The 56178-nt window shown below is 70.1% G+C and carries 55 protein-coding genes (2 of these 55 running past the window's edge); 37 read left to right on the plus strand and 18 right to left on the minus strand.

All coding sequences use genetic code 11. The features are described from left to right. Both Aco03nite_RS14295 and Aco03nite_RS14300 read right to left on the minus strand, forming a co-directional pair. Window positions 1–225, minus strand: the beginning of a protein-coding gene (locus Aco03nite_RS14295) for a calcium:cation antiporter (RefSeq protein ID WP_203795566.1). It extends 855 nt beyond the left edge of the window; 225 of the gene's 1080 nt are visible here — the first part of the coding sequence; it begins with the start codon at window positions 223–225; the stop codon falls past the left edge of the window. Then, on the minus strand, window positions 222–551 hold the full coding sequence (locus Aco03nite_RS14300) for an Rdx family protein (protein WP_203795567.1): 330 nt from the start codon (window positions 549–551) through the stop codon (window positions 222–224). The genes Aco03nite_RS14295 and Aco03nite_RS14300 overlap by 4 nt, the downstream gene beginning before the upstream one ends. 73 nt (window positions 552–624) lie before the next feature. Here Aco03nite_RS14300 and Aco03nite_RS14305 point away from each other — a divergent pair, with 73 nt between their 5' ends. The 6 genes from Aco03nite_RS14305 (at window position 625) to Aco03nite_RS14330 (ending at window position 5526) form a co-directional block, all read left to right on the plus strand. After that, on the plus strand, window positions 625–1452 hold the full coding sequence (locus tag Aco03nite_RS14305; RefSeq protein ID WP_203795568.1) for an SGNH/GDSL hydrolase family protein: 828 nt from the start codon (window positions 625–627) through the stop codon (window positions 1450–1452). Window positions 1453–1530: 78 nt separating this feature from the next. Beyond that, a complete protein-coding gene (locus Aco03nite_RS14310) occupies window positions 1531–2730 on the plus strand; it encodes an inorganic phosphate transporter (protein WP_239145157.1) in 1200 nt (399 codons plus the stop codon). Continuing rightward, a complete protein-coding gene (locus tag Aco03nite_RS14315; RefSeq protein ID WP_203795570.1) occupies window positions 2727–2984 on the plus strand; it encodes a hypothetical protein in 258 nt (85 codons plus the stop codon). The genes Aco03nite_RS14310 and Aco03nite_RS14315 overlap by 4 nt, the downstream gene beginning before the upstream one ends. Before the next feature lie 4 nt (window positions 2985–2988). Next, entirely contained in the window at window positions 2989–3297 is a 309-nt protein-coding gene (locus Aco03nite_RS14320; RefSeq protein ID WP_203795571.1) for a DUF3349 domain-containing protein, read from the plus strand. A gap of 61 nt (window positions 3298–3358) precedes the next feature. Beyond that, window positions 3359–4174, plus strand: coding sequence for a hypothetical protein (locus Aco03nite_RS14325; protein ID WP_203795572.1), 816 nt, complete (start codon window positions 3359–3361; stop codon window positions 4172–4174). After that, entirely contained in the window at window positions 4171–5526 is a 1356-nt protein-coding gene (locus Aco03nite_RS14330) for a hypothetical protein (RefSeq protein WP_203795573.1), read from the plus strand. The genes Aco03nite_RS14325 and Aco03nite_RS14330 overlap by 4 nt, the downstream gene beginning before the upstream one ends. On the opposite strand, the gene Aco03nite_RS14335 is transcribed toward Aco03nite_RS14330, so the two are convergent. After that, a complete protein-coding gene (locus Aco03nite_RS14335) occupies window positions 5513–6643 on the minus strand; it encodes a glycosyltransferase (RefSeq protein ID WP_203795574.1) in 1131 nt (376 codons plus the stop codon). The genes Aco03nite_RS14330 and Aco03nite_RS14335 overlap by 14 nt on opposite strands. After that, window positions 6633–7610 (minus strand): glycosyltransferase family 2 protein, encoded by a 978-nt coding sequence (locus tag Aco03nite_RS14340; protein ID WP_203795575.1) that lies wholly within the window; start codon window positions 7608–7610, stop codon window positions 6633–6635. Before Aco03nite_RS14340 ends, Aco03nite_RS14335 begins: the two co-directional genes overlap by 11 nt. 223 nt (window positions 7611–7833) lie before the next feature. On the opposite strand from Aco03nite_RS14340, the gene Aco03nite_RS14345 reads away from it, so the two are divergent. Together Aco03nite_RS14345 and Aco03nite_RS14350 are read left to right on the plus strand one after the other, a co-directional pair. After that, the gene (locus Aco03nite_RS14345; RefSeq protein WP_203795576.1) at window positions 7834–10335 is read left to right on the plus strand and encodes an HAD-IC family P-type ATPase; all 2502 of its coding nucleotides are present in this window, start codon (window positions 7834–7836) and stop codon (window positions 10333–10335) included. 38 nt (window positions 10336–10373) lie between these two features. Next, window positions 10374–11666: a DUF4832 domain-containing protein gene (locus tag Aco03nite_RS14350; RefSeq protein ID WP_203795577.1), complete on the plus strand. Its 1293-nt coding sequence runs from the start codon at window positions 10374–10376 to the stop codon at window positions 11664–11666. A gap of 51 nt (window positions 11667–11717) precedes the next feature. On the opposite strand, the gene Aco03nite_RS14355 is transcribed toward Aco03nite_RS14350, so the two are convergent. Genes Aco03nite_RS14355 through Aco03nite_RS14365 form a run of 3 tightly spaced genes read right to left on the minus strand, consistent with a single transcriptional unit; the run spans window position 11718 to window position 14715 of the window. Further along, window positions 11718–13256 carry a CotH kinase family protein gene (locus tag Aco03nite_RS14355; RefSeq protein WP_203795578.1) on the minus strand — a complete coding sequence of 513 codons (1539 nt, stop codon included), beginning with the start codon at window positions 13254–13256 and terminating at the stop codon, window positions 11718–11720. Beyond that, entirely contained in the window at window positions 13256–13933 is a 678-nt protein-coding gene (locus Aco03nite_RS14360; protein WP_203795579.1) for a DUF4956 domain-containing protein, read from the minus strand. Before Aco03nite_RS14360 ends, Aco03nite_RS14355 begins: the two co-directional genes overlap by 1 nt. Before the next feature lie 5 nt (window positions 13934–13938). Next, entirely contained in the window at window positions 13939–14715 is a 777-nt protein-coding gene (locus Aco03nite_RS14365) for a polyphosphate polymerase domain-containing protein (protein ID WP_203795580.1), read from the minus strand. A 165-nt stretch (window positions 14716–14880) separates the two neighbouring features. On the opposite strand from Aco03nite_RS14365, the gene Aco03nite_RS14370 reads away from it, so the two are divergent. The 5 genes from Aco03nite_RS14370 to Aco03nite_RS14390 all read left to right on the plus strand — a co-directional run bounded on the left by Aco03nite_RS14370 (window position 14881) and on the right by Aco03nite_RS14390 (window position 20738). Beyond that, entirely contained in the window at window positions 14881–16068 is a 1188-nt protein-coding gene (locus Aco03nite_RS14370; protein ID WP_203795581.1) for a sensor histidine kinase, read from the plus strand. Continuing rightward, the gene (locus Aco03nite_RS14375) at window positions 16062–16733 is read left to right on the plus strand and encodes a response regulator (protein ID WP_203795644.1); all 672 of its coding nucleotides are present in this window, start codon (window positions 16062–16064) and stop codon (window positions 16731–16733) included. The genes Aco03nite_RS14370 and Aco03nite_RS14375 overlap by 7 nt, the downstream gene beginning before the upstream one ends. Window positions 16734–16855: 122 nt before the next feature. Then, the gene (locus tag Aco03nite_RS14380; RefSeq protein WP_203795582.1) at window positions 16856–19918 is read left to right on the plus strand and encodes an efflux RND transporter permease subunit; all 3063 of its coding nucleotides are present in this window, start codon (window positions 16856–16858) and stop codon (window positions 19916–19918) included. Window positions 19919–20054: 136 nt separating this feature from the next. Next, window positions 20055–20564: a hypothetical protein gene (locus Aco03nite_RS14385; protein ID WP_203795583.1), complete on the plus strand. Its 510-nt coding sequence runs from the start codon at window positions 20055–20057 to the stop codon at window positions 20562–20564. A gap of 21 nt (window positions 20565–20585) precedes the next feature. Then, window positions 20586–20738 carry a hypothetical protein gene (locus Aco03nite_RS14390; protein WP_203795584.1) on the plus strand — a complete coding sequence of 51 codons (153 nt, stop codon included), beginning with the start codon at window positions 20586–20588 and terminating at the stop codon, window positions 20736–20738. A 24-nt stretch (window positions 20739–20762) separates the two neighbouring features. On the opposite strand, the gene Aco03nite_RS14395 is transcribed toward Aco03nite_RS14390, so the two are convergent. The 3 genes from Aco03nite_RS14395 to Aco03nite_RS14405 all read right to left on the minus strand — a co-directional run bounded on the left by Aco03nite_RS14395 (window position 20763) and on the right by Aco03nite_RS14405 (window position 23337). Beyond that, window positions 20763–21338, minus strand: a complete 576-nt coding sequence (locus Aco03nite_RS14395; protein WP_203795645.1) for a GNAT family N-acetyltransferase — start codon at window positions 21336–21338, stop codon at window positions 20763–20765. Window positions 21339–21433: 95 nt separating this feature from the next. Further along, window positions 21434–22348 carry an ion transporter gene (locus Aco03nite_RS14400; protein ID WP_203795646.1) on the minus strand — a complete coding sequence of 305 codons (915 nt, stop codon included), beginning with the start codon at window positions 22346–22348 and terminating at the stop codon, window positions 21434–21436. A 47-nt stretch (window positions 22349–22395) separates the two neighbouring features. Continuing rightward, on the minus strand, window positions 22396–23337 hold the full coding sequence (locus Aco03nite_RS14405; RefSeq protein WP_239145158.1) for an NmrA/HSCARG family protein: 942 nt from the start codon (window positions 23335–23337) through the stop codon (window positions 22396–22398). Between the two features lie 163 nt (window positions 23338–23500). Here Aco03nite_RS14405 and Aco03nite_RS14410 point away from each other — a divergent pair, with 163 nt between their 5' ends. From Aco03nite_RS14410 to Aco03nite_RS14460, 11 genes are all read left to right on the plus strand, one after another. Continuing rightward, window positions 23501–23911 (plus strand): response regulator, encoded by a 411-nt coding sequence (locus Aco03nite_RS14410; RefSeq protein ID WP_203795586.1) that lies wholly within the window; start codon window positions 23501–23503, stop codon window positions 23909–23911. A gap of 98 nt (window positions 23912–24009) precedes the next feature. Then, window positions 24010–24192 carry a Flp family type IVb pilin gene (locus tag Aco03nite_RS14415; RefSeq protein ID WP_203795587.1) on the plus strand — a complete coding sequence of 61 codons (183 nt, stop codon included), beginning with the start codon at window positions 24010–24012 and terminating at the stop codon, window positions 24190–24192. Between the two features lie 49 nt (window positions 24193–24241). After that, on the plus strand, window positions 24242–24616 hold the full coding sequence (locus Aco03nite_RS14420; protein WP_275415869.1) for a TadE/TadG family type IV pilus assembly protein: 375 nt from the start codon (window positions 24242–24244) through the stop codon (window positions 24614–24616). 118 nt (window positions 24617–24734) lie between these two features. Beyond that, on the plus strand, window positions 24735–25526 hold the full coding sequence (locus Aco03nite_RS14425) for an RcpC/CpaB family pilus assembly protein (RefSeq protein WP_203795589.1): 792 nt from the start codon (window positions 24735–24737) through the stop codon (window positions 25524–25526). Then, on the plus strand, window positions 25527–26702 hold the full coding sequence (locus Aco03nite_RS14430) for a CpaE/TadZ family protein (protein WP_203795590.1): 1176 nt from the start codon (window positions 25527–25529) through the stop codon (window positions 26700–26702). Then, on the plus strand, window positions 26699–28126 hold the full coding sequence (locus tag Aco03nite_RS14435) for a TadA family conjugal transfer-associated ATPase (protein WP_203795591.1): 1428 nt from the start codon (window positions 26699–26701) through the stop codon (window positions 28124–28126). Before Aco03nite_RS14430 ends, Aco03nite_RS14435 begins: the two co-directional genes overlap by 4 nt. Next, window positions 28120–29082, plus strand: coding sequence for a type II secretion system F family protein (locus Aco03nite_RS14440; protein ID WP_203795592.1), 963 nt, complete (start codon window positions 28120–28122; stop codon window positions 29080–29082). Before Aco03nite_RS14435 ends, Aco03nite_RS14440 begins: the two co-directional genes overlap by 7 nt. A 1-nt stretch (window position 29083) precedes the next feature. Then, complete coding sequence (locus Aco03nite_RS14445; RefSeq protein WP_203795593.1) at window positions 29084–30001, plus strand: type II secretion system F family protein; 918 nt, start codon at window positions 29084–29086, stop codon at window positions 29999–30001. Between the two features lie 48 nt (window positions 30002–30049). Beyond that, window positions 30050–31714 carry an ABC transporter ATP-binding protein gene (locus Aco03nite_RS14450; protein ID WP_239145159.1) on the plus strand — a complete coding sequence of 555 codons (1665 nt, stop codon included), beginning with the start codon at window positions 30050–30052 and terminating at the stop codon, window positions 31712–31714. Further along, window positions 31711–33450, plus strand: coding sequence for an ABC transporter ATP-binding protein (locus Aco03nite_RS14455; protein ID WP_203795594.1), 1740 nt, complete (start codon window positions 31711–31713; stop codon window positions 33448–33450). Before Aco03nite_RS14450 ends, Aco03nite_RS14455 begins: the two co-directional genes overlap by 4 nt. A gap of 17 nt (window positions 33451–33467) precedes the next feature. Then, on the plus strand, window positions 33468–34277 hold the full coding sequence (locus Aco03nite_RS14460) for a siderophore-interacting protein (protein WP_203795595.1): 810 nt from the start codon (window positions 33468–33470) through the stop codon (window positions 34275–34277). 9 nt (window positions 34278–34286) lie between these two features. Here Aco03nite_RS14460 and Aco03nite_RS14465 read toward each other — a convergent pair whose 3' ends face one another. Then, on the minus strand, window positions 34287–35696 hold the full coding sequence (locus tag Aco03nite_RS14465) for an alpha-amylase family glycosyl hydrolase (RefSeq protein ID WP_203795596.1): 1410 nt from the start codon (window positions 35694–35696) through the stop codon (window positions 34287–34289). A 256-nt stretch (window positions 35697–35952) separates the two neighbouring features. On the opposite strand from Aco03nite_RS14465, the gene Aco03nite_RS14470 reads away from it, so the two are divergent. The 3 genes from Aco03nite_RS14470 (at window position 35953) to Aco03nite_RS14480 (ending at window position 39085) form a co-directional block, all read left to right on the plus strand. After that, window positions 35953–37245, plus strand: a complete 1293-nt coding sequence (locus tag Aco03nite_RS14470; RefSeq protein WP_203795597.1) for a pyridoxal phosphate-dependent aminotransferase — start codon at window positions 35953–35955, stop codon at window positions 37243–37245. Between the two features lie 93 nt (window positions 37246–37338). Next, a complete protein-coding gene (locus tag Aco03nite_RS14475) occupies window positions 37339–38532 on the plus strand; it encodes a GAF domain-containing sensor histidine kinase (RefSeq protein ID WP_203795598.1) in 1194 nt (397 codons plus the stop codon). Window position 38533: 1 nt separating this feature from the next. Then, window positions 38534–39085 (plus strand): hypothetical protein, encoded by a 552-nt coding sequence (locus tag Aco03nite_RS14480; RefSeq protein WP_203795599.1) that lies wholly within the window; start codon window positions 38534–38536, stop codon window positions 39083–39085. A gap of 4 nt (window positions 39086–39089) precedes the next feature. Here the strand turns inward: Aco03nite_RS14480 and Aco03nite_RS14485 are convergent, their stop codons facing one another. Beyond that, window positions 39090–41144 carry a sensor histidine kinase gene (locus Aco03nite_RS14485; RefSeq protein ID WP_203795600.1) on the minus strand — a complete coding sequence of 685 codons (2055 nt, stop codon included), beginning with the start codon at window positions 41142–41144 and terminating at the stop codon, window positions 39090–39092. A 174-nt stretch (window positions 41145–41318) separates the two neighbouring features. On the opposite strand from Aco03nite_RS14485, the gene Aco03nite_RS14490 reads away from it, so the two are divergent. From Aco03nite_RS14490 to Aco03nite_RS14535, 10 genes are all read left to right on the plus strand, one after another. Next, on the plus strand, window positions 41319–42470 hold the full coding sequence (locus tag Aco03nite_RS14490; protein WP_239145160.1) for a S8 family peptidase: 1152 nt from the start codon (window positions 41319–41321) through the stop codon (window positions 42468–42470). A gap of 135 nt (window positions 42471–42605) precedes the next feature. After that, entirely contained in the window at window positions 42606–44147 is a 1542-nt protein-coding gene (locus Aco03nite_RS14495; RefSeq protein WP_203795602.1) for an NAD(P)/FAD-dependent oxidoreductase, read from the plus strand. Between the two features lie 186 nt (window positions 44148–44333). Further along, a complete protein-coding gene (locus tag Aco03nite_RS14500; protein ID WP_239145161.1) occupies window positions 44334–44558 on the plus strand; it encodes a type II toxin-antitoxin system Phd/YefM family antitoxin in 225 nt (74 codons plus the stop codon). 330 nt (window positions 44559–44888) lie between these two features. Further along, window positions 44889–45308: a response regulator gene (locus Aco03nite_RS14505; RefSeq protein WP_203795603.1), complete on the plus strand. Its 420-nt coding sequence runs from the start codon at window positions 44889–44891 to the stop codon at window positions 45306–45308. Between the two features lie 150 nt (window positions 45309–45458). After that, the gene (locus Aco03nite_RS14510; RefSeq protein WP_203795604.1) at window positions 45459–46547 is read left to right on the plus strand and encodes an LLM class flavin-dependent oxidoreductase; all 1089 of its coding nucleotides are present in this window, start codon (window positions 45459–45461) and stop codon (window positions 46545–46547) included. Between the two features lie 5 nt (window positions 46548–46552). Further along, window positions 46553–47812 (plus strand): ABC transporter substrate-binding protein, encoded by a 1260-nt coding sequence (locus Aco03nite_RS14515; RefSeq protein WP_203795605.1) that lies wholly within the window; start codon window positions 46553–46555, stop codon window positions 47810–47812. Next, window positions 47809–48669 carry a carbohydrate ABC transporter permease gene (locus Aco03nite_RS14520; protein WP_203795606.1) on the plus strand — a complete coding sequence of 287 codons (861 nt, stop codon included), beginning with the start codon at window positions 47809–47811 and terminating at the stop codon, window positions 48667–48669. Before Aco03nite_RS14515 ends, Aco03nite_RS14520 begins: the two co-directional genes overlap by 4 nt. Then, window positions 48666–49469 carry a carbohydrate ABC transporter permease gene (locus Aco03nite_RS14525; protein WP_203795607.1) on the plus strand — a complete coding sequence of 268 codons (804 nt, stop codon included), beginning with the start codon at window positions 48666–48668 and terminating at the stop codon, window positions 49467–49469. Before Aco03nite_RS14520 ends, Aco03nite_RS14525 begins: the two co-directional genes overlap by 4 nt. 50 nt (window positions 49470–49519) lie before the next feature. Further along, on the plus strand, window positions 49520–50437 hold the full coding sequence (locus Aco03nite_RS14530; RefSeq protein WP_239145162.1) for a 1-phosphofructokinase family hexose kinase: 918 nt from the start codon (window positions 49520–49522) through the stop codon (window positions 50435–50437). A gap of 227 nt (window positions 50438–50664) precedes the next feature. After that, window positions 50665–51915, plus strand: a complete 1251-nt coding sequence (locus Aco03nite_RS14535) for a glycosyltransferase family 39 protein (RefSeq protein ID WP_203795608.1) — start codon at window positions 50665–50667, stop codon at window positions 51913–51915. On the opposite strand, the gene Aco03nite_RS14540 is transcribed toward Aco03nite_RS14535, so the two are convergent. The 6 genes in view from Aco03nite_RS14540 to Aco03nite_RS14565 are tightly spaced (each overlapping or abutting the next) and all read right to left on the minus strand, a layout consistent with a single transcriptional unit that may run on beyond the window. Next, a complete protein-coding gene (locus tag Aco03nite_RS14540; protein ID WP_203795609.1) occupies window positions 51863–53221 on the minus strand; it encodes an LLM class flavin-dependent oxidoreductase in 1359 nt (452 codons plus the stop codon). The two genes, Aco03nite_RS14535 and Aco03nite_RS14540, sit on opposite strands and share 53 nt — an antisense overlap. Then, window positions 53221–53772: a nucleoside/nucleotide kinase family protein gene (locus Aco03nite_RS14545; RefSeq protein WP_203795610.1), complete on the minus strand. Its 552-nt coding sequence runs from the start codon at window positions 53770–53772 to the stop codon at window positions 53221–53223. Before Aco03nite_RS14545 ends, Aco03nite_RS14540 begins: the two co-directional genes overlap by 1 nt. Next, window positions 53769–54161, minus strand: coding sequence for a PPOX class F420-dependent oxidoreductase (locus Aco03nite_RS14550; RefSeq protein WP_239145163.1), 393 nt, complete (start codon window positions 54159–54161; stop codon window positions 53769–53771). The genes Aco03nite_RS14545 and Aco03nite_RS14550 overlap by 4 nt, the downstream gene beginning before the upstream one ends. Continuing rightward, window positions 54158–55072: an ABC transporter substrate-binding protein gene (locus Aco03nite_RS14555; RefSeq protein ID WP_203795612.1), complete on the minus strand. Its 915-nt coding sequence runs from the start codon at window positions 55070–55072 to the stop codon at window positions 54158–54160. The genes Aco03nite_RS14550 and Aco03nite_RS14555 overlap by 4 nt, the downstream gene beginning before the upstream one ends. Then, window positions 55069–55812, minus strand: coding sequence for an ABC transporter ATP-binding protein (locus Aco03nite_RS14560; RefSeq protein ID WP_203795613.1), 744 nt, complete (start codon window positions 55810–55812; stop codon window positions 55069–55071). The genes Aco03nite_RS14555 and Aco03nite_RS14560 overlap by 4 nt, the downstream gene beginning before the upstream one ends. Continuing rightward, window positions 55805–56178 carry the 3' portion of an ABC transporter permease gene (locus Aco03nite_RS14565; RefSeq protein ID WP_203795614.1) on the minus strand. 376 nt of this gene lie beyond the right edge of the window, so only the last 374 of its 750 coding nucleotides appear in the window; the start codon falls outside the window, past its right edge; the stop codon is at window positions 55805–55807. The genes Aco03nite_RS14560 and Aco03nite_RS14565 overlap by 8 nt, the downstream gene beginning before the upstream one ends.

The following is a 56178-nucleotide window of genomic DNA, read 5'->3' on the forward strand; positions in this document are numbered from 1 at the left end:
CAGGGCCACCTCGATCACGGTGACCGCGACGGCCAGGATCAGGGAGCCGTACGGTTCACCGACGCGGTGCGCCACCACCTCGGCGTGGTGCACGGCGGCCAGCACCGCTCCGGCCAGCAGCAGCGACACCACTATCACCACGGGGGTGTTCAGGTCGCGGCCGAAGGTCGCTATCAGGGCGGCCAGAGCCGCGAGGGGGATGTACAGAGTCCAGCGGGAGATCACCCGTCCGACTCTGCCAAACTCGGGGCGGACTCGCCGGGCTTGTGACCATCACTGTGGCCCAGCGAACGTCCCGGGGCGATCCGGTCGCGGACCAGGCGCTTGAGATGGGCCAGCTCGGGGAAGCCGCTCTCGGCCTTGCGCGACCACAGCGTCTCGTCGCCGAGCCGCACCTCGAAGACCCCGCCGACGCCGGGCACCAGGGCCACCTCGCCCAGGTCGGTGGTGAACGTGGTGAGCAGCTCCTGGGCGGTCCAGGCGGCACGCATCAACCACCGGCACTGCGTGCAGTACTCGATCTCCAGCCGGGGTTCCCGTGCTCGCGTCATGAACGGAAAGTATGCCGGAAGAGCGGGATCGGGCATGATCACGGGGATCCGGGCACATTTCGAAGGAGTTGTCGTGAAGGCACGTCAGACCACAGCCGCGCTGTTGTTCGCGGTGGCCCTGGGCGTCAGCGGCTGCGGAGGCGGCGGCGAGGCGGAGCAGGACGCCGCGACGAAGGTGGTGGCCACCGACTTCGTCGCGCTCGGCGACTCGTACGCGGCCGGTCTGGGCGCCGGGAACTACGGCGACGACAAGCAGTGCCGGCAGAGTAGGGACGGCGGGTACCCGCAGCTGTTCGCCAAGGAGCAGGCCACCCCGTTCACCAAGGTCACCGACGTGGCGTGCAGCGGCGCGGTGATCAACGACGTGCGGTACAAGCAGCTTCCCGCCCTCACCGAGACCACCGGCGTGGTGACGCTGACCGTCGGCGGCAACGACGCGGGCTGGACCGGGAGCCTGCAGGACTGCCTGTTCGGTGACGACGCCGGTTGTGCCACGTCGGTCGAGACGTCGGTGAAGAAGGCCGAGGGCACACTGCCGGCCGCGCTCGACGATCTGTACAAGGCGATCCGGACGGCCGCGCCGAACGCGAAGGTGTACGTGCTGGGCTACCCGCACCTGGTGGCCGAGCCGGGCAAATCCGGTGTCACCTGCCAGCAGCTCAACGACGCCCGCCGCAAGTCGCTGAACGAGGGCGCCGACTCGCTCGTCGACCTGATCAAGGGCCGGGCCGAGGCGCAGGAGGGTTTCACCTTCGTCGACGTGCGGGAGGCCTTCAAGGGTCACGAGGCGTGCACCAAGGAGCCGTGGATCCACGCGGTCGGCGACGACATCTCCGAGACGTTCCACCCGAACGCCGACGGCTACCAGGCGTACCTGAAGGCTCTGGTCGCCGCCGCCTGACGTTTACGTGGATGAATGCCCGGCGAACAGTGCCCTCCTCCGGAGGCGGTTCGCCGGGCCCGGCGTGACGATGCGGGAGTGACAGAGACAACCGTCATTCTCCTTCTGGTCGTCGTCACCGCCCTCGGTTTCGACTTCACCAACGGCTTCCACGACACCGCCAACGCCATGGCGACGTCGATCGCGACCGGGGCGCTGCGCCCCAAGGTGGCGGTCCTGCTCTCCGCGGTGCTGAACCTGGTCGGCGCGTTCCTCTCGGTCGAGGTGGCGCTGACGGTCACCAACGCGGTCATCCGCATCCAGAACTCCGACGGCACCCCCAAACCGGACCTGATAGCCGACGGCGGCAGCGCGCTGCTGCTGATCGTGCTGGCCGGCGTCATCGGCGGGATCCTGTGGAACCTGCTGACCTGGCTGCTCGGCCTGCCGTCCAGTTCGTCGCACGCGCTGTTCGGCGGCCTGATCGGGGCCGCGATCGCCGGTCTCGGCTGGTCCGGGGTGAACTGGTCCGGCAACGGCGAGAAGCTGGACGGCGTACTCGGCAAAGTGGTCCTTCCGGCTCTGATGTCCCCGGTGATCGCCGGGGCGGTGGCCGCGGCCGGCACCTGGATCGTCTACCGGATCACCGTCGGGGTGGCCGCGAAGTTCACCGACAACGGGTTCCGGTGGGGACAGATCGGCAGCGCCTCGCTGGTGTCGCTGGCGCACGGCACCAACGACGCGCAGAAGACGATGGGTGTCATCACCCTCGCCCTGATCGCGTCCGGCGAGTGGTCGGACACCGGCAACATCCCGCTCTGGGTGAAGATCAGCTGCGCGCTGGCGATCGCGCTCGGCACCTATCTGGGCGGCTGGCGGATCATCCGTACCCTCGGCAAGGGTCTGGTGGAGATCGCCCCGCCGCAGGGTCTGGCCGCCGAGTCCGCGGCCGCCGCGGTGATCCTGTCGTCCAGCCATCTCGGGTTCGCGCTGTCCACCACACACGTCGCCACCGGGTCGATCCTGGGCAGCGGCGTCGGCCGGCCGGGCGCGAAGGTCCGCTGGGCGGTGGCCGGCCGGATGGTGACCGCCTGGCTGATCACGCTGCCGGCGGCCGCGGTCACCGGCGCGCTGATGTGGTTCGTGGCCGACCTGATCGGCGGGGCCGGCGGCGCGGCGCTGATCTTCGCGGCGCTGCTCGGACTGGCCGGTTACATGTGGCTGCACTCGCGCAAGGCGCCGGTCAACCACGACAACGTCAACGACGAATGGGAAGCCCCGGTCGGGAGTGCGGTATGAACAACCTGATGCTGGCTCTGGACGGGGCCTGGAAGGTGCTGGCCACCAGCCTGATCCTCGGGGCGGGTCTGCCGGCGCTGTTCGCCGCCGGGGTCCGGTCGCTGGCGTCGCGCCGGACCGCGCCGCTGGGCTACCTGTGTTTCGCGGTGGTGCTGATCGGGGTGGGACTGGGTATCACGTTCATCGTGGCGAGCGGCTTCGGCAAGGAGCTGAACTTCGACAACGTGTATCCGACAGTCGTGGACAAGGGGTGATGACGTGAGCCAGCCGCGGTCCAACTTCGTGACCCGGGCCGTCGAGTGGCTGCGGGCCGGCTACCCGGAGGGGGTGCCCCGGCAGGACTACGTGGCCCTGCTCGGGCTGCTGCGCCGCAAGATGACCGAGGACGAGGTCCGCAAGATCGCGGCGTCGCTGGCGGTGCGGGACGACGGCCCGATCACGCCGGCCGACATCGAGGAGATGGTCGCGTCGACGCTGCTGCAGGAGGCGTCCCCGGAGGACATGGTGCGGGTGTCGGCACACCTGGCCGCCGGTGGCTGGCCGCTGGCCGACCCGCCCGCCGACTGATCCACCCCGGCCCGCCACCCCGCGCTCACCGGGTGTCCACCTGCGCGGGGTGGGATGGGCCGTGCACCACGCCAACCACTACTACGGGCATTCCCACGTGCTGGCCCGCTACTGCGGGTACGAGTCGGACCTGCCGCTGCTGCGCGGTTATCTGCAGCACGGCTGGAACATCGGCGACGGAATGGCCCCGGACCACGAGTTCACGCCGGGCATCCCGTCGTTCGTGTGGAGTGAGCGGACCCGCCGGCGGGCCTGGTCGATGGGGCGGCGGCAGCTGTACGTCACCGGTTCCCCGTGGGCGTACCTGGTCGCCATGGAACCCGATGAGCCGCAGACGCGTGAGGGCACCATCTACTACCCCTTCCACGGCTGGGAGGGACAGCACGTCCAGGGCGACCACGACCGGCTGATCGACGAGATCAAGGCGACCGAGACCGGGCCGGTGACGGTCTGCCTGTACTGGCAGGAGTTCCGGACACCACGGGTGCGCCGCCGGTACGAGGAGGCCGGGTTCCGGGTGATCTGCCACGGTTACCGGGGCGGCTGGTGGAAGGACCTGGACCCGCAGTTCCTGGCCCGGCAGCTCGCCGAACAGCGCAGACACCAGCGGGTGGCGTCGAACCGGCTGTGCAGCGCCGTCTTCTACGGGGTGCTGGCCGGCTGCGAACCGGCCGTCTACGGCGATCCGATGCAGCTGGACGGTGAGAAGGACCTGTTCGGCGGCCGGGGCCGGATCCGGCGGCAGTGGGCGGACCTGCACGGCGCCGAGGTCGACCCGGACACCGCCCGCGCGATCACCGTCGAGGAGCTCGGCGCGGACCGGCTGCTCTCCCCCGCCGAACTCCGTCACCTGCTGAACTGGAAAAAAGACGCATGACTGCCTTGTTGCTCGGCGGCGAGATGCCGCACTGGTCCGACTCCTCACCGGTCGGCGGTGACGTGCTGCGCGAGGTGCTGCGCACGGTCGGCGGGGACACCCTGGTGGTCGGCCCGCACGATCCGGAGCTGGTGGCCGCGATCGGTTCCCGGCAGGTGACGGTGCTGCTGCGGGGGGCTCTGGACGCTGAGGCGTACGAGGGCCTGCCGGGGGTGCAGGTGTGCTGCGGGAGCCTGGAGAAGCTGGCATCGGTCCCGGCGTACGACACGGTGGTCGCTCTGGACGGCCTGGACCGCACCGCCTCCACCGAGGGCGCCGACCTGTCCTGGTCGGAAGGGCTGGACCGGCTGCTGCGGGTGCTGCGCCCGGGCGGCCGGCTCCTGCTCGGGCACGCCAACCCGCTGGGCCTGCACCGGCTGTACGGCACCGCCGCGGCTGCCGGGGACGCCGACTGGGTGGTGACCGCCGGGGACACCACCCGCCCGGCCGGGTTGTTCGAGTTGTGCGAGCGGCTGCACGCGTCCGGGCTGACGGTGTCACGGGACTACGCGGCGTACCCGGATCCGGTCCGCCCGACGACCCTGCTGAGCCGGACCGCGCTGGCCGACCCGGAGCGGCACGGTGTCCTGACGTCGGCGCTGCGCCGGGCCGGGCTGCCGGCCGGTCCGCTGCTGGCCGACCCGCGCCCGCTCGCCGCCGAGCTGCTGCGGCACGGCCTGGCCACCGCCCTGGCCCCGTCGTGGCTGGTGGTGGCCGCTTTTCCGAGCCATCAGGCGCCGCCGTTGCCGGCGATCCTGCCGGCCGGGCCGGAACCGGCGGGCCGCTGTCTGCACGACGAGTTGCTGACCGCCGCCCGCCGCGGTGACCGGCCGGCGATGCGGGCGATGCTGACCGCCTGGCAGTCCGGGGACGCCGCCGGGGTGCCGGCCGACGCGATCGTGGTGGACGCCGCCGGAAGGCTGCATCCGCTGACCGGCCCGGCGAAGGATCCGGTGCTGCACCGGCTGGCCGACGCGCTGCGTGACGAGGGCCAGGGCGACGAGACGGCCGAGTTGCTGGCGGCGATGGCCGGCACCGAGGTCGCGCCGCTGCCGGTCGCGGTTCCGGAGACCCTGCGCGAGGGCAGCGCGGCGCACGACCGTCTGGCGGCCCGGGTCACCGACCTGCAGAGCCAATTGCTGTGGTACGAATCCCGCACGGCGACCCTGCAGGCCGACCTGGCCCGCGCGAACCGCATCATCGCGGTGCTGAAGGCGACCCCGGGCGGCCGGGCGGCCAAGGCGGTGCTGGACGGCGCCCGGACCGGCAAACGCCTGGCCCGGGCCGCCGTGCGCCGCATCAAGGCGAAGTGACGGCGCTCTTCCCGGCGGTCACTTCGTCGTAGAGGTCCTCCAAGCGCCGGGTCTGCGTCGCCAGGTCGAAGTTCTCCGCGACGTGGGCCCGGGCCGCGGTGCCGATCCGGTTGCGCAGGCCGGCGTCGCCGAGCAGCCGGGTGATCGACGCGGCCAGCGCGGCCGGGTCGCCTTCCGGGCTGAGCAGTCCGGTCTGCCCGTCCAGGACGGCTTCCGGGATGCCGCTGTGCCGGGTCGCCACCACCGGCAGGCCCAGCGCGGCGGCCTCCAGGATGGTGGTGGGCAGGCCCTCGGTGTCGCCGTCCGGCGCGGTCTTCGACGGCGCCGCCAGCATCCGGGACTCGGCGAGGTGCCGCTGCACCGACTCGGGCGGCTGACCGCCGACGAAGGTGGCGTCCACCCCGAGCTGTTCGGCGAGCTCCCGCATCCGCGGCAGCAGCGGCCCGTCCCCGATCAGCAGCGCCCGCGGCCGCGGCGAGTCCACCGCGGCCAGGGCGGTGAGCAGGTCGTCGACGCCCTTCTTGGCCACGAACCGGCCGACGAACACCACGTCCCAGCGTTTCGGGGCCATCGGGACGGTCGGCGGCACGGTGACACCGGTGTGGTGCACCCGCACCTTCGCCGGGTCGGCGCCCCAGCGCACGGCCTGTTCCCGGATCACCCCGGACACCGCGACGACCAGGGCGGCCCGGCCGAACACCGCGCGCAGGTTCCGGCGGTAGCGCACCCCGTGCAGGCCGGGGCTCTGCGGCTGGCGGGTCACGTCGTGGCCGTGCACGGTGACGATCAACGGCACCCCCAACTGCTGGGCGGTACGGCTGACCAGCCAGCCGTCGCCACCGAAGTGGGCGTGCACCAGCTCCGGGCGGACCTCGCCGAGCACGGTCCGCAGCCGGGGGCTGGTCCCGGACAGCCGCAGCCGCAGGAACTCCCGGCTGCCGTCCGGGTAGGTGATCACGTCGTCCGGGCGGGCCAGCGCCGAGTCGATCCGGGTCGCCCCGACGTAGGTGGGACTCCACCGGGTCAGCGAGTCGCCCTGCGCCCGGATGAACGTCTCCGAACCGAGCAGCAGCGCACTGCGCCAGATCGCGACCCGGCGCGGGTTCTCAGGCGACATCGACCGGCTCGGGGGCGGTGGCCGGTGCGGGCTGCGAACGGCGGCCGACGAGCAGGTCCCGGACCCGGGCCCGGACCGCCGGCGGCAGCGCCCAGATCTGCAGGTGGGTCAGGTAGTCCAGGGCGCCGGGACGGCCGTGCGCACGGGCCTCGGCCAGCAGCTCCCGGAAGTGCCTGCCCTGCCGTCCGGGGGCGGCCATCGAACTCATCACACTGAGAGTGAACGCCGCGTAGGCCCGCTCGGTGAACAGCGCGCGACTGCCGCGCAGCCACTCCAGCTGCTCCTCGTACGGGTTCTGCAGGCTGATCCGCTCCCGGTCCTCGTCCTGGTGCCAGAGCACCAGCGGCTCCTCGGCGTACAGCAGCTCCACCCCGTCCTCACGGACCGCGCGCAGCGCCCAGTCGAGTTCCTGCTGACGGCGCAGCCCGACGGTGAACGGCACCCGGCGCAGCAGCTCGGCCGGGGCCATGATGGTCGACGTCTGGATGAAACCGTCACCGTAGAACAGGCCGCGGCGCACGGTGAAGTACTCGCTGAGCGGCTCACCGGCGGCCGGCAGCCGGCGCGGCATGATCGAGTCGGCGCGCGGGGTCCGGTTGATCAGCCGGGTCGCGACCACCGGATAGTCGGCGTTCGAACCGCCGGCCAGCTTCAGCTGGACCTCGAGCTTGTTCGGCAGCCACTCGTCGTCGTCGTCGAGCAGCGCCACGAACCGGCCGCGGGCCTGCTGGGCGCCGACGTTACGGGCGTGCGGGGCCTTGCGCCGCTCGGGCAGCACCTCCACCCGCAACCGGGAGTCGGCGATCCGGCCGAGAGCGGCCACGGTGTCCTCGTCCGGCCCGTCCACCACCACGATCACCTCGAGGCGGTCGTGGGTCTGGGCCAGGGCGCTGCCGACGGCACGGACCGCCAACTCGGGGCGGTTGCAGGTCGGGATGACGACGCTGACATCCGGTTCAGCAGACATGAGTCGACTCGCTCACGTAGGGCGGGCCGTCTCCGGCGCGCGGCGGGGCGTGATCGACTCGACGCTATGGAGGCCGGACGGCCGGGGAGTTAATGCCGGACGCCGCGCAGAAGAGCAACATGGTGACGGACGGCGCACAGAAACCGAACAAACGGTTTCGCGCACCTCGCCGGGAGACGGTTCCGGCCCCGGGCCACAGGTTCGGTCCGTAGGGTGAAACCGTATGGATCAGGTGATGCTCGCGCCGGCCGAAGGCCTGACCACGGCCGAAGCCGACACGCGGCGCCGCCGGGGTGAGGGCAACACCGCCGTGCGGGGTGGCGGCCGGACCTACCCGGAAATCCTGCGGACCAACGTCTTCTCGTTCTTCAACCTGATCCTGTTCGTGATCGGCGCCGCCCTGCTCACCCTGGGCCGCTACAGCGACGCCCTGGTCAGTGTCGGCCTGGGCCTGATCAACGCGGTGATCAGCGCGGCCCAGGAGATCCGGGCCAAACACAAACTGACCCGGCTGCAGCTGCTGGACCGGGCCGGGGTGCTGGTGCTGCGCGACGGCCGCGAGGTCGAACTCACCCCCGACCAGGTGGTCCGCGGCGACGTGCTGCGGGTCCGGCCCGGCGACCAGCTCGTGGTGGACGGCCCGCTGCTGGACGGCGGCCGGCTGGAGGCCGACGAGTCGCTGCTGACCGGCGAATCCGATCCGGTGGTCAAACACCCCGGCGACGAACTGCGCTCCGGCAGCCTCTGCGTCGCCGGCGACGGCCACCAGCTGGCCCGCGACGTCGGCGCGCACAGTTACGCCGGCCGGCTGACCGCCGAGGCCCGGGTGTCCACCACCGACCGGACACCCCTGCAGCGCAGCATCGAGTTCATCGTGCGCCTGGTGATGGCGCTGACCGTGCTGATGAGCGGCGCGATCGTGGCGCAGGCGATCCTCGAGGGCTTCAGCGTGCTGCGGGTCGTGCAGATCACCGCCGTGCTGTCCGGTCTCGTCCCGTACGGCCTGTTCTTCCTGATCGCCCTCGCCTACACCGCCGGGGCGGTCCGGATCGCCCGGTTCGGGGCGCTGGTGCAGCAGGTCAACGCGGTCGAGTCGGTCAGCAACGTGGACGTGGTCTGCACCGACAAGACCGGCACCCTGACCACCGGGCAGCTCACCCTGGAGGAGGTGGTGCCGCTGGACGGCCTGGACCACGCCGCCGAGGCGCTCGGCGGGCTGGCCCACCACGCGGCGACACCGAACCTGACCGCCCTCGCCCTCGCCGCCGCCCTGCCCGGACCGGTCTGGCAGGTCCGCGACGAGGTGCCGTTCTCGTCGTCGCTGCGCTGGTCCGGAATGGTCACCACCACCGGCACCTGGGTGCTGGGGGCACCCGACGCGCTCGCGGGACGCCTGCGCCGGGCGGTCGACGACGCGACCGTCACCACCCGTACCGGCGAAGGGTTGCGGGTGTTGCTGTTGGCCCGGGCCGAGGACCCGGAAGCGGGACTGCGCGACGCGGCGGGCCGGCCGGAACTGCCGATGCTGGAACCGGTCGCCCTGGCGGTGCTCGCCGACGAACTGCGCCCCGACGTGATCGAGACGGTCGGCCGGTTCCACGCCGAAGGGGTCCGGATCAAGGTGCTGTCCGGCGACGACCCGCGAACCGTCGCCGCGATCGCCGCCCGCGCCGGGATCGGCCGCGACGTTCCGGTCGCCGGCGCCGAACTCGACGGCCTGGAGGACCCGGCACTGGACCGGCTCGTCGCGAAGACCAGCGTGTTCGGCCGGGTCGCCCCGGAACACAAGGAACGCATCGTACGGTCGCTGCGCCGGCAGGGCCGGTACGTGGCGATGATCGGCGACGGCGTCAACGACGCCCGCGCCCTGAAACAGGCGCACGTCGGTGTGGCGATGCGCAGCGGCAGCGCGGTCACCCGGGACGTCGCCGACATCGTGCTCGTCGACGACAGTTTCGCGGCGCTGCCCCCGGCCCAGCAGGAGGGCCGCCGGATCATCAACGGCATCGGGGTGTCGCTCTACGTCTTCCTCGCCCGGGTCGCCAGCCAGGGCCTGGTCATCCTGGCCGTGACCATGCTGGGGCTGTCGTTCCCCTACTCGCCGACCCAGGTCGGGCTGACCATGTTCACCGTCGGCATCCCCACCGTGTTCCTCACGTTCTGGGCCAGACCGTCCCGGCCCGACCCGCACCTGCTGCGCAACCTGGTCCGGTTCGTGGTGCCCGCCGCGGTCGTCACGGCCACCTTCGGCACCGCCATCTACACGTCGCTGTACTCGCTGATCCAGCACGGGTTCAGCTCCGGGCGCACCCCGGAACGGATCGTGCACGAATTCGAACGCTCCACCGGGCTCACCTACGGGGTGGGGTCGGCCGACTTCACCGAGGCCGCCGCGACGATCCTGGCGCAGACCGGGCTGTCGACGTTCTTCTGCTACGCGTCGTTCCTGCTGATCGGCTTCCTGCTGCCGTACTCGAAGATGTTCTCGGCCTGGACCCGGCCCATCCGTGACCGGCGGCCGGTCCGCCTGGTGATGTGCCTGATGGGGCTGTTCAGCCTGGTGCTGTGCGTGCCGGCGCTGTGGGAGTACTTCGGGCTGATGGGGCCGTCCAAGCCGGTGTTCCTGGTGGTGCTGCCGGCGCTGATCCTCTGGTACCTGACGTTGACCGTGGTGTTCCGGTACCGGCTCTTCGACCGGCTCCTCGGCCTGGAAGCGCCGCGTTGAATCCTCAGGTCTCCGGTCCGGGCGCCGACTGTGCGCCCATGCGTTCCTTCCCGGCCGGCCGTTTTGTCATGGCCGGCGTCGCCTCGCTCGCGCTCGTCCTTTCGGGGGCCGCGCCCGCCCTGGCCGCGCCCGCCTCGGTGACCCGCACCTATGCCGGCACCGATGCGGTGATCGCCAACCCGGGGCGCGGGTTCTTCACCTATACCGAGACGCACCTGCGCGGCGACGGGTCCGGGTGGGAGCCGCTGGCCGCCGCCGACCTCACCGCCGCTGGTCACACCCTCGTCTTCCGGATCGTCTACCTGGAGAAATACCAGGCCGTCGACACGATTTCCGCCGCTGACCTGGACCGTTTCCGCGCCGACCTGACCACCGCGCGCAAAGCCGGGGTGAAGCTGGTGCTGCGGTTCGCCTACACGGCCGATTCGGATCACGACGCCACGCCCGACCGCACGGTCGGACATATCCAACAAATCGGGAATGCGATATCGGCTGACGCGGATGTCGTCGCCGCCGTTCAGGCGGGATTCATCGGGCGCTGGGGCGAGTGGTACTACACCCGCAACTTCACCCGCACCGACCAGAGTGATCGCAAACGGGTGCTGGACGCGCTGCTGGCGGCGGTTCCGTCGACGGTTCCGGTGCAGGTGCGCACTCCGGCGTTCGCCCGGCGGCTGGCACCCGGCAACACCCGGGTCGGTGTGCACGACGACTGTTTCCTGGCCGGGGACGACGACTACGGCACCTACGCCGGGGACGACCGGGCGTGGTTGGCCGCGCGGGGTGCCACGACGCTGGTCGGCGGGGAGACGTGCGATCCGTCGGCACGATCCGGGTGGGCGAACGCGAACAAGGAGATGGCCGCTTACCACTGGACCTATCTGAATCCGTCGTTCAACGCCGACGTGCTCGACTCCTGGGGCGCCACGGGCCGCACCGAGGCGGCGAAACGGCTCGGTTACCGGTTGCGCCTGGTCAAGGCGGTCCTTCCGGCTTCGGCCAAGGCGGGTGCCAAGGTCCGCGTCTCCTTCACGATCACCAATCTCGGGTACGCCGCCCCGGTCCAGAATCGGCCGGTCCGCCTGCTCGTCGGTTCCCGGGCCGTCACTCTCGCCACCGACGTGCGCACCTGGCTCCCGGGGAGGACCGTGACGGTGACCGGCACGTTCACGGCCCCGGCGGGCTCGTATCCGCTCGCGCTCAGCCTGCCCGACCCGTCGCCACGGCTGGCGTCCACACCCGCCTACGCGATCCAGCTCGCCAACACCGGACTGTGGAACGCCACCACCGGCCGGAACTCGTTGAAGGCCACCCTGAAGGTGACCCGCTGACCAGCCCGGCCGGCTGCCTTGGGGGGTCTTGGCAGCCGGCCGGGCATTCCATCAGCTTTTCGTGACGAATTCACTGGTCGCCAGGAACTGGGTGCGTTCCCGGATCAACGTGGTCAGACTCTCCGCCTCGGTCGCGGTGGCCACCGGGTCCGAGCCGTCTACGGTGCCGATGACCTGCACGATCTCGTTGAGCCGATTCAGGGCCGCGGCATTGCCGTAGATCTTGTGGTAGAGCGCTTCGTACTGCTGCTGGTAGACGTCTGCGAAAGCCGTACCGGCAAGGAATCGCTCTTTGAGCTGGTGACCGCTCATGAAGCCACCCCGGCCGCCACCTTGGGGCATCTCCATGCCCTCCGGTGGCTGGAAGTCGCCGCCCGGCCGGCCGCCGCGCATTCCGCCGCCGCCCATGCTCACCGACTCGGTCGGCTCCTGGGTGGCGGAACCGGACAGGGTCAGGTTGTAGTCCCAGCCGACCACCGAGAACTTCCGGGTCGTCAGGTCGTACCAGAGGTAGTAGTTGCGCCCCGGACCGGCCATGTCGTCGAAATTGATCAGCAGGTTCTGGGTGGCGACGTATCTGGCGAACGACTCGACGTCGATGTGGTCGCCGAGATGCGCGGCGAACTCGGCGTCGTCGGCCGTGTTCACCCACCTGATCAGGTCGATGACCGGCTGCAGATCCTGACTGCCCTTCTTGTTGATCTGCTTGAAGTCGTCGGCGTACTCGGTCTGGTCGTCGCCCTGGTCGGTGAACTGGCTGGTCGACAGGCTCTTGTAGAGCACCCCGTTGTCGCCCAGGTCGTCGGCGAAGTTCTCGTCCGGGTGCTCGACGATCAGGCGTGCGGTGGTGGGCCGGTCGTTGACGGTGAAGCTGGTGTACGAGTACGCCTGCGCGGGTTCCCCGGCCGCGGCCAGCACGTCCAGCGACACCGCCTCGTTGAGCACTGTCGCGCCGCCACCCATGCCGCCGACCTGGACCGAGATCTCCCGGTGCCCCTGGTAGCGGCGTCCGTCGACGAACTCGTCGAAACGGATCAGCCAGGGCAGGTTCTCGGGTTCCTCGGCCTTGAGTTCGGTGCGGCCCCCGCCGCCCATCATGCCGCCGCCGGGGAAACCGCCGCCTTGTTGATCTCCGCCTGGAAAACCGCCGCCGGGCATACCGCCTCCTTGACGGCCGCCGCCGCGCCCGGTCTGGCGGGACTCACCGTTGCGGGTCAGACTCTGCAGCGTGGAGTTGCCCTTCAACCGGATCCCGACGCTGGGCAGACTCGTCCCGTCCAGCGTCAGGTCGGCTTCCAGGTACTCCTTCTCGTTCTCGTCCCAGAACGCGTCGAGCAGTCGCTGGTAGTCCTCGTCCCGGAACGTGATCACGATGCGGTGTGCCTTACTCGTATCAAAAAGGTCGGTGGTGCCGGCGATGTCGACCGTCACCTTGTCGCCGTTCTCGTCGCTGGCGCTGGTGACCAGCGGCGCGACCCGCACCGTGCTGAACACCACGGCGAACGCGAGCAGCGTGGCCGCGCAGGTGGCGAGCAGTTTCCAGTAGTGCCGGACGCGGACCGGGATCCGGTGCACCAGTCGGCGCTTCATCACAGGTCCGTCTGGTCGTACCCGGTCAGGACGGTGACGCGCTGCCCGCCGGTACGTTCGCCGAGCTTGGCGATCAGCTCGCTGGGCTCGATGCCCTTCTTGAGCCGGACCGTGTACATCAGCTCGGTGAGCGCCCCGCCGCGGATGCTCTCCATGCTGACCAGTTCGAACTCGCTGGTCAGCCCGATCAGCACGTCCTGGATGTGTTCGGTGTAGTTGCCGTCCGGCGGGATCTGCACCTTGACGACCTGGCGCTGGACGTTGGCGGCGAACCAGTTGAACCGGAACATCACCAGGATGATCAGGCTGATCGCGACGGCGGCGACGACGGCCAGGGTGTAGAAACGGGTGCCGGCGGCCATGCCGACGCCCATCACCAGGAAGATGAACCCGACGTCCCGGGTCTCCTTGATCGCGTTCCGGAAGCGGACCACCGACAGGGCACCGACCAGGGCGAACGCCCGGGCGATGTTGGAGCCGACGACCAGCATGATCAGGGCGATCAGCATGCCCAGGATGACGAGCGTCTGCACGTACGACTGGGAGTACGACACGTTGCGGTGGGTGAACCGGTAGACCCAGGCGATGAACGCGCTGAGCACGAACGACAGCGACAGCGCGATGGCGATGTCACCGACGCTGAACGTGCCGGACAGATCCTGTACTTCGAAGGGCATGGTGGTCAGACCTCGACGGTTTCGGTATCGGGGATGTGGAAGATCGAGCGCGGTGCCCGGCCGAAGGCCTCGACGCTCTGGCAGTACTTGGAGACCCGCACGACCGACATGTTCAGCCGGGCGGCCAGATCGGTGAGCCAGTACGGCACCCGTTCGTTGGCCTTGAACTCGATCACCGACAGCCGGGCCGGCACGATCAGCCGGTTCTCGGTCTCGGCGGCGAAGTCGAAGTCCCGGTCCCGGCCGCGGATCCGGTGGTCGAAGGTGACCCGCAGGCCCAGGTCGGACTCCCGCCCGACGAACGCCTCCCGCTGGTAACCGGTCATCGCGACCGGCCGCAGGTCCAGCATCGTGACCAGTTCCAGGACCTCTTCGACGAAGGCCGTCGAGGACGGGTCGTGGTCGATCATCCGCCGCCTGTCGCACAGGTCACGGGCCAGGTGGTACGGCAGCGCCACCCGCCGTTTCTGGGTGACCCGGTTGACCCGCTGCTTGATCTCGACGTGCACCTCGGTGTCGTCGCCGACGTTCGTGCGGTCCCCGTAGTGCCGGACCCGCAGTTTGCGCCGGAACTTCAGCCCCTCGATCTTCTCCCAGTAGAACCGCAGGTCACGGGTGTCGTAGTAGGTGCTCCACACCCCGTACCCACCGGCGGTGGCGTGACTGTCGGCATCCATCCGGGCGGCTACCTCGGCCCGCAGTTCCGGGATCTGATCGCTCGGCAACAGGTACTTGATCTCGTACCTGTTGAACGAGCGGAGAGCGCTCGACGGTGGTCTCATGCCCCATATCTAGGGTTACCGGGAACAAGGGAAGCTCGATGAATCCTGTGAATCACGTGAGAACGCCAGGTGAACACCCGGTGGATCTACTTCAACGGCGGTAGTGATCGCTACCACCGTTGCAGGACGCCCGTACCGCGGCCCGGCACTACCGTGGAAAGCGCCATGGACAGCAACATGAACGGCCTGATCTGGCCCATCCCCCGCGCCTGGGCCGCCCGGCACCCGACGATCATCGACTCGCTGCTCGCGGTGACGCTGTGCGCGTTCGCCGCCACCGCCTATCTCAAGGCCGAGACCCTGCCCGACGGCCGCCGGATGACCACCTTCGACCTGATCGTCTCGGTGGTGGCCGCCGGAGCGGTGGCCGGCCGGCGGCGGTTCCCGCGCACCCTGCTGATCCTGGTCACCGCCGGGCTGGCCGCGCAGTACACCATCACCCAGAACCGCATCCCGCTGCTGATCATGGCCGGGGCGATCGTGTCGTACACCGTCGCCTCCCGCACCGACCGCCGCACCACCTGGATGCACATCGCCGGCAGCGGCTTCGCCCTCTACCTCGCCGACGCCATCCGCAGCCGAGACCTGTTCGCCCTGGACAGCCTGCCGGTGCTCACCTTCCTCAGCATGGCCGCCGCGTTCGGCGACGCCACCCGCAGCCGCCGCGCCTACCTCGCCGAGGTGGAGGAACGCGCCCGCCGCGCCGAACAGACCCGCGAGGAGGAGGCGCAGCGCCGGGTCATCCAGGAACGGCTGCGCATCGCCCGGGAACTGCACGACGTGGTCGCCCACCACATCGCGGTGATCAGCGTGCAGGCCGCCGCGGCCAGCCATCTGCTGGACAAACGGCCCGAACAGGTGCGCCCGGCCCTGGATCTGATCCGGCACTCCGGCGACGACGTACTGAAGGAACTGTCGTCGATCGTCGGGGTCCTGCGGCAGTCCGACGACCCGGTGGTGACCACCGAACCCACCCCCGGCCTGTCCCGGCTGCCCGCCCTGCTCGACACCCTGCGCGCGACCGGGCTGGACGTCCGTCTCCAGTCGTGCGGCACCGAACGGGAACTGCCGGCGATGGCCGACCTGGCCGCCTACCGGATCACGCAGGAGGCGCTCACCAACGCCCACAAGTACGGCACCGGCTCCACCGCACTGACCCTCACCTGGGACAACCGGGGCCTGACCATCGAGGTGATCAATCCGGCCCGGGGCGATCGGGCCGCGGGCTCCGGGTACGGCATCGTCGGGATGCGGGAACGGGCCGTCGCCGCGGGCGGAACACTGGAGGCCGGCGAAACGGGTGACGGGCGGTTCCGGCTGCTCGCCGTACTACCTTTTGAGGAAAAATCGTGATTCGTGTACTGCTCGCCGACGACCAGGCCCTGATCCGGGCCGGCTACCGGATGATCCTCGACTCCGAACCGGACATCGAGATCGTCGGCGAGGCCATGGACGGGCGCGAGGCCGTCGAACTGGCCCGCACCGCCCGCGCCGACGTGGTCCTGATGGACATCCGGATGCCCGGCATGGACGGCATCGAGGCCACCCGCCGGATCGCCGCCGACGACGACCTGGCCGGCGTGCGCATCCTGGTCCTCACCACGTTCGAGAACGACGACAACGTGATGCTCGCCGTCCGGGCCGGCGCCAGCGGTTTCCTCGGCAAGGGGGTCGGCGCCGACGAACTCATCCACGCCGTCCGGGTCGTCGCCGCCGGGGACGCCCTGCTCTCCCCGAAAGCCACCCGCGGCCTGCTCGACCACCTCACCGCCCAGCCCGGCCCCGGGCCCGCCGTCACCACCACCGCCCTGGACGACCTCACCCACCGGGAACGTGAGGTGCTGGTGCTCGTCGCCAACGGCTACACCAACGAGGAGATCGGCGAGCGCCTCTTCCTGTCCCCGCTGACCGCGAAAACCCACGTCAACCGCGCCATGACCAAACTGGGCGTACGGGACCGCGCACAGCTCGTGGTGGTCGCGTACCAGAGCGGACTGGTCAACGTGCCCCGCGGCTGAGCGGACGCTGAGAGCACACCCACAGCGGTGGTATTGCGTGTCCACAGCTACCGCACACGCGGTACCGGATCGGACTCCCGCTGGACGACGAATCCGGCACCGGAATTTTCCAGACTTCTGGTGTGTCGATATTCGCCCGTCTCAGCCTCGCCAACCGCAAACTGGTGGCCATCGTCGCCGCTCTCGTCGTAGCGCTCGGCTGCTACGCGGCGGCCTCCCTGAAACAGCAGCTGCTGCCCGACCTGTCGTTCCCGGCGGTCACCGTGTCCGCCGCCTACCCCGGCGCCGGGCCGGAGGTCGTCGAGCAGCAGGTCACCGTCCCGATCGAGGACGCCGTCGGGAACCTGACCGGTGTCGAGTCGATGAGCTCCACCAGCCGGCAGGGCTCCACCCTGGTCATGCTGTCGTTCGCCTTCGGCACCGACATCGACGACGCGTCCGCGCAGGTCACCCAGGCTCTCGCCAAGGCCCGCCTGCCGCAGGACGTCGACCCGCAGGTGATGACCGGCAGCACCGGCGACATGCCGACGATGACCCTGGCCGCCACCGGCACCACCGCCGAGGCTCTGAACAGCCACGTCGTGCCCGCCCTGCAGGCCGTCGACGGCGTCAACGAGGTCTCCGTCTCCGGCGCCCGCGAACAGACCGTCACCGTCACGCCTGCCAAGCCGGCCGACACCCAGGCCATCGCGACCGCCCTGAGCACTCTCGGCGGCACCTCCGCGGCCGGGTCGATCACCTCGGACGGGCGCGACCTCAGCCTCGCCGTCGGCTCCGCGGTCACCTCCCTGGACCAGATCAAGAACCTCTGGATCACCTCCGGTACGACTCCGGAACAGCTGAAGGACATCGCCGCTGTCGAACTGACCGACGCTCCGGCGACCTCGATCACCCGTACCAACGGGGAACCCAGCCTCGGCGTCTCGCTCACCATGGACCACGGCGGCAGCTCCTCCGCCATCTCCACCGACGTCCGCGACCTGCTCCCCGACCTGACGAAGCAGCTCGGTGACGGCGCCGCCCTGACCGTCGTCTCGGACAACGGCCCGGCCGTCAAGGAATCCGTCGACGGCCTGCTCGAAGAGGGCGCGCTCGGCCTGCTGATGGCCGTACTCATCATCGTGATGTTCCTGCGGTCCGCCCGGTCCACCCTGGTCACCGCGGTATCGATCCCACTGTCCCTGCTGATCGCACTGATCGCCCTCTGGGCCGGCGACTACTCGCTGAACATCCTCACTCTCGGCGGCCTCACCATCGCTGTCGGGCGGGTGGTCGACGACTCGATCGTGGTCCTGGAGAACATCAAACGGCATCTCGGGTACGGCGAGGACCGCCGCGACGCGGTGATCACCGCCGTTCGTGAGGTCGCCTCCGCCGTCACCTCGTCCACCCTCACCACCGTCGCGGTGTTCCTGCCCATCGCGTTCGTCAGCGGCATGGTCGGCGAACTGTTCGGCTCCTTCTCGATCACCGTCACCGTCGCCATGCTCGCCTCGCTGCTGGTGTCGCTCACCGTCGTCCCGGCGCTCGCCTTCTGGTTCCTCAAGGCCCCGAAGGACTCCGCCGGCGTCGACCCCGACGAGTACCGGCAGCGCGTCGAGGCCGAGGAGCGCCAGGGCCGCCTGCAGCGGATGTACCTGCCGGTCATCAATTTCTCGGTACGCCGCCGCAAAACCGTCCTCGGCATCGCCGGCGCCCTGCTGATCCTCACCGTCTTCATGGCCGGCGGGCTGAAGACCAGCTTCATCGACAGCGACGAGGCGACCAGCCTCAGCGTCACCCAGACCCTGCCGCCCGGCACCGACCTGACCACCACCGACAAGGCCGCCCAGCAGGTCGAGAAGGTCGTCGCCGACCTGGACGGCGTCGAGTCCTACCAGGTCACCATCGGCTCCGGCGGCAACTTCTTCGGCGGCGCGGGCGGCGGCAACAGCGTCTCCTACACCCTGAACCTCGCGGAGGACGCCTCCGCCACCGAGGTCTCGGACACCCTCTCGGCCGCGGTCGGCAAGATCACCGGCGCCGGTGAGATCAGCGTCGGCTCCGCGGGCGGCGGCTTCGGCGGCAGCGACATCGAGGTGTCCGTCACCGCCGACGACGACGCCACCCTCAAGACCGCCACCGCCGCGGTCGCCGACACCCTGGCCGGCGTCACCGAGGTCACCGGCGTCAGCAGCGACCTGTCCGAGAGCGCCCCGCAGATCAGCATCGTCGCCAAGGGTGAGGCGGCGGCCCGCGCCGGCCTCACCGACCAGGCCATCGTGTCGTCGCTGCGGCAGGCCGTGCAGGGCAGCACCGTCACCCGGGTCACCCTGGACGGCAGCGAGCACGAGGTCGTCGTCACCACCGGCGCCGACGCCCCCACCAGCCTCGCCCAGGTCAAGGCGCTCACCCTGATGACCGCCACCGGCCCGGTACGCCTGGACAAGGTCGCCACCGTCACCCAGGTCGACGGCCCGGTCCAGCGCACCCGCATCGACGGCGACCGCACCAACACGGTCACCGCCACCCCGGTCGGCGACGACACCGGCGCCGCCAGCACGGCCGTCCAGACCGCCCTCGACGGCCTCGAACTGCCGGCCGGGGCGTCGTACGAGATGGGTGGTGTGACCTCCCAGCAGGACGAGGCGTTCGTCCAGCTCGGCCTGGCCATCGTGATCGCCATCGCCCTGGTGTTCCTGATCCTGGTGGCGGTGTTCCGTAGCATCCGGCAGACCTTCGTCCTGCTGGTGTCCATCCCGTTCGCGTTCGTCGGCGCCATCGCCCTGCTGCTGGTCACCGACACCGCCCTGGGTGTGGCCGCCCTGATCGGCATCCTGATGCTGATCGGCATCGTGGTCACCAACGCGATCGTCCTGATGGACCTGATCAACCAGTACCGCGAACGCGGCATGAGCGTCACCGAGGCGGTCGTCGAAGGCGGCCTGCGCCGGCTGCGGCCCATCCTGATGACCGCCCTGGCCACCATCTTCGCGCTGCTCCCGATGGCCCTGGGCATCACCGGCGCGGGCGGTTTCATCTCCCAGCCCCTCGCGGTCGTGGTGATCGGCGGCCTGGTCAGCTCGACGCTGCTGACCCTGGTCCTGATCCCGGTCCTCTACACGATGGCCGAGTCCCGCCGGGACCGCGCCACCACCCGCCCGGAGCCGGCCCCCGCCGAGCCCGAGCTGGTGACGATCGGCTGACCGGAACAGATCGGCGGGGGTCACCTTTCACCGGTGGCCCCCGCCGATCTGTCGTGATCGTCTTTTGTGGATACTTTTGTCCCGATCCTCTATGTTGGCGGAACAGTGTTTCCCTCAACGAAACAGGGGGCCGGGCATGCTCACCGTGCTCTTCGGATCGATCGCCGTGGCCGAAGCCGTCGTGCTGGGCCTGGTCATCGCCCTGCACAGGCGCCGCCCCGACACCGCGTCGCTGCTGCCGGCAGCCGTGATCCTGGCCCTGATCTGGGACAACGCCATCGTCGCCACCGGCACCGCAATCGGCGCCGGTGACACCCTGCGGGCCCTGTCCTACCCCCGCTTCGTCGCACACGCCCTGCTGGTGCCCCTGCTGATCCCGGTCGGTGTCGCCCTCTGCCGGGCCCACGGCATCCGGTTTCTGAGCAACCGCCCGGTCAGAGCCGCCTCGACCACCCTGACGGTGACCCTGATCGCGGTAGGCCTCTGGCAGGACGTCCGAACCCTCGACCTGCAACCGATGTCGTACGCGGGAACCCTGCGCTACACCAACGAGGCAGCCCACGGAGCCCCCATCCCCGCCGTGGCCACCATCCTGGTGCTGATCGTGCTGGGCGCCATCCTGCTGTCCAGAACCCGAAGCCCCTGACTCCTGGCCGGTTCACTGGCGATGTTCGTGGCCGCGGCCCTGGGCGTACTGGCGTTCTGGCTGGGCAACGTAGGCGAACTACTGCTGATCCTCGGCATCTACGCCACAGCCGCCCGGACTCCACAGCCGACGTCGGTGAGCCCGCCCGTGACCGCACAGCACACCGGCGCCTGAACACACGCACTGCCGGGCGACCGCCTATTGGCGCATGACCCAGATCGGCAGCGGATCACTCACCTCGGCGACCACTTCCCAGCCGGCCCGGCGGTAGAACTCCACGTTCTCGGGCCTACTGGTCTCCAGGTAAGCGGGAAGCCCATCGGCAGCGGCCCGCCGAAGCCCTTCGGCCATGACGACCCGCCCCAGCCGACGCCCAGCAGCAGCCGGATGAGTCCCGAGCACCCCGAGATACCAGAACGGCAGACTGGGAAACGCGGCATGGACCGCATCGTCATACCGCCGCACCCGTTCCCGAGCGTCTGCCGAAAGCCCCGAGATCTCCGAGACCTCGGCGTCTACCGGTTCGTCGCCGCCCGGAGGCTCCCAGATGGCGACCGAGGCCCCACCTTCAACGGTCCAGATGGCTTTCCTATGAACCCGCTTGTCAAAGAGATGCCCGAAGAAGGCTCCCGCCTGCCCCGCATAGTCCGCATCGGCGGGAAAGAGAAACCGTAGAACCGGATCCCTCACAAACGCAGCAACGAGCGTCCCCACAACCCGTTCCCGATCCCTGACCCCAGCAACAGAAACCCCCGAGCCCACAGTCACGCCCATGAACACTACCGCCACCCCTAGACCATCCTAGGAGGCTGGGCTCCTCCCTGATCCGGGGCGCCTGGCTTGCGGGGCGTGGCGGGACGGGTGGATTTCTAGGATGCCGTTGGGCGTACCACCTCTTGCAGGGTTTGCTCCGGGGTTCTCGGGGTCGGTGGGGTGACCGTCAGCTGGGACTCCAGGGCGTCCAGAGCCTCCCGCAGCTTCGCTATCTGGTGGTGGGCCGTGGTGTCGACCGGCGGGGGCTCCATCGGGATGGGTGGGCCGGCCTGTTTGCCGCGGCTGGCCGCCTGTTCCGCCTCGTGGGCCTCCTGCAGCGCGGTCAGGACCAGGCCGACCAGCAGGTTGGTCAGCAGGAAGCAGGCGGCGACCATGTACGACACGTAGTACGGGACGGCCCACGGGGTGACGTCCCGGCCGTTCTCCAGGATGTCGGTGATGCCGTCCAGGGAGAGCAGCAGGAACAGGCTCAGCATGGCCTGTCCTACCGTTCCGTACTTGTCCGGCTCGGCCTTGCCGAAGAGCATCCAGCCGAGCATCGCGTAGCCGTATATCACCAGCACCGTGATCAGCAGGAAGCTGCCCAGGCCGGGGAGGCTCTTACGGATGCCCACCAGGATGACCCGCAGGCTGGGGAACAGGCGGAAGGCCCGGACGATGCGGGCCAGCCGCAGGAGTCTGAGCAGGGTGACGTTCTCGCGGATGCCGGGGATCAGCGGGGCCACGATGATCGCCAGGTCGAAGATGTTCCAGCCGTCGCGGAAGAAGCTCGACGGGCGGTTCAGGCAGGCGCCGAAGCGGATCAGCAACTCGCCGACAAAACCGGCTATGCACAGGTGCTCTATCAACTTCAGGTATGGTCCCGCGACGGCCGCGACACTGGAGTACGTCTCCAGGCCGAGGCACGTCGCGTTGACCGCGATGACAGCGAATCCGGCGATGCTGAACCAGGGCGCGCCGACTATCGCCAGACAGCGCGCTGCCAGGTCTCTTCTGAGCGTTCTCAGGATGCGTCTCCCAGCCGAATCTTCGCGAACGGCCGCATCCTATGACATAACTACTTCGTCGGGATGGTGTGGCCGTTCGTGTCCAGCCACTGGTCGAACGTCATCAGTTCGGGGTTGAGCCTCCGCACCGCGTCCAGGTCGCGGACTCCGGTGAAGTAGTCCTCGAACTCGGTGTAGTACTGCAGCATGTTGCCCGCCTCGTCGGCGCCGGGGAAGCCGAGGTCACGGTAGGCGTCGTGGGTCAGCGGGCGGTACACCACCGGCTCGCCGACGGCCCGGGGCAGGCCGGCCGCGACCTGTTCGCCGGTCAGGTGCTCGCCGGCGATGTGCACGGTGCGGCCCGCGTACTCCTCCGGTCCGGCCTTGAGCAGACCGTAGGCGGTCCGGCCGATGTCGTCGACGGCGATGCCGGCGAGCCGGGCGTCACCCATCGGCAGGGTCAGCGTGAGCACGCCGTCCGCGTCCCGGGTCGCGCCCCAGCCGGTGGCCAGGTTCTCCCAGTAGAACGTGGTCCGCAGGAAGGTGGCCGGCACCCCGGCCGCGGTGAACAGCGCGTCGGCCTCGGCCTTGGCGTCGAAGTGCGGGACCTTGTACCGGCCCTGCAAGGTCGGCATCCGGGGGTCATCGGCCGGAACGTGGTCCCGGGTGTCCTCCAGGGTCGACCAGATCACGTGCTGCAGACCGGCCCGCTTGGCGGCGTTGGCGAGGTTGCCCGCCTCCTCCAGCTCCTTGTCGGCTGACATGTGGGCCCAGAAGTTGGTCACCAGGAAGGCGCCGTACGCCCCGGTGAATGCCTCGACCAGGCTCTGCTCGTCGTAATTGTCCGCCTGGACCACCTCAGCGCCTAGTTTGACCAGTTCCTGGGCGCGGGGCGAGGTGGCGTCGCGGGTGACGGCGCGGACCGTGTAGTCGCCGGACGGGTCCGCCAGGATCGCCTTGACGAGGCCGCCGCCCTGGGCACCTGTCGCACCGACGACAACGATGGTCTTCATCTTCACCACTTCTTTCAATTTTGAAGGACTGCCCCGCACAACCGCCGCCGGGCATCGATCATTCCCGATCGACTGAGACGGTGGTCACGTCCGCTTTTCCGATTCCGGGACGGCCCGCGAGCTTCGGTCGATAGCGTGGATGCGAGTCCGGGCGGAGAGGATCATGTGGAAAACCGCTGAACAGCAGGGGCCAGTGGTGTTGCTGGTCGAGGACGACGAGGACCTGCGGGAGCTGACCGCGCAGATGCTCGAGATGCGGGGCTTCGTCGTTCTCTCGGCGAAGGATCCGGTCAGCGCTCTGATGGCCTGCCGGGTCCACGACGGCAGCATCGACGTCCTGCTGACCGATCTGGGACTGCCGGGCGTCTCCGGCGGAGAACTCTCCCGGTCGGCGGCGGCGGTCCGGCCGGGCATGAAGGTGGTTTACGTGTCAGGCGTCCCTGAGGAGATCGCGATCAAGCGTGGCTTGATCAAAGCGGGCTCGCCATTCATCTCAAAACCGTACACGGCGGACGTTCTGGCCGGCACTCTGCGCACTGTCCTGGCCCAGACCTCGCCGACCCCCAACTGGTGACCGTTAAGCAACCGAGGCTGGCTCATGCCCCGACGAACTCTTCCGATTCATAGGGCACAGGCCAACGGGGGGTTGGCCACGGAACGTGAGGAAACACCATGGAGCAGATCAAGTTTCTCATCGGCTACCTGCGCACCATGCACAAGTCCGAGGAGGGTGCCACGATCGTCGAGTACTCCCTTCTTGTCGCGCTCATCGCCGCCGCGCTCATCACGGCGATCGGGCTGCTCAGCGACAACATCGAGGGCTTGCTCGGCCGCGTCACCGGCTCGCTGCTCTGACTCCGTCCGGCCTCGCCCCGGGCGACTCCGGGGCGAGGCCGGTGCGGCAATCGTCGAGATGGCGATCGTGCTGCCGGTCCTGTTGCTGATCCTCTTCGGGATCATCGACATGGGACGGGCCCTGCAACAGAACATCCAGCTCACCCAGGCGGCCCGGGAGGGTGCCCGGCTCGGTGCGCTGAGCGGCACCACCACCGACGTGAAGAACAAGATCGCCTCGATCGTCGGGTCCGGTGTCGTCCTCAACTATCCGACCAACGGACTCCAGGTCTGCGCCGGCTCCGCGATAGCCGGCACCGACGCGACGGTGGTGGTGGAACGACAGTTCCGCGCCGTGACGCCGGTGATGGCCTGGATCACCCGCAGCGGCGGGTCCAGCACGCTCATCCTGCGCGGCAAGGGCGTGATGTCCTGCGTAGGCTGACCCGCTCTACGACAACACCCTTGCCGGTGGCACCCTGGTGCCACCGGTTTTTGCGTTACCCCAGCTCAAACGTGGTGATTAGCCTGTTCGGGTGACCTTTACCTGCAAAGGTGAAGGCATGCGACGGCGCGTGCTGATCCTGCTGGCCGCGCTCCTTCTGGCGATTGTCAGCGGGGCGGCGATCATCTCGTACGTCCGCGGTGCGGACAAGCGGGCGGTCGAGGGCAAGCAGGGTGTCTGGGTCCTGATCGCCCGGGAGCGAATCCCGGTGGCGACCAGGGGCTCGGACGTGAAGAATTTGACCGAACGGATCCTGGTTCCGTCCGAGACCGTCCCCGAGGGGACGCTCACGGCCTGGGATTCCGCCCTGGACGAGCTGCTCCTGGTGGCTCCGCTGGAGAAGACCCAGCTGCTGCTGCGAACCCTCTTCCAGACGACGCTCCCCTCGGCGGCTCCCTCCCGGCGGATGACGGTGCCCAGCGACATGCTCGCGGTGACCGTGGCGCTGAGCGTGGCGCCGCAGGTGGCCGGCGACGTGGCGGCCGGTGACCAGGTCACCGTCTACGGCACGTGCCCGCTGCAACCGGACAGCACCAACAATGACCCGCCGAGGACCGCCGCGCTGCTGCCCCGGGCCCAGGTGCTGGTGATCGGGGAGGCGCCGGAGCCGGTGCCGACCACCGCGCCCGCCCCGATGGTGTCCGGTTCGGCTTCGCCTCAGCCGGAGAAGAGCCCCACCCCCACACCGACCGGCAAGTACGACCGGTACACGGTCACGCTCGCGGTCGACCCGAAGGACGCCCAGCGGCTGATCCAGGCGTCCAAGTACTGCGGGCTCTACCTGGCCCTGCTCGGGGCCCAGGTGACGGTGACGCCCGGAGACGGCGTCGACACGAAGGGGCTGTTCTGAATGAGCCTCTATGTCTACGTCGAACCCGACGAGGCCCGGCGCACCGAGGTCGGACCGGCGTTCCGTGAGGTCGGCTGCACGATGCTGACCAGCATGGCGGACCTGGAGACCCATCTGCCGCGCTACCCGGAGACCATTCTGGTGATCCTGGGCGCGACGGTGGATCTGGGCGAGGCGCTCATGTTCACGGCGTACCAGCGGCTCCAGAGGCCGTTGATCGGTGTGGTCCTGATCCGCCGGGTCATCGAGCCGCAGGTGGTGCTGGAGTGTCTGCGCTCCGGGGTCCGGGAGATCGTCGACGAGGCGGACAACGACGGTCTGCGGGCCGCCACGGTCCGTTCGGTCGATCTCTCCAAGGCGCTGAGCAGCACCCTGCGCGGTACCGCCGAGCAGGCCCCGTACGCCCGGGTGATCACGCTCTTCGCCGGCAAGGGCGGCTGCGGCCGGAGCATGGTCGCCGCGAACCTGGCGGTGGCGCTGGCCGGTGGCGCGCGGCGGGTGCTGCTGATCGACCTGGACCTGCAGTTCGGGGACGTCGCCATCATGCTGCGGCTGTCGCCGGACCGGAACATCGCCGGTGGGCTGTCGATGAGCGGGCGGCTGGACGAACCGGGCCTGCGCTCGATCATCTCCAGTCACCGCACCGGCCTGGACGCGCTGCTCGCCCCGCCCAGCCCGGCCGAGGGCGAACGGGTCAGCCGCGAGTTCATCGTGGAACTGCTGGACGTGGCCCGGCCGCTGTACGACTACATCGTGGTGGACACCCCGGCCGTGGTCACCGACCAGGTGCTGGCGGCCCTGGACATGTCGGACTGGTTCATCCCGATCGTCACGCCGGACCTGCCGACCCTGAAGTCCGTCCGGCTCACCTCGGAGATGTTCGACCTGCTCGACTATCCGAAGGAACGCCGGCTGCTGGTCTTCAACCGGGCCAACACCCAGGTCGGCCTCACTCCGCAGGACGTGGAGGAGGCGGTCGGCATGCCGTTCGCGGTACAGGTGCCGTCCAGCCGGGACGTGCCCGTCTCGGTCAACCAGGGTGAGCCGCTGACCATGACCGACCCGATGCACCCGGTCAGCCGCGCGATCCGGGAACTGGCCGACAGGTGTTCCGGTGTCACCACCGAACCCGTCAAGGAACGCAAGTTCTTCGGCATCAGGAGGCCCGCGAAATGAGCCTGTCCGCACGACTGGCCGCGGCCCAGCAGTCCCAGCAGCAACAACAACAGCAACAGCAACCGCAGCAACAACAGCCGGCCGGGCAGCCGCCGACCGACCGGGGGAACGCCTCCGGCACCGACAGGTACCGCGCGGCCAGCCGCCCGCAACAGCAGAACGACCAGGTCAACGAGGTCCGGTTACGGATCCAGCGGCGCCTCGCCGACGAACTCGGTCCCACCCTGTACGGCAGCGACCGGAACCAGGACGACGAGGAACTGGACGTCAAGGTCCGGGAGTCGCTCAACGAACTGCTGGCCCGGGAGGAGACCCCGCTCTCCGGCGCCGACCGGGCCCGGATCGTCCGCGAGGTCGTCGACGAGGTGCTCGGCCACGGCCCGATCGAGTCGCTCCTGCGCGACCAGTCGGTCACCGAGGTCATGGTCAACGGGCCGAACTTCGTCTACGTGGAACGGTTCGGCCGGATCGAGCGGGTCGCCGCCGAGTTCGACAACGAGATGCACCTGCGCCGGATCATCGACCGGATCTGTTCCCGGGTCGGCCGGCGGGTGGACGAGTCCAGTCCGATGGTGGACGCCCGCCTGCCCGACGGCAGCCGGGTCAACGCGATCGTGCCGCCGATCGCGCTGGACGGGTCCACCCTGACCATCCGGAAGTTCGCGGCGGTGCCGCTGACCGTGGCCGACCTGCTCAACTACGGGACACTGACCCGGAACGCGGCCGAGTTCCTGGAGGGCTGCGTCCGCGGGCGGCGCAACGTCGTGGTCAGCGGCGGCACCGGCTCCGGCAAGACCACCGTCCTCAACGTGCTCTCCAGTTTTGTGCCGACCGACGAGCGGATCGTCACCATCGAGGACGCCGCCGAACTGCAGCTGGTCCAGGACCATGTGGTCCGGCTCGAGTCCCGGCCGGCGAACTCCGAGGGCCGGGGCACCATCACCGCCCGCGACCTGGTCAAGAACGCGCTGCGGATGCGCCCCGACCGGATCGTCGTCGGTGAGGTCCGGGACAGCGCCGCCCTGGACATGCTGCAGGCCATGAACACCGGCCACGACGGGTCGCTGACCACCCTGCACGCCAACTCGCCGCGCGACGCGCTGTCGCGGATGGAGACCATGGTCCTGATGGCCGGCATGGATCTGCCGAGCCGCGCGATCCGGGACCAGATCACCTCGGCTGTCGACCTGATTCTGCAGGTCAACCGGTTCAAGGACGGCTCTCGCAAGATCACCCACATCACCGAGGTGGTCGGCATGGAGGGTGACGTCATCACCTTGCAGGACATCTTCCTGCACGAGTACGCCCCGGACGCCCGCGGAGGCCAGCTGAAACCGACCGGGATCCGGCCGAACTTCGCCGACGCGCTCGTACCGTACGGGGTGACGCTCAACCAGAACCTCTTCGCAGGCCGCGGATGGTGACATTGATCCTGGTCGCGCTGCTGGTCACCGCGACCATCTTCGGCTTCGGATACGTGGTGCTGGATCTGATCTTCGGGAAGACCCCGATCCAGCGCCGCCTCTCCGTGCTCCGGCGCTTCCGGGTCCGGACCGTCACCCAGGACGATCCCCTGCTGCGGCGCCTGCTGGTCTCGGCCGGCGAACAGCTCGACACCATGCCGCTGATGGTCCGCCTGGCCGCGCGGGACGAGCCGATGCTGGACCGGCTCGGTGGCGCGATGAAGCCGACCGAGTACCTGGCCGTCCGGTTCGCCACCATGATCGGCGCACTGGTGGTGTTCCTGTTCCTGCTGCCGCCACTGTTCGCGATCCTGTTCGGCCTGATCGGCGGCTACCTGATCTGCAGCTTCGTCCTCAGTTTCCGGGTCAGCCGGCGGGAACGGCAGTTCGGCGACGACCTGCCCGGCGCCCTCAACCTGATGACCAGCTCGCTGCGGGCCGGCTTCACCCTGAACCAGTCGGTCGAGGCGGCGGTCCGCGACGACGGCGGGCCGGTCGCCACCGAACTGCGCCGGGCCCTGGCCGAGACGCGGATCGGCGGCAGCTTCGAGGACGCCCTGGAACGGGTCGGCGAACGGATGCACAGCAACGAGATGTCCTGGCTGGTGATGGCCCTGCGGCTGCAGCGCGAGGTGGGCGGCAGCCTGGTCGACGTCATGCAGACCACCTCCGACACGATGCGCGAGCGCTCCTACATCAAGCGGCACGTGCGGGCGCTGTCCGGTGAGGGCCGGATCTCGGCGTACGTGCTGACCGGTATGCCGCCACTGACCGCCCTGGCCATCCAGCTCACCCAGCCGGGCTATCTGAAGCCGCTGTTCACCGAACCGATCGGCATCCTGCTGCTGGTCGTCGCGCTCACCGGCATGGGACTGGGCGGGCTCTGGCTGCGGTCGGTCGTACGGGTGGAGGTCTGACGTGGGTGGCGTCCTGCTGATCATCATCGCCGTGGCCGCGCTGATGGGCGCGATCGCCCTGGTCGCGGTCGCCTCGACGCTGCCCGAACTGCGCCGCGACCGGATCATGCGGACCCTGGCGGTCTTCACCGGCCGGTCCGACGGCAGCCACGTCAACCGCCAGGTGTCACCGCTCGGCCAGGCGGTGCTGAACCTCGCCGAACGGATCGGCATCCTGCTCAGCCCGCCCGGCGACCGGGTCCGGCTGCACCGGATGCTGGAACTCGCCGGCAACCCGGTCGCCTGGCCCGTCCAGCGGGTGATCCGGCTCCGGCCGATCGCGATGGTGGTGCTGGCGCTGCTGATGTCCGGGGTCGGCAACACCTTCAAGGGCGAGCCCGGGGCGATCGTCGGCGCCGGTATCGGGGTGGTCCTCGGTTACGCGCTGCCGCTCATCCTGATCTACAACGCGTCCATCAAACGGCAGGAGGCCATCCAGCGGGCCCTGCCGGACGTGATGGACGTGCTGGTCATCGGGGTGGAGGCGGGTCTCGGCCTGGACTCGGCGATGGATCAGGTGGCCCGGAGCACCCGTGGCCCGATCGCCGACGAGCTGCACCGCGCGCTGCAGGAGATGCGGCTGGGCGTGGCCCGGTCCGAGGCCCTGCGGGACCTGTCCAACCGCACCACGGTACGGGACCTCAAACGCCTGGTGACCGCACTGGTCCAGGCCGGCGAACTGGGCATCTCGGTGGCCCCGATCCTCCGTGAGCACGCCGCCGACCAGCGGATCCGGCGCCGTCAGCGGGCCGAGGAGGCGGCACAGCAGGTGCCGGTGAAGATGCTCTTCCCGATCCTGTTCTGCATGTTCCCGGCGATCTTCGTGGTGATCATCGGCCCGGCCGTGATCTCGCTGGTCAAGACCTTCTCCAACAGCTGATTCCGGTTAGGTTAGCCTGACCTCACTCACTGTGGGGAAGGGCCGGAAGTGACTGTTCTGAGTAGAGCCCTGCGCCGCCAGCGGGGCCGCATCACCGCCAGCGTGGCGCTGGTCTGCCTGCACCAGACCGCCGAGGCCATGGTCCCGGTCGCGATCGGCCTGATCATCGACCGGGCGGTGGCCACCTCGGACACCCCGGCGCTGCTGATCTCACTGGCCCTGCTGGCCGGGCTGTTCACGATCCTCGCGATGGCCTGGCGGTTCGGCTCCCGGATCGGCAACGAGGCGGTCGAACGCGAGGCCCACCTGCTGCGGGTGGAGATCGCCGGCCGGGCGCTGGACCCGCGCGGCCAGCGGTCCGGGATGCGCGACGGGGAGTTGCTGTCGGTGGTCGCCTCGGACACCGAACAGGCCGTGCAGGCGGTCCGGGCGGTCGCGTTCATCGCCGCCGCATGCACCGCGCTGGTCGTCTCGGCGGTCGCGCTGATCGTGGTGGAACCGCTGCTCGGGATCGGGGTGCTGCTCGGCGTACCGCTGGTGGTCCTGGGTCTGCAGTCGCTGGCGCCGCTGATGACCCGGCGCAGCGAGGCCCAGCAGGCGGCCCTGGCCGCCACCACCGCCCTGGCCGTCGACCTGCTCTCCGGCCTGCGGGTGCTGCGCGGGCTGGGGGCCCAGCACCACGCGGCCGGGCGGTACGCCGGCGCCAGCGGCCGGGCCCTGACCGACACGCTGCGCGCGGCCACCACCAAGGGGGTGCACCTGGGCCTGACCACCGCGGTGAACGGGCTGCTGCTCGCGACGGTCGCCGGGTTCGCCGGCTGGTTCGCGATCCAGGGCCGGATCACCGTCGGCGAGCTGGTGGCGGTGGTCGGACTGGCCCAGTTCATCGCCGAGCCGGTGCAGACGCTCGGCTTCTGCGTGCAGCTGCTGGCCACCGCGCGGGCGTCGGCCGGCCGGGTCACCCGGGTGCTGGACGCGAAACCCCGGGTCGAACCGGGCACCGCGGGCGTTCCGGCGCCGGGCCCGGCCCGGGTCGAGATCGATCAGGTGGGGTACGGCGAACTCGACGGCCTGACCCTGCGCCTGCACGACGGCGAGATCCTGGCCGTACTGGCCGGATCCCCGCGCGAGGCCGACGAACTGCTCACGCTGCTGACCGGCGGGGTGTCCCGGGACGACTACCGGGGCACGGTCCGCATCGACGGCGTGCCGCTGGAGGACCTGGCCCTGGACACCGCCCGCCAGGTGGTGCTGGTGGAACGGCACGACGTGACACTCTTCGCCGGAACCGTCCGGGCCAACATCACGCTGCGCGGCGAACTGGACGACGCGGTGGTGTCGGCCGCGGTCGCCAACGCCGCCGCCGAGGAGGTGCCGCTCGACCAGGACCTGGTGGAACGCGGCGCCAACCTGTCCGGCGGGCAGCGGCAACGGCTCGCCCTGGCCCGGGCGCTGGCCACCGACCCGCCGGTGCTGGTGCTGCACGACCCGACGACAGCCGTCGACGCGGTGACCGAGGGCCTGATCGCGGACCGGCTGGCCGGCGCCCGCGACGGCGCCGGGCGCGCCACCCTGATGGTCACCAGCAGCCCGGCGCTGCTGCGGGCCGCACACCGGGTGGCGGTGCTGGACGGCGGCCGGGTGGTCGCCGAGGGAACACACGATCAGCTCGTCGCCTCCGACGAGCGCTACCGTTCGGCGGTCCTGCGATGAATCAGCTCCTTCCGGTGGCCGGCCCGCGGGAGACCTGGCGGGCCTTCGGCGCCGAGTTCGCCCGGATGCCCCGGCTCAGCACGATCGCGGCGGCGCTGCTGATCGGCGCGGCGGCCAGCATGCTCGTCGCTCCGTGGGTGCTGGGCCGGCTGGTGGACGCGGTGATCGCCGGGGCCGGGCTGGACGAGGTGATCGGGCACGCCCTGGTGATCGGGGCGGCCTCGGTCGTGGGTGGTCTGCTGACCGCGGCCGGGGCGGCGGTCGCGGCCCGGCTCGGCGAGACCGTGGTGGCCCGGCTGCGCGAGAGGGTGATGGACCGGGCGCTGCACCTGCCGACCGCCACCCTGGAACGGACCGGCACCGGCGACCTGGTGGCCCGGGCCGGTGACGACGTCGCGGTGGTGGCGAACGTGCTCACCGGCGGCGGCCCGGCCCTGGTCAACGCGCTGCTGTCGGTGGTGCTCACGGCCGGCGGGCTGTTCGCGCTGGACTGGCGGCTCGGGCTGGCCGGGCTGGCCGCGGTGCCCGGATACGCCCTCGCGATGCGGTGGTACCTGCCGAAATCGGCGCCGTACTACACGCGGGAACGGATCGTGGCCGGGGAACGGTCGCAGGCGATGGCGGGCGCGTTGCACGGGGCGGCGACGGTCCGGGCGTACCGGATCGAGGCCGACCAGGTGGGCCGCATCGCCGACCGGTCCGAGGCGGCCCGGGACCTGTCGCTGGACGTGTTCAAGCTGTACACCCGGTTCAGCACCCGGATGAACCGGGCCGAGTACTTCGGGCTGGCCGCCGTGCTGATCGCCGGATTCCTGCTGGTCCGGTACGACCTGGCGTCGGTCGGCGCGGCCACCGCGGCGGCCCTCTACTTCCACCGGCTGTTCAACCCGATCGGCTTCCTGCTCATGGAGGCCGACACGTTCCTCCAGGTCAACGCGTCGCTGGCCCGCTTGATCGGGGTGGCGAACCTGCCCGGCCGGGCTACTCCCCCGGTCTCCTCCGAGCCGGTCGACAGCGGTCTGGAGGTGGTGGTCCGGGAGCACCGCTACGACGGCGGGCCGGCGGTGCTCTCCGACATCGTCCTCAAGGTCGCGCCCGGTGAGCGGGTCGCGCTGGTCGGCGCCAGCGGGGCCGGCAAGACGACGCTGGCGGCCATCGCGGCCGGGATCATCCCGCCGTCCGACGGGGACGTGGCGCTGGGCGGGGTGCCGTTGGCCGACCTCGGCGAGGAACGGGTCCGGCAGCGGATCGCCCTGGTCAGCCAGGAGGTGCACGTCTTCGCCGGGCCGCTCGCCACGGATCTGCGGCTGGCCCGGCCGGACGCCGGTGACGACGAGATGGTGGCGGCGCTGGAGCGGGCCGGGGCCGGTGACTGGTTCCGGGCGCTGCCGGACGGTCTGGCCACCGAGGTCGGCGAGGGTGGGCACCGGCTCACCTCGGCGCAGGCCCAGCAGCTCGCCCTGGCCCGGCTGGTGCTGGCCGGCCCGGCGGTGGCGGTGCTGGACGAGGCGACGGCGGAGGCCGGCAGCGCGGGCGCGCGGGATCTGGACCGGGCCGCGACGGCGGTCACCGAGGGGCGGACCACGCTGATCGTGGCGCACCGGCTGACCCAGGCGGCGGGCGCCGACCGGATCCTGGTGATGGATCACGGGCGGGTCGTCGAGGAGGGCAGCCACGAGACGTTACGGCAGGCCGGAGGCCGGTACGCACGGCTCTGGACCGCGTGGGAGCATTAGGTTAGGTTAGCCTAACTATGGCGAACTTCAAGATCCGTAAGCCGGTCGATCCCCATGTGCTGCTCCTCGAGGTGGTCACGAGCGAACGGGTGTCGGCCAACATGGTCCGGGTGACCCTGGGCGGCGACGGGCTGAGCCGGTTCACCCCGCTCGGCTTCGACCAGTGGTTCCGGCTCTTCCTGCCCCGCCCCGGGCAGGACTCGCTCAAGCTGCCCACCCGCACGTCCGGGCTGTGGTACGCGCAGTATCTGGCCACCGCCAAACCCAAGCGGCCGTACGTCCGGAACTACACCGTCCGGGCGTACCGGCCGGACGGGCTCGACGTCGACTTCGTCGTGCACCTGGACGACGACGGGAACTGCGGTCCGGCCACCCGGTTCGCCCTGGACGCCAAACCCGGCGATCAGGTCGGGCTGCTCGATCAGGGGGTCGGCTACAACCCGCGGGCCGACCACGACTGGACCCTGCTGGCCGCCGACGAGACCGGGCTGCCCGCGGTGGCCGGCATCTGCGAGTCGCTGCCGGACGACGCCCGCGGTGTGGCCATCGTCGAAGTGCCGTCCCTCGACGACGTCCAGGAGTTCCGCAAGCCCGGCGGGATCGACCTGCGGTGGGTGGCCCGCACCGGCGCGCACGCGGTGCCCGGGGCTCTCGCGCTGGAGACCCTGACGGCCGCCGAGTTGCCGTCCGGGCCGGTCTGGGCCTACCTGGTCGGCGAGTCGGCACTGGTCACCGGCGGTCGCCGGCACCTGGTCCAGGACCGCCGGATCCCGAAGACCAACATCGACTTCATCGGCTACTGGCGGCACGGGCACGCCGCCATGTAGCCGGAGTCGCTACACCGACAGCAGGTGGGCCGACCAGGGCGGGAGGTCCACGTAGAGGCCGTCACGGGCCAGGATGTCGCCGTCCCGGGGGTAGACCTCGCCGGTCAGGAGGTCGGTCAGGTTCCAGGTCCGGCCGGAGAGGCCGGGCCACCGGAGGGGGATACGGGCCTGCGCACGGTGGGCGCCGAAGTTCAGGGCCACCACGTGGCGGGACGTGCCGCGGCGCCAGGTCCAGGCCAGGATGTCGCGGTGGCCGCCGGTCTCCAGCAGGGACCATTCGCCGCCGCGGAGGCGGGCCGCCGCGGCCAGCAGGCGGTGATGGAACGCGGTCAGCTCGGGGTCGGTGGGCTCGTCGAGACGGCGGCCGAGGTGCAGCGGCAGGCGGGTGCGGCGGCCCTCGAACTGGCCGTCGTGCCAGAGGGTGGCGCCGGGCAGGGTGGCGATCGCGATGGCGGCGGCACGGCCCCGGCCGGCGGGGACGGCGGTGGCGGCCCGCTCCTCGTCGTGGTTCTCCAGGAAACGCAGCAGGCGCTCCTGGTAACCCCGGTCGGCGGTCAGATGTTTACGCAGCGCGGAGGCGTCCTCGTGGAGCAGCCGGTCGTAGAGGCGCTTGTCGTAGCAGAAGTCGAAACCCTGCTGCTGCAGCGTCCATTCGGTGTCCCAGTACGCCTCGGCGATCAGCATCAGCTCGGGGTGCACGGTGCGGACCCGTTCCAGGATCGTGGGCCAGAACTCGGTGGCCGGGGCGGGACCGGCCCACGTACCCCAGGTGCGCTCGAAGATCTCGTTGGTGACCAGCATCGCCATGTCGACCCGGATGCCGTCGCACTGCTCGCCGATCCAGGTGAGCGTGGCCACGGTGGCCTCCCGCAGACCCGGGTCGAAGGCGTTCAGCTGGGCGACATCGGGCCAGGGCGGGAAATACGGATCCCTGGCGTACGCGAAGATCCGGCCGTTGCTCTCGAACCAGACGCCGGGTTCGGTGCTGTCACCCTGGACGAACCAGTCCGGGTACGCGGTGATCGCCGGGTGGTCCGGGGCGACGTGGTTGGGCACGTAGTCGAGGATCAGTTTGAGGCCGCGGCGGCGTAGCTCGGCGCGGGCGGTGGCCAGCCCCCGGTGCCCGCCGAACCGTTTGTCGGCCTGGTAGCGGCGCACACAGTACGGCGAGGCGGTCACGTCGCCGATGGTGTAGCCGGACGGCACGTCCCAGACGGCCCGGGCGATGGTCAGGCCGATGGGGCTGCGCTCCCAGACACCCATCAGCCAGACGGCGTCGAGCCCGGGCGCGGCGATCTCGTCCCACACCTCGCCGGGCACGTCGCCGAGCGTCACCGGGCGGCCGAAGCGCTCACTCAGCCCGGCCAGCCACGGCAACGTGCCGATCTCGTAGATCACCGGCTCCCCAGGCCACGTCATCGGCCCATGCTAGATCCAGCAGAGTGCCTCCGCATGGGCCGGGCTGGCCGTCATCACCGCCCCGAACACCACGACGCTCGCCAGCCAGAGCCTGATCAATCCGCGCATCCTCATCCCTCCGTCACAGGGGGAAACGACTTAGTTGATCAATCGGTGCGGGAGCTGTTCCTTTCCTGTCTTTTAACTATCGAACGATCTGTTCGTCTTGCCCGTATCGGAGGTTGGCAACATCACCGGAGGGTTCGGGAGGACTACTGTGGCACGGACTGGTATCGATACCTCCATCCTGCACAAGGGTTCGCACAGCGCGTCGTTCTTCGACGTGGCTCGGGCGGCGGGTGAGGGTGTGGAGATCGTCGACTTCTGCATCCCGTGCAACCCGTACTTCCCGACACCCGAGATGTTCGACGAACTGTCACGGGACCTGAAGAGCATCCTCAAGTACTACCCGAGCGACTCGGCGGCGATCACCAAGAAGCTCGCCAGCGTGCTCGGCCTGCACCCGCAGACGGTGGCGATGGCGAACGGCTCCACCGAGCTGATCACCTGGATCGACCACCTGCTGATCAAGGAGAGCGTGGCGATCCCGATCCCGACGTTCGGGCGCTGGACCGACCAGCCGATGGAGACCGGCAAGCGGGTCGACATGTTCCCGCTGCAGGAGCGCGACGGCTTCCGGCTCGACCTGGAGGAGTACGTCGAGTTCATCCGGGAGCGCAAGTCCCGGGTCGCGGTGGTCTGCAACGTCAACAACCCGGACGGCCACTACATCCCGCGGCGTGACGTCATCCGGTTCATGGACGCGCTCAGCGACCTGGACCTGGTCGTGGTGGACGAGTCGTTCATCGACTTCTCCGACGCCGAGCGGTACCCGTCGGTCGGCCCGGACGCGGTGATCCGCCCGAACGCGGTGGTGCTGAAGAGCCTGGGCAAGAACTTCGGCCTGCACGGCATCCGGTTCGGCTACATGCTGGCCAACCCGGCGATCGCCGGCAAGATCGCGAAGATGCTGCCCAAGTGGAACCTGAACTCCCTCGCGGAGAAGGTCGTCCACATGATCTCCGACCACGAGATGGAGTACGAGGAGAGCCTGCGCCTGCTCAGCCGGGACCGCCGCTCGATGGGCCGCGAGCTGCAGCGCATCCAGGGCATGACGGTCTTCCCGTCGCAGGGCAACTTCTTCCTGGTCAAGCTGCCGCCCGAGTGGTCGGGTGTGGCGCTGCGCGACTACCTGGTCGCCAACCACGGCATCATGACCCGCGAGTGCGGCAACAAACTGGGCATGACCAGCCAGTTCATGCGCCTGGTGGTGCGCCCGGCCGCGGACGTGGACCGCCTGGTGGACGGCATGCTCGACTACGGGCAGCGGTTCCACAGCCGGTCGGTCTACGACAGCGACCCGATGGAGGCCACCCGTGGCGGTGGCGCCGCCGACCCGGGCCGCCGCTGGGCCGACACCTCATACGACGAGCAGCCGGACAACCTGATCCCGTACCCGGGCCAGCGTGGCGGCGCCGAGTACACCGCCCGGCGCGCCGCCGTCGGCTGACGTCTCCTCATCCGACCAGGGGTGCGGCCCGGTGGGGTCGTACCCCTGGCGTTTTTCTGCTCAGGTCGGTGACGGGCGGGCCGAAGGACAGTCGTGGAACGCGAAACCGCTGTCCGGGACGAGCAGGCCAGACTCGAGGCCCTGTACTCGTACCAGGTGCTGGACCGTCCCCGCCCGGCCGTTCTGGACGATCTGACCCGTCTGGCCGCATCGATGTTCGACACCCCGATCTCGGCCGTCTCGCTGATCGACCGGGACCGGCAGTGGTTCGCCGGCAGCCACGGGATCGCCGACGCGCAGACCCCGCTGGACGTGTCGTTCTGCCGCTATCTGGTCCCGGACGGCGAGCCGATGATCGTCCCGGACGCGACCCGGGACTCCCGGTTCCGCGACTACCCGAACGTGACGGGCGCCCCGAACATCAGGTTCTACGCGGGGGCGCCGATCGTCGACGAACAGGGGCACGTCCTCGGGGCGCTGTGCGTGGTCGACGACGAGCCACGGGAGATCGACAGCCGGCAGATCGACGATCTGGTGATGTTCGCCGGTCAGGCCGCCGTGCACCTGAACTCGATCCGTACCCGGCTGCGGATGTCCGATCTCGGTGACGAGTTGTCGCGGGTGGCGCAGCGGGAGGACGACCTGGTCGCCACGATCACCCACGAACTGCGTACGCCGGTCGCCTCGATCCAGGGTTATCTGGAGCTCCTCGGTGACCAGGAGGAGGCGCTGGCCCCGTACCGCAGCCTGATCGAGCCGATCCACCGCAACGGGGAACGCCTGGTCACCATGGTCGATCACCTGCTGGCCGGCACCCGCCCGGAACAGGCGGCGCCGGCCGGGCCGGCCGGGACCGTGGAGCTGGACACCGTGCTCGACGCGGCGCTGCAGAACTGCCGGCCGCTGATCGTGCTGCGCTCCGAACCGGTCCGGGTGCGGCGCGACGGCGCGGTCGGGGTGCGGGCCGATCTGGCCCGGCTGGCGCACGCGGTCGGTCAGGTGGTGCGCAACGCGCTGCTGTTCACCCCGACCGACCGTCCGATCATGATAGGAACCGGACAGGATCCGCGGCCGTACGTGGAAGTAGCCGACCGTGGCATCGGCATCCCCGACGACGAGCTGCCGTACGTGTTCGACCGGTTCTACCGCGGCCGGCACGCGCGTGACCAGGCCGTACCGGGAGTGGGCCTGGGTCTGACCATCACCCGCAACATCGTCGAGTCCCACCGGGGAACCGTGACCGTGACCGGTGGACCGGCCGGGACGACCGTCCGCATCACCCTCTGAGATGACCGTAGACGCCCTGGTCACCACGATCGTCACCCGCCTGGCCGGGCAGGGCCGGGTGGTACCGGAGTACGTCGTGCGGGACGCGGTCGAGGTGACGCTGCGCCGCCGGGTGCCGGATCAGACGGTGGTACCGCCCGCGGTGGCGGCGGAGCTGATCAGCGGGTTCTGCGACGGCCCGGCGGACCCCGGCGACGACACCGACGACACCATGCCCGCGGTTCTCAGCGGCGACGAGACCGGTCACGTGGTCACCGCGCTCGGGCTGGCCGTGCACGTGGCCGCCTTCAACCTGGACCGGGACCGGCTGCACGTGGCGCAGATCCTCAACGGCGCGGCGGCGGCGCTGGTGGCGCTCGGCGGCGCGTCCCGGGCGGCGCACTCCGACGGCACCGCGGCGGTGCTGGTGTCCCCGGCGACACTGCGGACCGTGCGGGCCACCGTGGGCGAGGTGCTGCAGGGTCTGCGGGAGCGCGGCTGGCAGGCCCGGCACCTGGACCAGGACGCGATGACCACGCTGTTCGGCGGCGTGCTCGACCTGATCCGGGTCTAGCCGATCAACGGCTCGGGGCCAGGGCTTTCGCGTACGCGGAACGACCGGCCGGCAGGGTGAAGGACATCCGGGTGCCCTGGCCGTACGGGTTGGCGGCCGCCTCGATCAGGCCGCCGTGCCGTTCCACGATCCGCTTGCAGATCGCCAGTTCGAGGCCGTTCGCGGTGCCGCCCTTCTCCCGGTGGAAGCTGGTGAACACCTCGCGGGCCATGCCCGGCGGGATCCCGGCGCCGTTGTCCAGGATGTCGATCCGGACCATCCCGTTAGGGATCTGCTGGCAGGAGATGGCCAGGTAGGGCGACACCCCCGGGCCCATCGTCCGCAGCGAGTTGTCGATCAGGTTCTCCAGCAGCTGGCGCAGCAGCACCGGGTCGGCCTCGACCGGGTCCAGCCGGCCCACCTCGAAGTACGGCGGCGGCTCGCTGTTGGCGTCGGCGGCGTCCAGCCGGCTGTTGACGATGTCGCCGACCAGCAGGGCGGTGTTGACCGTGGTCGGCATCAGCTTGCCGTCCCGGGCGGCGGTGTAGGCGAGCAGGCCGTTCAGGAAGGTGCGCATCCGGGCGGCGGCCCGCTGGATCCGGGCGACCTTCTCGGCCGGCGCGTACCCGGCCAGCTCCTGCTCCAGGACCTCGGACCAGCCCTCGATGGTGGTCAGCGGGTTGAGCAGGTCGTGGGCGACCCGCCCGGCGAACGACATCAGCTCGTCGCGGTGCCGGCGGTCCGCGGTGACGTCGTGGAAGACCACCACCACGTGGTACGGGCCGGTGCCGAGCGCCATCCGGGCCACGTTGAACCGGACGATCCGCCCCTCCGGCTGGGCCGCGTTCCGGACCAGCACGTCCATCGGCTCGACGTCGGCGCCGGCCAGCGCGCGCACGTGCGGCAGCTCCTGGTCCGACAACTCGGTGCCGTCCGGGCGGAAGAAGCCGTGGTCGCTGCCGAGGGCGACCCCGCCGGTGATCGCGCTGGCCGAACCGAGCAGGCGGGTGGCGGCCGGGTTACGCAGCACGAACAGGCCGGTGTGGTCGAGGATGGCCAGGCCCTCGGTCATCGAGTTGAAGACCGTGGTCATCATCGTGGACTTCTCGGTGGCCTCCTGCTCGGAGTCCTTCAGCCGACGGATCAGGGTCTCGCGTTCGTCCCGGCTGATCGCCAGGACCAGGCCGACCGAGGCGAGGATGCCGGAGTAGACCTGGATCAGCATGGCCCGCAGGTCGACGTCGCCGACCACCGCGTACGGGCCGTGGCCGCCGACGGTGTAGAGCAGGGCGGTGCTGTTGAAGACGGCGGCGTGCAGGATGACCAGGGGGGTGGGCATCCGGACGGCGGCCCAGACGGTCAGCGGGATCAGCACGAAACCGATCGGCAGGGCGGCCCGGGTGGTGCTGAAGACGGCCCAGTAGGCGACGGCGGAGACGGCGAAGACCCCGGCTGCCTCGAGCCGGCGTACCGTACCGAAATCGCTGCTCTTCTGGTTTTTGCCGTGGTCTTGGCCGGAACCGGCGAGCAGGCCCGCGACCAATCGGGTGATCGAGCCGAAGACCAGCACCGAGACGGTGTCCCGGACCACCAGCGCGGCGGCGCCGGGGGCCGAGAAGGTCCAGTCCGTGACGACCGCCAGGTCACCCAGGGTGCGCAGCACGGTGGCGGCCAGCGCGGCCAGCACACCGCAGACCATCAGCCACCAGAGGCCGAGCAGGTTCGACAGCGGGGGTTCCGGTTTCTCCGGTGGTTCCAGGGCGGGCAGCCAGCGGGTGACCGCGAACCCGAACACGATCGCACCGAGCATCGCGGCCAGGCCCTCCACCGCCGCGACGACCGGATCGGTGCCGGCCACCGCGAGCATCGCCACGGTCAGCACGCCGATGCCGGCGGTCTCGGCCCACCGCCACAGCGAGTCCCGGCTCATCACCACCCACATGGCGGCGACGCCGAAGGCCGGCCAGATCATCTGGTCACCCGGGTCGTCACCCAGGGTGGAACCGGTTCCGGCCAGGACGGCGACCGCGTAGAGCACCGCGTACCCGGCGACGGGCGGTACGGCTATCGGAAGTCTCATCGGTTCGCCTCGTATCCGGGTGTGACCGTTTTTCACCCCTATTGTCGTCCCCGTCGCCCGCGTCCTGAGACAGAGATATATACAGTTCGATATGAAGCCCCTTCCGGCCAGCGCGAATACCCTCCTGGTAGACCTTTACATCGAGTTTGGTCGATCTTGTTCAGGGAGATGATCATGGCGTTTCGCACCCTGGCCGCCGGCCTGGCCGCTCTGGCCACGGCCGTCGTGGCGACCGGCACCCCCGCCGCGGCAGCGGAGACCGGCACCATCCGGCTCGCGGGCACCACCGCCGCGATCCCCGGCAGCTACATCGTGGTCCTCAAAGCCGGCGCGCAGGAGGCCGGTCTGACCCGGTCCTACGGCGGCACCGTCCAGCGCAGCTTCGGCACGGTCCTCAACGGTTACGAGGCCACCCTCAGCGAGAGCCAGGCGAAACGCCTGGCGGCGAACTCCAAGGTGGCGTACGTCGAACAGAACCAGGTGATCTCGCTCGCCGCCACCCAGACCGGCGCCACCTGGGGCATCGACCGGATCGACCAGCGGGCTCTGCCGCTGAGCACCACCTACACCTACCCGGTCACCGCCTCCAACGTGACCGCCTACATCATCGACACCGGCATCCTCTACACACACAGCCAGTTCGGCGGGCGCGCCACCGCCGGATACGACGCCGTCGGCAGCGGCGCGGTCGACTGCAACGGCCACGGCACCCACGTCGCCGGTACGGTCGGCGGCAGCACGTACGGCGTCGCCAAGGCCGTCAAGCTGGTCGGCGTCCGGGTGCTCAACTGCGCCGGATCCGGCACCACCGCCGGAGTCGTCGCCGGCGTCAACTGGGTCACCCAGAACGCGGTCAAACCCGCCGTGGCCAACATGAGCCTCGGCGGCGGCGCCAGCACCACCATCGACAACGCGGTCGCCAGCTCGATCGCCTCCGGCGTCACCTACGCGGTCGCGGCCGGCAACAACAACGCCAACGCCTCCAGTTACTCCCCCGCCCGGGTCGCCAGCGCGATCACCGTCGGGGCCACCACCAGCACCGACGCGCGGGCCAGCTACTCCAACTACGGCAGCGTGCTGGACATCTTCGCACCCGGCTCGTCGATCACGTCGGCCTGGTACACCAGCACCAGCGCCACCAACACGATCAGCGGCACCTCGATGGCGTCGCCGCACGTCGCCGGGGCTGCCGCCCTGGTGCTGTCGCGTAACCCCTCCTACACGCCGGCCCAGGTCTCCTCGGCTCTGACCGGCAACGCCACTCCCAACGTGGTGACCAGCCCCGGCAGCGGGTCGCCGAACCGTCTGCTGTTCGTCGTGCAGTAAAGGTTGTCACGGGGCCGGGGACAAAGTTCCCCGGCCTTTTGTGACAGCTCCGGGCAGTGAGGATCGTCGCGCTCCGCAAGGGACTTCCAGCCCCTTCCGAGGGGTTCTACTGGAGGTACGAGGAGCGTGATCGACATGATCGGACAGGCACGGCACCGGGTCGTCGTGGTCGGAGCGGGTTTCGGCGGGAAGTATGCCGCGAAGGCCCTGCGGAAGGCGCCCGCCGACGTCACCGTGATCAACGGGACCAACCACCACGTCTTCGAGCCGCTCATCTACCAGGTCGCCACCGGCGTGCTGTCGCCCGGCGAGGTCTCCACCCCGGTGCGCGAGCTGTTCCGCGGCCGGCCCAACACGTCGGTGCTGCTCGGCTGGGTCACCGACATCGACCCCGAGGCGCGCACGGTCACCGCGACCGCGCCCGGCGGCGTGCCCTACCAGGTGCCTTACGACACGCTGATCGTCGCGGCGGGCACCGCCCAGTCGTATTTCGGCAACGACCGGTTCGCCGAGCACGCACCCGCGTTGAAGAGCATCGACGACGCGGTCGAGCTGCGCTCGAAGATCCTCACCGCCTTCGAGTTGGCCGAGCTGTCCACCGACCCGGCCGAGGCGGCCCGCTGGATGACGTTCGTCATCGTCGGCGCCGGCCCCACCGGCGTCGAGTTGGCCGGCCAGATCGCCGAGATAGCCCACCGCACCCTCCCCGGTGAGTACCGGCGGATCGACCCGTCCCAGGCCCGCATAGTCCTGATCGACGCCGTCGACCGCATCCTGCCGACCTTCTCCCCCGGCTCGTCGGAGGCCGCGGCCCGCCGCCTCCGCAAGATCGGCGTCGAGATCCGGGTGAACACCAGGGTCACCGACGTGGACGCCACCGGGGTCGTCACCACCGACACGACCAAGGCCGGCGCGGCTGACAGCGGTGCGGGCGCCGGAGGCGCGACTGCCGGCGGTGCGTCCTCCGGTCTCTCGGCTCCCGGCGGTGCGTCCTCCAGCGTCTCGGCTGCCGGCGGTGCGGGCTCCGGTGTCTCGGCTGCCGGCGGGGCGGGCTCCGGTCCCTCGGCTGCCGGCGGTGAGCGGATCGAGGCGATGACCAAGGTGTGGAGCGCCGGGGTGTCCGCCGCTCCGCTGGCGGCCCGCCTCGCCGAGGCCACCGGGGCCGCGACCGACCGGTCCGGCCGGATCCTGGTCGAGCCCGACCTGACCGTTCCCGGTCACCCGGAGATCTTCGTGGTCGGCGACCTGATGAGCCTGGACCGGTTGCCCGGCGTCGCCCAGGTCTCGATCCAGGGCGGCGGTTATGTGGGCCGGCTCATCCGGCGCCGTCTGGCCGGCAAGCCCGGGGGAAAGCCGTTCCACTACTTCGACAAGGGCAACATCGCCACGGTGTCCCGCTTCTCGGCGGTCGCCGACCTGCGCGGCCTGCGCCTGACCGGCCTGGCCGGCTGGCTCCTCTGGCTCGGCGTCCACTGGGCCTACCTGCCGAAGGGCCGCAACCGCGCGAGCGCCCTGGTCCGCTGGACGGCGGCGTTCCTGGGCCGCTCCCGCCCGGAGCGCGCGGTGACCGCCCGCCAGGCCCAGTTCCCCGCCACCCCGGCGCCGCTCTCCGCGAGCGCCTCCGCCGGGCCGGCGCCGTCCACAGCAAGCGACCCAGCCGACATCACCGTCAGTTGACCGCCGCGTGGCGGCTCACCGGTCTTATCCCGGAAGTACAATTTCTGTACTCCCCTGGGAGGTGGAGATGCGAACGGTGAACTTCACCCACCTTCGGCAGAATCTGGCGGCCGCGCGGCCCGGGCGGCGAGGGGCGGCCCGGGCGGTGCGGGTGGCCAGGATCAACACCAGCGCGAGCTCGACAGTGTGGTTGACGATGCCGAGGAATTGATGGTGACCCGATCAGGTCACGAGCCCGTGGTCATCGTGCCGCTGGCCGAGTGGGAGTCGATGAAAGAGACGGGGTACCTGCTCCGCTGTCCGGGCAATGCCGAAGCCCTGCGTCGATCGATGGCGGAGTTGGACCGGAACGAGGGACGCGAGCGCCCGCTCGCCGACCGGAATGCGGTTTCAGACGTGTCGTGCGACTGATCCTTCTGCGACGGGGTGGTCGCAGCACCTCAGCCACACAGACCGCAAGCTGGTCAAACGCATCAACGACTTGATCGCGGACGTGATGCGGCGACGGCTACGAAGGTGTCGGCGAGCCTCGGCCGCCCGGTCGACCGGATGTCACCGGTGCCCTCGTGTCACGGCGGCCGGGGAGCCGCAACCGTTCGGCAACCGGCGGCTGGGGAGCCGCAACCGTTCGGCAACCGGCGTTTACCTGGATGGCGCCTCAGTGGGGCCGATGTCTCGGGGCACACCTCGGCGGCGTGGAGCCGCCCCGGGCAGCGGATTCCGAGAGGCACGGAGAAACCCATGACGGCCATGATGGACATCGCCCCCGTTCTCCCCCGTACCGGCACCGGGCAGTTGGTGCTCGTGGTCGACGACGACGAGGACGTGCGTGATCTCGTCACCTTCAAGTTGCAGATGGCCGGGTATCGGACGACCACCGCGGGGGACGGCTGCACCGCGCTGACGATCGTCAACGAGGCGCTGCCCGATCTGGTGGTGCTCGACATCGCCATGCCGGGGATGGACGGGCTCAGTGTCTGCTACCGGATGCACGCCGAACCGGCCACCGCCGAGATCCCGGTGATCGTGCTGAGCGGGATGGCCACGCCCACCGATGTGGAGTTGGCCTTCGTCTCGGGGGCCGAGGAGTACCTACCGAAACCGGTCAACACCGGGGAACTGGTGCGCCGGGTGCGCTGGCTGCTGCCCGACCGGCATTGACCGACGCCACGGACGGTGGCCGGGAAGACCGGCCACCGATGCCACGGACGGAGGCCGGGACGACCGGCCTCCGTCCCGCCGTGTGAGAACGTGCACATATTCTAGTTTGCCTCCTTGATCGATAGGAGTTGTGCACATATATTTCCGGGCATGGCCGTCGTCCTGCATTGGTTCCTGCCCACCACCGGTGACAGCCGGTCCATCGTGGGCGTCGATGATCGTGGCGGGCGCAGCACCCACACCGACGGGGCGGCGCTGCGCGAGCCGGACATCGACTATCTGATCGACGTCGCCCGCGCCGCCGAGCGCACCGGCTTCACCGGCGTGCTGACCCCGACCGGCACCTGGTGCGAGGACGCCTGGCTGACGACCGCGGCGATCGCCCGGGAGACCAGCACCCTGAAGTTCCTGGTGGCGTTCCGCCCGGGTTCGCTCTCCCCCACGCTCGCGGCACAGATGGCCGCCACCTTCCAGCGGATCTCCCGCGGCCGGCTGATGCTCAACATCGTCACCGGCAGCGACGCCGCCGAGCAGCAGCGTTTCGGCGACTGGCTGGGCAAGGACGAGCGTTATGCGCGGACCGACGAGTTCCTGACCGTGCTGCGCGGCGCCTGGCAGGGCCCGTTCGACTTCGAGGGCGAGCATTTCAAGGTGGCCGGCGCGCTCGCGCCCCGGAAGTTCGACGCCCCGCCGATCTACTTCGGTGGCTCGTCGAAGGCCGCGCTGGAGGTCGCCACCAACCATGCCGAGGTCTACCTGACCTGGGGCGAGCCGCCCGCCGCGGTGGCCGAGAAGGTGGCCGCTCTGCGCGCGCTCGGCTACACCGGACGGTTCGGCATCCGGCTGCACGTGATCACCCGCGACACCTCGAAGCAGGCGTGGGCCGAGGCGGACGCCCTGCTGGACGCCCTGACTCCGGAGCAGATCGCCAACGCCCAGGCCTCGTTGCGCCAGGCGGACTCGGTCGGCCAGCAGCGGATGCTGGCGCTGCACGGCGGGACGAGAGACGGCCTGGAGATCTACCCTAATCTATGGGCCGGGGTCGGACTCGTCCGTCCCGGCGCCGGAACAGCCCTGGTCGGCAGCCACACCGAGGTCGCCGACCGGATCGCCGAGTACCACGCACTCGGCATCGACGAGTTCATCCTCTCCGGATATCCCCACCTCGAAGAGGCCTACCACGCCGGTGAGGGCCTGCTGCCCGAGCTGCGCCGCCGCGGCCTCCTGTCAGGAGCCTGATAACTGTGACCACATACCACCGCCGCAACCTGCTGAAACTGGCCGCCGGAGCGGGCGCCGCCTCGTTCCTGGCGGCGTGCGCCGGCCCGGGTGGATCAACGAAGACGACAGCGGACACCAAGGCGAAGGACCTCTCGTTCGCGCACTGGCGCGCCGAGGACAAGGCGGTCTTCGAGCAGATCATCGCGGACTTCCAGAAGGTCAAGGGCATCGCGGTACGCCAGGACATCTCGCCGTCCAACGACTACCAGAGCACGGCACTGCAGAAACTGCGCGGCGGTACGATCGGCGACTCCTTCACCGCGTTCCGGGGCGCCCAGTTCCTGGACATCGCCAAGGCGGGTGTCTCCACCGACCTGACCGGGCAGTCGTTGTTGTCGAAGTACGAGCCGTCGCTGATCACCGCGGGCGCCTCCGACGGCAAGCAGTACGGGGTGCCGTACCAGCTGGTGTTCAACACCCCCCTGGCCAACACCGACCTGATCAGCAAGGCCGGCCTGGGTGAGGCCCCGAAGGACTGGCAGGGCTTCCTGGCGCTGGCCGACAAGCTGAAGACCCAGGGTGTCGCCCCGATCGCGTGGCCGGGCGGCGACGCCGCGAACGCCGGTCAGCTGCTGAACATCATGGTCGTCAACAACGCGCCCGCCGACGACGCGCTCGGGAAGATCGAGACCGGCGAGTACAAGGTGACCGACGACTGGTTCCTGACCGTGCTCAAGCAGTACGCCGAGCTGCGCCCGTACTTCCAGGACAGCGCCACCGGCACCAGCAGCGACGCCGCGCTCGCGCTGTTCGCCCAGGGCAAGGCGGCCCTGCTGGCGACCGGCTCGTTCCAGGTGGCCGGGGTCCGCAAGCTGGGCGCCACGTTCCCGATCGACCTGCTCGCGCCGATCACCACGACCGCCGACAAGGCCAGGTACGAGGGTGTCTTCAACGCCACCTTCATCCTCGGGGTGAACGCGAAGTCGGCCAAGCAGGACAACGCCCGCGCCTGGATCGAGCACCTGTCCGATCCGGCCGTCGCGGGTGTGTACGCCAACGGCACCGCCCAGCACGTCACGGTCAAGGACGTCGAGTACACCAACGCCGACCTGAAGGCGCTCGCCCCCTGGCTGACCAGGAAGACCGCTCTCGCCCCGCGTTTCCAGTTCACCAACCTGGACATCCGTGGCGCGGTCGAGAACGCCACCGTGGCCGTCGCCGGGGGCAAGAGCCCGGAGCAGGCGGCCGAGGAGGCCCAGAAGGTCATCGACCAGAAGAAATGAAGTTCAAGCTCTGGCTCTTCGCGGCACCCGCGCTGGTCCTGTACGGCGGCTTCTTCCTGCTTCCCGCCGTGCAGGGCCTGCGGTACGCCACCACCGACTGGGACGGTTGGAGCCCCGCCTTCAACGAGGTGGGGCTCGCCAACCTGACCGACGTCGTCAGCAACGACGACCTGTTCCGCAACGCGCTGACCAACAACCTGAAGTTCCTGCTGGCCGTGGTGATCGGGCAGACCGCCCTGGCGCTGCTGCTCGCGGTGCTGCTGGCGGCACGGTCCCGGGCGTCGACGTTCCTGCGGGCGCTGTTCTTCCTGCCGACCGTGCTGTCGTCGGTGTCGGTGGCGTTCATCTGGAAGTTCGTCTACGACCCGAATTTCGGGCTGGCCAACAACCTGCTGGACGCGGTCGGGCTGGACGCGTGGAAGTCGGCGTACCTGGGCAACGAGTCGACCGCGATCCTGTGGGTGGCGGTGGCGCAGGTGTGGTTTCACGCCGGGCAGATGATGGTCGTCTACATCGCCGGGATCAACCAGATCCCCGAGGAGTTGTACGACGCGGCGAAGACCGACGGGGCCGGGCGCTGGCAGCAGTTCCGGCACGTGACCTGGCCGATGGTGGCTCCGGCAACCACCTTGGTCATCGCGTACACGACGCTGCAGTCCTTCAAGGCCTTCGATCTGATCCTGGGTCTGGCCGGCAATCCGCCGCGGGCCGGGCTGGACGTGCTGGCCACCCGGATCTACAGCACGTTCGCGAACTCGCAGCTCGGGTACGCGGCCGCCGAGTCGATCGTCTTCATGGCCGCGATCGCCCTGGTCACGTGGCTGCAGAACCGGGCCGGAAAGGCGGTGCACCGATGATCAGGCGGGCCGTTCTCGGCGTCTACTCGCTGCTCATCGTGGTGCCGCTGATCGTGATCGTGGGCGGCACCTTCAAGACCACACCGGACCTGTTCGCCGACCCCTTCGGGCCACCGCGGAATCCGACGCTGGACAACTACGCCACCGTCCTCACCGGACAGGGCCTGCTCGGCGTACTCGGCAACAGTCTTTTCGTGATGTCGATCTCCGTGCCGGCGACGCTGCTGCTGGGGAGTCTGGTGGCGTTCGCGGTCGCCCGGCTGCCGAAGTGGCCGTCCCGGATCCTGTTCGGGATCTTCGCCCTCGGTCTGGCGGTGCCCGCGCAGGCGATCATGATCCCGCAGTACGTGCAGTTCGAACGGCTCGGCCTGCGCAACAGCCTGACCGGGCTGATCCTGGTCAACATCGTGGTGACGCTGCCGGTGGCGGTCTTCATCCTGGCCGGGTTCATGCGCACGCTGCCGGGCGAACTCTACGAGGCGGCCGAGATCGACGGGGCCGGGCCGTGGGCGACGTTCTGGCGGATCGCGGTGCCGGTCTCTTATCCCAGTATCGCCGCGACCGCGATCTTCCTGGTCGTCATGCACTGGAACGATCTGCTCTATCCGCTGCTCTTCATCGACGATCCGGAGAAACGGACGCTGCCGCTGGCGCTGCTGGACTTCCAGGGCGAATACCTGACCGAGTATCCGCTGCTCTTCACCGGGGTGGTGGTGGCCTCACTGCCGATGATTTTGGCGTACGCGTTCCTGCAACGCCACTTCGTCGCGGGCATCACCGCCGGAGCCGTCAAGGGCTGATCTCAGCATGTTCACAGGTTGATCCGCAGCTCAGAGGGTAACCGGCGCGTATGCCGACGGTAATGGTCTTCGCGCCGGTTCCTCAACTCACGGTAACCATCGAACAGCCGGGGGACACCCCGGAACTGCACGTCCACCCCGGTGGGCAGGGCATCTGGCAGGCCCGGATGTGCGCCGGGCTGGGCGCCGACGTGACCCTGTGCGCAGCGGTCGGCGGTGAGATCGGCGACGTCGTCGCCACCCTGATGCGAAGAGAACACATCGAGGTGCGCACGGTGCAGCGGCAGAACGGTAGCGGCTGGTACGTGCACGACCGCCGCGACGGCAGCCGGGACACCGTCGCCGAGTACGCCGGTGACCAGCTCGGCCGGCACGACCTGGACGAGTTGTACAGCACCACTCTCGCCGAAGGGCTGCGCGCCGACGTCAGCATCCTCAGCGGCCCGGCCGCCCCGGACGTGGTTCCGGCCGAGGTGTACCGGCGGCTCGCGGCCGACCTGGGCACCCACGGCAGCCGGGTCGTCGCCGATCTCTCCGGCGACAATCTCGGCGCGGTGCTGGATGGTGGCGTGGCCTTTCTCAAGGTCAGCCACGAGGAGCTGATCGACGACGGGATCGCCGGCGACGACAGCGACAAGTCCCTGACCGCCGCCGCCCACGAACTGTGCGAGCGGGGCGCCGGGTCGGTGCTGATCAGCCGCGCCGACCGGCCGGGGATCGCGCTGCTCGACGGCACGGCCTACCTCGTGGACATGCCCGCGCTCCAGGTGGTCGAGCATCGCGGGGCGGGCGACTCGATGTCCGCGGCGGTCGCCACCGTCCTGGCCCGGGGCGGTGACCTGGAGGAGGCGGTGCGCACCGGGGCGGCGGCCGGGGCTCTCAACGTGACCCGGCACGGCCTCGGCACCGGTCACTCCGACGCGATCCACGAGCTGGCAGCCCGGGTCGGCCTGACCCCGATCCGATAAGTTCACCGGTTGTTCGACTCGGCCGCCCGGCTACCACGGGCGGCCGTCTCTAAGCTGGTCCGGCCCGCCACCCGCTGCCGGAGATCATCATCAGAAGCCGTTCCGTCCTTGTCTGGCTGATTCCGCCCCTGACCACCGCGGCGCTCGGCCTGTGGCGCCTGGACGGTGCGGCCCTCTGGGCCGACGAACTGGCCACCCGGGGCGCGGCCCGGCTCGGCTGGGAGCAGATGTGGCTGCTCGCGGGCTCCGTCGACGCCGTGCTCACCCCGTACTACGCCATCCTGAAGGTCCTGGGTGGTCTTCGCCTGCCGTCGCTGATCGCGATGGTCCTGACCAGCATCGTCGTGGTGGCGATCGGGCGCCGGGTCAGCGGGGACACCGCCGGACTGCTCGCCGGTTCGCTGTTCGCGGTGCTGCCGGTGACGTCCCGCTACGCGCAGGAGGCCCGGCCGTACGCCCTGGTCATGCTCTTCGCCGCACTGGCCCTGCTCGCTCTGCTCCGCCTGCTGGAGGAACCCTCCGCCGGACGGGCCGCCGTCTATGCCGGGGCCGTCGCGCTGACCGGTCTGGCCCATCCGCTCAGCGCGCTGCTGATGCTCGCCGGGCACGCCCTGGCCGGTTGGCAGCGGTGGCGGGTCTGGACACCGGCCGCGGTGCTCGGCAGTCTGCCCGCGATCGGCCTGTGTCTGCTGGCCGCCGGGCAGACCGCGCAGGTCTCGTGGATCGCCCCGGTCGGCGTCGGCAGCATCGGCCTGCTGCCCGCGCAGCTGTTCGTCTCCGCGGTCACCGGCGGGCTGCTGCTGGCGCTGGCCGTCACCGGGCTGCGCAGGGACCGGACCTCGCTCGCCCTGGCCGGTGCCGCCCTGGTCCCGCCGGTGTTGCTGCTGGTGGCGGGCACCGTCGCGGACGTGTGGGTGGCCCGGTACGTGCTGTTCGTGATCCCCGCCCTGGCCGTGCTCGCGGTCCGCGTCCTGCACTGGGCGCACGCGCTGCCGGTGGTGCTGCTGATCGCCGTCCTCGGTTATCCGGCCCAGCTCGACATCCGGGAGCCGGACGGGCACGGGCAGGACTCGGCGCGGGTCGCGAACCTGATCGGCCCGCGGTACCGGCCCGGTGACGTGGTCGTCTTCCCGGACACCCACGTCAGCATCCCGTGGGCGGCCCGCGACCTCTACGACCTGTACGTTCCCGAGCCCCGGCCGAAGGACGTGCTGGCGGTGACCCCGCAGCGCACCGGCGGCCGGATGCTCGCCACCGAGTGCCCGGACGTCGCCGCCTGCCTGGGCGCCCCGCCCCGGATCTGGATCGTCCGGGTCGACAACACCCCGGACCCGCTCGCCGACATGGCGCCGGCGAAACGGGCCGCGATCAAGGACGACTACCGGGTCCGGGACCGGTGGAGTTCCGCGCTGCTGACCGTCGTCCTCATGGAACGAACCGGTACCCCGCTGCCGGGTGGTCGTCGAGCACCCGGGTGACACCGGGGCCGTAGAAATTCTCACGCAGGGTCGGGCCGTCGTAGGACGTCCGGGTCAGGCCCCGGCGTCGCAGTTCGGGGACAGCCAGGTCGACGAAGTCACGGAACGTCACCGGCGGGACCGGGTCGGCGATGTTGAAACCGTCCACCCCGGACTCCTCGGCCCAGCGTTCCAGCTCGTCGGCGACGGTCGCCGGGCTGCCGACGATCACCGGGCCGCCGCCGCCGACACCGACGAACTCGGCGATCGCGCGCGGGGTCCAGGTGCGGTTCGGGTCCAGGGTGGTGAACAGTTCGACCATGCCGCGGATGCCGTCGGTCTCGACGTACTCCAGCGGCTTGTCCAGGTCCAACGAGGACAGGTCGAGGTGCATCAGGGCGCTCCATCGGGCCAGGGCGCCCTCGACGCTGGCGTACCGCTGGTAGTCGGCCAGTTTCGCCCGCGCCTCGGCGTCGGTCTCGGCGACGATCACGGTGGCGATGGCGAAGATCTTCAGCGCGTTCGGGTCGCGGCCGGCCGCGGCGGCCTCCGCCCGGAAACCGGTGACCAGGGTGCGGGCCATCGACGGGAGGTAGGCGGAGAGGAAGACCCCTTCCGCGTGCCGGCCGGCGAACGCCTGGCCGACCCGGGAGGTGCCCGCCTGATAGAGCACCGGGGTGCGCAGAATGCCCGGCTCCGACAGGGCGATGCCGGGGACCTGGTAGTACTCGCCGTCGTGCGCGATCGGGCGGACCCGGGTGGGGTCCACGAAGATGTCACCGGAACGGACCACGGCGTCGTCCGCCCAGCTGCCCTCCCACAGCTTGTAGACGACCTCCATGAACTCCTCGGCCTTCGCGTACCGCTGATCGTGCGGCAGCTGCCGGTCCAGCCCCAGGTTGCGGGCGGCGCTGTCCAGGGCGGACGTCACGATGTTCCACCCGATCCGGCCGCCGGTCAGATGGTCGAGTGTGGTCATCTTGCGGGCGAAGGCGTACGGCAGTTCATAGGTCGACGAGACCGTGACAGCGAAACCGAGGTGCTCGGTCGCGGCGGCCATCGCGCTGATCGGCAGCAGCGGATCGTCGGTCGGGGTCTGGATGCCGTCGCGCAGCGCCGCGTCGACACTGCCCTGGTAGACGTCGAGCGGCCCGAGCGCGTCGGCCACGAACAGCGCGTCGAAGTACCCGCGTTCCAGGATCTTCGCGGTCTCCACCCAGTAGGACAGGTCCCGGTAGCGGTGGGCCTGGCTGTCCGGATGCCGCCACAACCCGATCGCGGTGTGGCCCACCGTCGACTGCCGCAACCCGTTCAGGCGGATCGTCATCACTGCTCCCCAGCGTTCTCGATGATCAGGTCCGCGTTCTCACGAACCAGCTCGGCCGCGTAGAACGCGTCCTCGTGCCGGGCCCATCGGGCCCAATGCGGGGCATAGGTCGGCCCGTCCCGCTCCAGGGCGCGCCGCTTGCGGATCCCGGCGGGGCTGTCCACCCAGACGAGCCCGCTTTCGTACGGCCGGAGCAACCGTCCACCGGCGCCGACGCCCTCGACGACGAGCCAGTCGGCATCGGGCACCCGGTGCTCCTCGGCGTACGCTCCGGCGGCCCAGTCCCAGCGCCGCCACACCGCGTCCCGCCCCTCGGCGAGCGGGACCAGCACCCGGTCGTGCAGTTCGGTGACACCCCGGTCGAGGCCGTCCCAGCCGGCGTACAGGTCGTCCATGTGGATCACCGGCGCCGCGAGCCGTTCGGCGACCGCCATCGCGAGGGTGGTCTTGCCCGATCCGGACCGCCCTTCGACGGCCAGCACCCGCCGTCTCCCCACTTCCACCGGAAGGGACACGGCCCATGCCACGACCTGGTCGGCTGCCTCGTTCATGCCACGAACAGCACACGCTCGGGAGTGATCCGCAGAACCACCCGGGTCGCCTCCTCCCGGTCGGCGCCGCGCTGGTGCGGAACCCCGGTGTACCGGCGGGCCAGCTCGTCGACCAGGGTGTGCGCGTCCTCGCCGGTGATCCGGGCGGTTCCCCGGATCTCGGCGTACCGGGCCGGTCGCGCCCGGTCGTAGACCAGCACGGTCACCCGCGGATCCCGTTCGATGTTGCGGACCTTGCGCCGGCCGGCCTTGGTGGCCATCACCAGTTCGTCGCCGTCGCGGCCGGCCCACATCACCGACAGTTGCGCGCTGCCGTCCGGCTGGACGGTGGAGAGCACCGCGAACTCCGGCCGGTCGAGCAGCTCCACCACCTCGTCCGGCAGCGTCACGGCTTCAGGGCCCGCGACGTGGTGACCGCCTGTCGCCAGTCGAAGGACCGCGGCAGGATGTCGTTGCCGGCCAGCCATTGCGTGTACGGGGTCATCAGATCCTCGCGGATCTCACCCCAGCGGCCGTCGCCGTCGAACCAGGTCGGAGTGATCAGCTCCAGCGAACGGGCCAGGATCGGCCGCGGGAAGTACGGGATCACCCGGTCCAGCACGTCCAGCGCCAGCCCCGGCTCGTCCCGGGCGGCCTCGTACCCCCGGGCGGTGGCCTGCCGGAACGCCTCGATCACCGCGGGATCGGTCAGCGCCGGGCCGGTGCCCAGCAGGTAGCTGTGGTACGGCGGGGCGCCGATCTCGTCCACCGGCCAGGTGATCCGCTGCTCGCCGGGGAGCTGCGCGAACAGGGCGTCCCAGGCCCAGTAGCCGCCGAACGTGGCGTCCACCTCGCCGGCCGCGATGTCGTCCGCGGACAGCTCCCGGTGGCCGCTGTCGACCAGGGTCACCGCGTCCGGGTCACCGCCGTCCGCTTCCACCAGGTGCCGGACCATGGCCACCCCGCGCGGGGTCGGGTTCAGGGCGAGACGCTTGCCGGCCAGGTCCCGGGGGCGGGTGATGCCCCGGCCGACAACCGTCTGGATGGTCTCCAGGCCCCGGTGGTTGATCGACGCGACCGCCTTCAGCGGCTGGCCGGCGGCGCTGCGGACGAGCAGCCGGTTGGTCGGGAAGACCCCCAGGTGGACCTCGCCACGGGCCAGGTGTTCCAGGGTGTCGCCGCGCAGCGAGTCGAAGACGGTCAGCTCGATGTCCAGGCCGGCGTCGCGGTACCAACCTTGGCGGCTGGCCACGTACAGGCCGGCGGCGTTGGTCCACGGGTGGAAGTACTCGAGCATCACGCGTACGTGGGTGAGGGTCATCGGGGGGCACCTGTCAGGAGATCGGTGAGGCGGCGGCGCAACTTCACGAAGGCGGGGTCGTCGACGACGTCGTCGCGGCGGGGGCGGTCGAACGGGATGGTGATCTTCTCCAGGATCGTGGCCGGGCGGCGGGAGAAGACGTAGACGGTGTCGGAGAGCAGCAGCGCCTCTTCGATGTTGTGCGTGACGAAGAGGACCGCGCGGCGGTTGGCCTCCCAGATGTCCAGCAGCCAGCGGTGCATCTCGATCCGGGTCATCGCGTCCAGGGCGCTGAAGGGTTCGTCGAGGCAGAGCAGCGGCTGGTCGGAGAGGAGCGCGCGGAGGAAGGCGACGCGCTGCTGCATGCCGCCGGAGAGCTGATGCGGGTACGCCTTGGCGAAGTCCTCCAGCCCGACCCTTGCCAGCCATTCGCGCGCCAGGACCAGGTCGGGTTTGCCCTTGATCTCCTGGGCGAGGACGACGTTCCGCTCGATGGTCCGCCAGGGCATGAGCGCGGCCTGCTGCGGCATGTAGCCGATCCGGCCGCGCCGGGCCGCCGAACCTTCGACGGAAATATCACCCTTTGTCGGTTTCAGAAGGCCGCCGATCAGATGGAAGAGGGTGCTCTTGCCGCTGCCGGAGGGACCGACGATGGAGACGAACTCCCCCGCCGCAACCCTGAGCGAAATGTCAGAAATAACGGACAAGTCACCGAAGGAATGGCTGAGGTTGGCTACCGAGAGCGCTGGGGTGTCAGTCACGGCGCCGGCCCTTCACGGTCAGCTTCTCGAGGAGTACCACCAGGCCGAAGACGACCAGGGCCAGGGTGATGACGATGCCGATCGCGACGAACATCCGGTCGGCCCGGAACGCCGATTTCTGGATCATCATGTACTGCCCGATCCCCTTCTCGGCGCCCAGCCACTCGGAGATCACCGCGCCGAACACGCTGTAGGTGGCCGCGATCTTCAGGCCGGAGAACATCGTCGGCAGCGCGTGCGGCCACTGCAGCTTGGTGAACAGCTGCCGCCGGTTCGCCCCGCTCATCAGCAGGTAGTCGGTGATCAGCGGGTCGCTGCGGCGCAGCCCGTCCAGGGTGGCGACGGCGACCGGGAAGAAGCAGACCA

It is taken from the genome of Actinoplanes couchii, from assembly GCF_016862075.1.
GTDB lineage: Bacteria > Actinomycetota > Actinomycetes > Mycobacteriales > Micromonosporaceae > Actinoplanes > Actinoplanes couchii.

Excerpts from the sequence above, each read along its gene's own strand:
- Aco03nite_RS14495 (WP_203795602.1), top strand. The coding sequence starts at position 42,606 with ATGATCGGACAGGCACGGCACCGGGTCGTCGTGGTCGGAGCGGGTTTC.
- Aco03nite_RS14440 (WP_203795592.1), top strand. The coding sequence starts at position 28,120 with ATGGTGACATTGATCCTGGTCGCGCTGCTGGTCACCGCGACCATCTTC.
- Aco03nite_RS14545 (WP_203795610.1), bottom strand. The coding sequence starts at position 53,772 with ATGAACGAGGCAGCCGACCAGGTCGTGGCATGGGCCGTGTCCCTTCCG.
- Aco03nite_RS14430 (WP_203795590.1), top strand. The coding sequence starts at position 25,527 with ATGAGCCTCTATGTCTACGTCGAACCCGACGAGGCCCGGCGCACCGAG.
- Aco03nite_RS14455 (WP_203795594.1), top strand. The coding sequence starts at position 31,711 with ATGAATCAGCTCCTTCCGGTGGCCGGCCCGCGGGAGACCTGGCGGGCC.
- Aco03nite_RS14425 (WP_203795589.1), top strand. The coding sequence starts at position 24,735 with ATGCGACGGCGCGTGCTGATCCTGCTGGCCGCGCTCCTTCTGGCGATT.
- Aco03nite_RS14345 (WP_203795576.1), top strand. The coding sequence starts at position 7,834 with ATGGATCAGGTGATGCTCGCGCCGGCCGAAGGCCTGACCACGGCCGAA.
- Aco03nite_RS14530 (WP_239145162.1), top strand. The coding sequence starts at position 49,520 with ATGCCGACGGTAATGGTCTTCGCGCCGGTTCCTCAACTCACGGTAACC.
- Aco03nite_RS14350 (WP_203795577.1), top strand. The coding sequence starts at position 10,374 with ATGCGTTCCTTCCCGGCCGGCCGTTTTGTCATGGCCGGCGTCGCCTCG.
- Aco03nite_RS14480 (WP_203795599.1), top strand. The coding sequence starts at position 38,534 with ATGACCGTAGACGCCCTGGTCACCACGATCGTCACCCGCCTGGCCGGG.
- Aco03nite_RS14315 (WP_203795570.1), top strand. The coding sequence starts at position 2,727 with ATGAACAACCTGATGCTGGCTCTGGACGGGGCCTGGAAGGTGCTGGCC.
- Aco03nite_RS14460 (WP_203795595.1), top strand. The coding sequence starts at position 33,468 with ATGGCGAACTTCAAGATCCGTAAGCCGGTCGATCCCCATGTGCTGCTC.
- Aco03nite_RS14405 (WP_239145158.1), bottom strand. The coding sequence starts at position 23,337 with ATGAAGACCATCGTTGTCGTCGGTGCGACAGGTGCCCAGGGCGGCGGC.
- Aco03nite_RS14505 (WP_203795603.1), top strand. The coding sequence starts at position 44,889 with ATGACGGCCATGATGGACATCGCCCCCGTTCTCCCCCGTACCGGCACC.
- Aco03nite_RS14395 (WP_203795645.1), bottom strand. The coding sequence starts at position 21,338 with ATGGGCGTGACTGTGGGCTCGGGGGTTTCTGTTGCTGGGGTCAGGGAT.
- Aco03nite_RS14300 (WP_203795567.1), bottom strand. The coding sequence starts at position 551 with ATGACGCGAGCACGGGAACCCCGGCTGGAGATCGAGTACTGCACGCAG.
- Aco03nite_RS14435 (WP_203795591.1), top strand. The coding sequence starts at position 26,699 with ATGAGCCTGTCCGCACGACTGGCCGCGGCCCAGCAGTCCCAGCAGCAA.
- Aco03nite_RS14370 (WP_203795581.1), top strand. The coding sequence starts at position 14,881 with ATGGACAGCAACATGAACGGCCTGATCTGGCCCATCCCCCGCGCCTGG.
- Aco03nite_RS14365 (WP_203795580.1), bottom strand. The coding sequence starts at position 14,715 with ATGAGACCACCGTCGAGCGCTCTCCGCTCGTTCAACAGGTACGAGATC.
- Aco03nite_RS14520 (WP_203795606.1), top strand. The coding sequence starts at position 47,809 with ATGAAGTTCAAGCTCTGGCTCTTCGCGGCACCCGCGCTGGTCCTGTAC.
- Aco03nite_RS14485 (WP_203795600.1), bottom strand. The coding sequence starts at position 41,144 with ATGAGACTTCCGATAGCCGTACCGCCCGTCGCCGGGTACGCGGTGCTC.
- Aco03nite_RS14415 (WP_203795587.1), top strand. The coding sequence starts at position 24,010 with ATGGAGCAGATCAAGTTTCTCATCGGCTACCTGCGCACCATGCACAAG.
- Aco03nite_RS14340 (WP_203795575.1), bottom strand. The coding sequence starts at position 7,610 with ATGTCTGCTGAACCGGATGTCAGCGTCGTCATCCCGACCTGCAACCGC.
- Aco03nite_RS14525 (WP_203795607.1), top strand. The coding sequence starts at position 48,666 with ATGATCAGGCGGGCCGTTCTCGGCGTCTACTCGCTGCTCATCGTGGTG.
- Aco03nite_RS14335 (WP_203795574.1), bottom strand. The coding sequence starts at position 6,643 with ATGTCGCCTGAGAACCCGCGCCGGGTCGCGATCTGGCGCAGTGCGCTG.
- Aco03nite_RS14555 (WP_203795612.1), bottom strand. The coding sequence starts at position 55,072 with ATGACCCTCACCCACGTACGCGTGATGCTCGAGTACTTCCACCCGTGG.
- Aco03nite_RS14510 (WP_203795604.1), top strand. The coding sequence starts at position 45,459 with ATGGCCGTCGTCCTGCATTGGTTCCTGCCCACCACCGGTGACAGCCGG.
- Aco03nite_RS14355 (WP_203795578.1), bottom strand. The coding sequence starts at position 13,256 with ATGAAGCGCCGACTGGTGCACCGGATCCCGGTCCGCGTCCGGCACTAC.
- Aco03nite_RS14390 (WP_203795584.1), top strand. The coding sequence starts at position 20,586 with ATGTTCGTGGCCGCGGCCCTGGGCGTACTGGCGTTCTGGCTGGGCAAC.
- Aco03nite_RS14535 (WP_203795608.1), top strand. The coding sequence starts at position 50,665 with ATGTGGCTGCTCGCGGGCTCCGTCGACGCCGTGCTCACCCCGTACTAC.
- Aco03nite_RS14465 (WP_203795596.1), bottom strand. The coding sequence starts at position 35,696 with ATGACGTGGCCTGGGGAGCCGGTGATCTACGAGATCGGCACGTTGCCG.
- Aco03nite_RS14385 (WP_203795583.1), top strand. The coding sequence starts at position 20,055 with ATGCTCACCGTGCTCTTCGGATCGATCGCCGTGGCCGAAGCCGTCGTG.
- Aco03nite_RS14410 (WP_203795586.1), top strand. The coding sequence starts at position 23,501 with ATGTGGAAAACCGCTGAACAGCAGGGGCCAGTGGTGTTGCTGGTCGAG.
- Aco03nite_RS14360 (WP_203795579.1), bottom strand. The coding sequence starts at position 13,933 with ATGCCCTTCGAAGTACAGGATCTGTCCGGCACGTTCAGCGTCGGTGAC.
- Aco03nite_RS14330 (WP_203795573.1), top strand. The coding sequence starts at position 4,171 with ATGACTGCCTTGTTGCTCGGCGGCGAGATGCCGCACTGGTCCGACTCC.
- Aco03nite_RS14540 (WP_203795609.1), bottom strand. The coding sequence starts at position 53,221 with ATGACGATCCGCCTGAACGGGTTGCGGCAGTCGACGGTGGGCCACACC.
- Aco03nite_RS14490 (WP_239145160.1), top strand. The coding sequence starts at position 41,319 with ATGGCGTTTCGCACCCTGGCCGCCGGCCTGGCCGCTCTGGCCACGGCC.